Origin of the sequence: Bacillus infantis, from assembly GCF_008180445.1 — a bacterium.
GTDB classification, from domain to species: domain Bacteria; phylum Bacillota; class Bacilli; order Bacillales; family Cytobacillaceae; genus Bacillus_AB; species Bacillus_AB infantis_B.
Genome location: NZ_VTER01000006.1, coordinates 283,097 through 339,125 on the forward strand (window position 1 = coordinate 283,097; position 56,029 = coordinate 339,125).

Annotated in this window: 59 protein-coding genes, 1 pseudogene, 1 riboswitch and 1 other annotated feature (2 of these 62 cut by a window edge); of the genes and pseudogenes, 32 read left to right on the forward strand and 28 right to left on the reverse strand. The window is 45.4% G+C overall.

The annotated features are described in order from the left end of the window. Nucleotides 1–378: the 3' portion of an acyl-CoA thioesterase gene (locus FZD51_RS12745; protein WP_148975123.1), read on the forward strand. Its footprint begins 96 nt before the window's first position; the window shows 378 of its 474 coding nt (coding positions 97–474); the start codon falls outside the window, past its left edge; it ends in the stop codon at nucleotides 376–378. Nucleotides 379–424: 46 nt separating this feature from the next. On the opposite strand, the gene metG is transcribed toward FZD51_RS12745, so the two are convergent. Then, nucleotides 425–2,074: a methionine--tRNA ligase gene (gene metG, locus FZD51_RS12750; RefSeq protein ID WP_148975124.1), complete on the reverse strand. Its 1,650-nt coding sequence runs from the start codon at nucleotides 2,072–2,074 to the stop codon at nucleotides 425–427. Between the two features lie 76 nt (nucleotides 2,075–2,150). Continuing rightward, nucleotides 2,151–2,402: a binding site (T-box leader), on the reverse strand. A gap of 215 nt (nucleotides 2,403–2,617) precedes the next feature. Between metG and FZD51_RS12755 the strand changes: the two genes are divergently transcribed. The 4 genes from FZD51_RS12755 to FZD51_RS12770 all read left to right on the forward strand — a co-directional run bounded on the left by FZD51_RS12755 (nucleotide 2,618) and on the right by FZD51_RS12770 (nucleotide 5,870). After that, nucleotides 2,618–3,466, forward strand: coding sequence for an STAS domain-containing protein (locus FZD51_RS12755; protein WP_148975125.1), 849 nt, complete (start codon nucleotides 2,618–2,620; stop codon nucleotides 3,464–3,466). Between the two features lie 105 nt (nucleotides 3,467–3,571). Then, nucleotides 3,572–3,916 carry a hypothetical protein gene (locus FZD51_RS26185; RefSeq protein ID WP_187445739.1) on the forward strand — a complete coding sequence of 115 codons (345 nt, stop codon included), beginning with the start codon at nucleotides 3,572–3,574 and terminating at the stop codon, nucleotides 3,914–3,916. A gap of 98 nt (nucleotides 3,917–4,014) precedes the next feature. Then, entirely contained in the window at nucleotides 4,015–4,743 is a 729-nt protein-coding gene (locus tag FZD51_RS12765; protein WP_148975126.1) for a polymer-forming cytoskeletal protein, read from the forward strand. Nucleotides 4,744–4,952: 209 nt separating this feature from the next. Beyond that, on the forward strand, nucleotides 4,953–5,870 hold the full coding sequence (locus FZD51_RS12770) for a cation diffusion facilitator family transporter (RefSeq protein WP_148975127.1): 918 nt from the start codon (nucleotides 4,953–4,955) through the stop codon (nucleotides 5,868–5,870). Here FZD51_RS12770 and FZD51_RS12775 read toward each other — a convergent pair. Further along, nucleotides 5,867–6,160, reverse strand: coding sequence for an ArsR/SmtB family transcription factor (locus FZD51_RS12775; protein ID WP_187445763.1), 294 nt, complete (start codon nucleotides 6,158–6,160; stop codon nucleotides 5,867–5,869). The genes FZD51_RS12770 and FZD51_RS12775 overlap by 4 nt on opposite strands. Nucleotides 6,161–6,338: 178 nt before the next feature. After that, the gene (locus FZD51_RS12780) at nucleotides 6,339–6,674 is read right to left on the reverse strand and encodes a YqzG/YhdC family protein (RefSeq protein WP_262380904.1); all 336 of its coding nucleotides are present in this window, start codon (nucleotides 6,672–6,674) and stop codon (nucleotides 6,339–6,341) included. A 138-nt stretch (nucleotides 6,675–6,812) separates the two neighbouring features. On the opposite strand from FZD51_RS12780, the gene FZD51_RS12785 reads away from it, so the two are divergent. The 6 genes from FZD51_RS12785 (at nucleotide 6,813) to FZD51_RS12810 (ending at nucleotide 13,568) form a co-directional block, all read left to right on the forward strand. After that, entirely contained in the window at nucleotides 6,813–7,091 is a 279-nt protein-coding gene (locus FZD51_RS12785) for a late competence development ComFB family protein (protein WP_318246879.1), read from the forward strand. A 447-nt stretch (nucleotides 7,092–7,538) separates the two neighbouring features. Further along, nucleotides 7,539–8,714 carry an acyl-CoA dehydrogenase family protein gene (locus FZD51_RS12790; RefSeq protein ID WP_148975129.1) on the forward strand — a complete coding sequence of 392 codons (1,176 nt, stop codon included), beginning with the start codon at nucleotides 7,539–7,541 and terminating at the stop codon, nucleotides 8,712–8,714. 123 nt (nucleotides 8,715–8,837) lie between these two features. Continuing rightward, nucleotides 8,838–10,352: a spore germination protein gene (locus FZD51_RS12795; protein ID WP_148975130.1), complete on the forward strand. Its 1,515-nt coding sequence runs from the start codon at nucleotides 8,838–8,840 to the stop codon at nucleotides 10,350–10,352. After that, nucleotides 10,330–11,424: a GerAB/ArcD/ProY family transporter gene (locus tag FZD51_RS12800; protein ID WP_148975131.1), complete on the forward strand. Its 1,095-nt coding sequence runs from the start codon at nucleotides 10,330–10,332 to the stop codon at nucleotides 11,422–11,424. The genes FZD51_RS12795 and FZD51_RS12800 overlap by 23 nt, the downstream gene beginning before the upstream one ends. Further along, the gene (locus FZD51_RS12805) at nucleotides 11,421–12,524 is read left to right on the forward strand and encodes a Ger(x)C family spore germination protein (protein WP_187445740.1); all 1,104 of its coding nucleotides are present in this window, start codon (nucleotides 11,421–11,423) and stop codon (nucleotides 12,522–12,524) included. The genes FZD51_RS12800 and FZD51_RS12805 overlap by 4 nt, the downstream gene beginning before the upstream one ends. Before the next feature lie 87 nt (nucleotides 12,525–12,611). Further along, on the forward strand, nucleotides 12,612–13,568 hold the full coding sequence (locus FZD51_RS12810) for a cation diffusion facilitator family transporter (protein WP_148975133.1): 957 nt from the start codon (nucleotides 12,612–12,614) through the stop codon (nucleotides 13,566–13,568). Nucleotides 13,569–13,651: 83 nt separating this feature from the next. Here FZD51_RS12810 and FZD51_RS12815 read toward each other — a convergent pair whose 3' ends face one another. Continuing rightward, nucleotides 13,652–14,227, reverse strand: coding sequence for a YkoP family protein (locus FZD51_RS12815; protein WP_148975134.1), 576 nt, complete (start codon nucleotides 14,225–14,227; stop codon nucleotides 13,652–13,654). Nucleotides 14,228–14,393: 166 nt separating this feature from the next. Here FZD51_RS12815 and FZD51_RS12820 point away from each other — a divergent pair, with 166 nt between their 5' ends. After that, on the forward strand, nucleotides 14,394–15,734 hold the full coding sequence (locus FZD51_RS12820; RefSeq protein ID WP_148975135.1) for a S8 family peptidase: 1,341 nt from the start codon (nucleotides 14,394–14,396) through the stop codon (nucleotides 15,732–15,734). A gap of 365 nt (nucleotides 15,735–16,099) precedes the next feature. Here FZD51_RS12820 and FZD51_RS12825 read toward each other — a convergent pair whose 3' ends face one another. Beyond that, complete coding sequence (locus FZD51_RS12825; RefSeq protein ID WP_148975136.1) at nucleotides 16,100–16,372, reverse strand: YqhV family protein; 273 nt, start codon at nucleotides 16,370–16,372, stop codon at nucleotides 16,100–16,102. 121 nt (nucleotides 16,373–16,493) lie between these two features. Next, nucleotides 16,494–17,090 carry a biotin transporter BioY gene (locus tag FZD51_RS12830; protein ID WP_148975137.1) on the reverse strand — a complete coding sequence of 199 codons (597 nt, stop codon included), beginning with the start codon at nucleotides 17,088–17,090 and terminating at the stop codon, nucleotides 16,494–16,496. Nucleotides 17,091–17,189: 99 nt separating this feature from the next. Here FZD51_RS12830 and FZD51_RS12835 point away from each other — a divergent pair, with 99 nt between their 5' ends. From FZD51_RS12835 to FZD51_RS12855, 5 genes and pseudogenes are all read left to right on the forward strand, one after another. Further along, on the forward strand, nucleotides 17,190–17,633 hold the full coding sequence (locus FZD51_RS12835) for an NUDIX hydrolase (protein ID WP_148975138.1): 444 nt from the start codon (nucleotides 17,190–17,192) through the stop codon (nucleotides 17,631–17,633). 329 nt (nucleotides 17,634–17,962) lie between these two features. After that, nucleotides 17,963–19,698: pseudogene (locus tag FZD51_RS12840) on the forward strand (LytS/YhcK type 5TM receptor domain-containing protein). A gap of 1 nt (nucleotide 19,699) precedes the next feature. Then, the gene (locus FZD51_RS12845) at nucleotides 19,700–20,434 is read left to right on the forward strand and encodes a LytR/AlgR family response regulator transcription factor (RefSeq protein WP_148975139.1); all 735 of its coding nucleotides are present in this window, start codon (nucleotides 19,700–19,702) and stop codon (nucleotides 20,432–20,434) included. Between the two features lie 148 nt (nucleotides 20,435–20,582). Next, nucleotides 20,583–22,028, forward strand: coding sequence for a carbon starvation CstA family protein (locus FZD51_RS12850; RefSeq protein WP_148975140.1), 1,446 nt, complete (start codon nucleotides 20,583–20,585; stop codon nucleotides 22,026–22,028). Between the two features lie 144 nt (nucleotides 22,029–22,172). Further along, nucleotides 22,173–23,111 (forward strand): ketopantoate reductase family protein, encoded by a 939-nt coding sequence (locus FZD51_RS12855; RefSeq protein WP_148975141.1) that lies wholly within the window; start codon nucleotides 22,173–22,175, stop codon nucleotides 23,109–23,111. Between the two features lie 907 nt (nucleotides 23,112–24,018). Here the strand turns inward: FZD51_RS12855 and FZD51_RS26190 are convergent. The 4 genes from FZD51_RS26190 to FZD51_RS12870 form a co-directional block, all read right to left on the reverse strand. Next, nucleotides 24,019–24,156: a hypothetical protein gene (locus FZD51_RS26190; RefSeq protein WP_009793745.1), complete on the reverse strand. Its 138-nt coding sequence runs from the start codon at nucleotides 24,154–24,156 to the stop codon at nucleotides 24,019–24,021. A gap of 96 nt (nucleotides 24,157–24,252) precedes the next feature. Then, complete coding sequence (locus tag FZD51_RS12860) at nucleotides 24,253–25,368, reverse strand: metallophosphoesterase (protein ID WP_148975142.1); 1,116 nt, start codon at nucleotides 25,366–25,368, stop codon at nucleotides 24,253–24,255. A gap of 197 nt (nucleotides 25,369–25,565) precedes the next feature. Next, nucleotides 25,566–26,045, reverse strand: a complete 480-nt coding sequence (locus tag FZD51_RS12865; protein WP_148975143.1) for a YusW family protein — start codon at nucleotides 26,043–26,045, stop codon at nucleotides 25,566–25,568. 86 nt (nucleotides 26,046–26,131) lie between these two features. Beyond that, entirely contained in the window at nucleotides 26,132–26,476 is a 345-nt protein-coding gene (locus tag FZD51_RS12870) for a hypothetical protein (protein ID WP_148975144.1), read from the reverse strand. Between the two features lie 118 nt (nucleotides 26,477–26,594). Between FZD51_RS12870 and FZD51_RS12875 the strand changes: the two genes are divergently transcribed. Then, nucleotides 26,595–27,152: a GNAT family N-acetyltransferase gene (locus FZD51_RS12875; RefSeq protein WP_148975145.1), complete on the forward strand. Its 558-nt coding sequence runs from the start codon at nucleotides 26,595–26,597 to the stop codon at nucleotides 27,150–27,152. A gap of 62 nt (nucleotides 27,153–27,214) precedes the next feature. Here the strand turns inward: FZD51_RS12875 and FZD51_RS12880 are convergent, their stop codons facing one another. The 4 genes from FZD51_RS12880 to FZD51_RS12890 form a co-directional block, all read right to left on the reverse strand. Then, nucleotides 27,215–28,324, reverse strand: coding sequence for an AI-2E family transporter (locus tag FZD51_RS12880; protein WP_148975146.1), 1,110 nt, complete (start codon nucleotides 28,322–28,324; stop codon nucleotides 27,215–27,217). 82 nt (nucleotides 28,325–28,406) lie between these two features. Continuing rightward, nucleotides 28,407–28,610 (reverse strand): hypothetical protein, encoded by a 204-nt coding sequence (locus tag FZD51_RS12885; protein ID WP_148975147.1) that lies wholly within the window; start codon nucleotides 28,608–28,610, stop codon nucleotides 28,407–28,409. A gap of 83 nt (nucleotides 28,611–28,693) precedes the next feature. Then, the gene (locus FZD51_RS26195; RefSeq protein ID WP_187445741.1) at nucleotides 28,694–28,861 is read right to left on the reverse strand and encodes a hypothetical protein; all 168 of its coding nucleotides are present in this window, start codon (nucleotides 28,859–28,861) and stop codon (nucleotides 28,694–28,696) included. 66 nt (nucleotides 28,862–28,927) lie between these two features. Continuing rightward, entirely contained in the window at nucleotides 28,928–29,797 is an 870-nt protein-coding gene (locus FZD51_RS12890) for a dimethylarginine dimethylaminohydrolase family protein (protein ID WP_148975148.1), read from the reverse strand. A gap of 131 nt (nucleotides 29,798–29,928) precedes the next feature. Between FZD51_RS12890 and FZD51_RS12895 the strand changes: the two genes are divergently transcribed. After that, nucleotides 29,929–30,507 (forward strand): YitT family protein, encoded by a 579-nt coding sequence (locus tag FZD51_RS12895; protein WP_187445742.1) that lies wholly within the window; start codon nucleotides 29,929–29,931, stop codon nucleotides 30,505–30,507. 32 nt (nucleotides 30,508–30,539) lie between these two features. Here the strand turns inward: FZD51_RS12895 and FZD51_RS12900 are convergent, their stop codons facing one another. Continuing rightward, nucleotides 30,540–31,856: a hemolysin family protein gene (locus FZD51_RS12900; RefSeq protein ID WP_148975149.1), complete on the reverse strand. Its 1,317-nt coding sequence runs from the start codon at nucleotides 31,854–31,856 to the stop codon at nucleotides 30,540–30,542. 74 nt (nucleotides 31,857–31,930) lie between these two features. Next, nucleotides 31,931–32,353, reverse strand: a complete 423-nt coding sequence (locus FZD51_RS12905) for a MerR family transcriptional regulator (protein WP_148975150.1) — start codon at nucleotides 32,351–32,353, stop codon at nucleotides 31,931–31,933. A gap of 370 nt (nucleotides 32,354–32,723) precedes the next feature. Here FZD51_RS12905 and FZD51_RS12910 point away from each other — a divergent pair, with 370 nt between their 5' ends. The 3 genes from FZD51_RS12910 to FZD51_RS12920 all read left to right on the forward strand — a co-directional run bounded on the left by FZD51_RS12910 (nucleotide 32,724) and on the right by FZD51_RS12920 (nucleotide 34,341). Next, nucleotides 32,724–33,011, forward strand: a complete 288-nt coding sequence (locus FZD51_RS12910) for a hypothetical protein (protein WP_148975151.1) — start codon at nucleotides 32,724–32,726, stop codon at nucleotides 33,009–33,011. Between the two features lie 117 nt (nucleotides 33,012–33,128). After that, the gene (locus FZD51_RS12915) at nucleotides 33,129–33,977 is read left to right on the forward strand and encodes an MBL fold metallo-hydrolase (RefSeq protein WP_148975152.1); all 849 of its coding nucleotides are present in this window, start codon (nucleotides 33,129–33,131) and stop codon (nucleotides 33,975–33,977) included. 67 nt (nucleotides 33,978–34,044) lie between these two features. Next, nucleotides 34,045–34,341: a hypothetical protein gene (locus FZD51_RS12920; protein ID WP_009793762.1), complete on the forward strand. Its 297-nt coding sequence runs from the start codon at nucleotides 34,045–34,047 to the stop codon at nucleotides 34,339–34,341. Between the two features lie 51 nt (nucleotides 34,342–34,392). On the opposite strand, the gene FZD51_RS12925 is transcribed toward FZD51_RS12920, so the two are convergent. Next, nucleotides 34,393–34,602, reverse strand: a complete 210-nt coding sequence (locus FZD51_RS12925; RefSeq protein WP_148975153.1) for a hypothetical protein — start codon at nucleotides 34,600–34,602, stop codon at nucleotides 34,393–34,395. Between the two features lie 132 nt (nucleotides 34,603–34,734). Further along, on the reverse strand, nucleotides 34,735–35,055 hold the full coding sequence (locus FZD51_RS12930; protein ID WP_148975154.1) for an AbrB/MazE/SpoVT family DNA-binding domain-containing protein: 321 nt from the start codon (nucleotides 35,053–35,055) through the stop codon (nucleotides 34,735–34,737). Nucleotides 35,056–35,318: 263 nt separating this feature from the next. Here FZD51_RS12930 and FZD51_RS26605 point away from each other — a divergent pair, with 263 nt between their 5' ends. Continuing rightward, nucleotides 35,319–35,453: a hypothetical protein gene (locus FZD51_RS26605; RefSeq protein ID WP_262380905.1), complete on the forward strand. Its 135-nt coding sequence runs from the start codon at nucleotides 35,319–35,321 to the stop codon at nucleotides 35,451–35,453. Between the two features lie 20 nt (nucleotides 35,454–35,473). Here FZD51_RS26605 and FZD51_RS12935 read toward each other — a convergent pair whose 3' ends face one another. From FZD51_RS12935 to FZD51_RS12975, 9 genes are all read right to left on the reverse strand, one after another. Further along, nucleotides 35,474–36,232, reverse strand: a complete 759-nt coding sequence (locus tag FZD51_RS12935) for a LamB/YcsF family protein (protein WP_148975155.1) — start codon at nucleotides 36,230–36,232, stop codon at nucleotides 35,474–35,476. After that, entirely contained in the window at nucleotides 36,219–37,196 is a 978-nt protein-coding gene (locus tag FZD51_RS12940) for a 5-oxoprolinase subunit C family protein (RefSeq protein ID WP_148975156.1), read from the reverse strand. The genes FZD51_RS12935 and FZD51_RS12940 overlap by 14 nt, the downstream gene beginning before the upstream one ends. Beyond that, on the reverse strand, nucleotides 37,187–37,888 hold the full coding sequence (gene pxpB, locus FZD51_RS12945; protein WP_148975157.1) for a 5-oxoprolinase subunit PxpB: 702 nt from the start codon (nucleotides 37,886–37,888) through the stop codon (nucleotides 37,187–37,189). The genes FZD51_RS12940 and pxpB overlap by 10 nt, the downstream gene beginning before the upstream one ends. Before the next feature lie 73 nt (nucleotides 37,889–37,961). Next, nucleotides 37,962–38,465 carry a CBO0543 family protein gene (locus FZD51_RS12950; protein WP_148975158.1) on the reverse strand — a complete coding sequence of 168 codons (504 nt, stop codon included), beginning with the start codon at nucleotides 38,463–38,465 and terminating at the stop codon, nucleotides 37,962–37,964. A gap of 200 nt (nucleotides 38,466–38,665) precedes the next feature. Continuing rightward, nucleotides 38,666–42,115: a methionine synthase gene (gene metH, locus FZD51_RS12955; protein WP_148975159.1), complete on the reverse strand. Its 3,450-nt coding sequence runs from the start codon at nucleotides 42,113–42,115 to the stop codon at nucleotides 38,666–38,668. Beyond that, a complete protein-coding gene (locus tag FZD51_RS12960; RefSeq protein ID WP_148975160.1) occupies nucleotides 42,093–43,958 on the reverse strand; it encodes a bifunctional homocysteine S-methyltransferase/methylenetetrahydrofolate reductase in 1,866 nt (621 codons plus the stop codon). The genes metH and FZD51_RS12960 overlap by 23 nt, the downstream gene beginning before the upstream one ends. Beyond that, nucleotides 43,955–45,142 carry a cystathionine beta-lyase gene (metC, locus tag FZD51_RS12965; protein WP_148975161.1) on the reverse strand — a complete coding sequence of 396 codons (1,188 nt, stop codon included), beginning with the start codon at nucleotides 45,140–45,142 and terminating at the stop codon, nucleotides 43,955–43,957. The genes FZD51_RS12960 and metC overlap by 4 nt, the downstream gene beginning before the upstream one ends. Continuing rightward, on the reverse strand, nucleotides 45,139–46,287 hold the full coding sequence (locus FZD51_RS12970; protein ID WP_420886244.1) for a methionine biosynthesis PLP-dependent protein: 1,149 nt from the start codon (nucleotides 46,285–46,287) through the stop codon (nucleotides 45,139–45,141). Before FZD51_RS12970 ends, metC begins: the two co-directional genes overlap by 4 nt. A 67-nt stretch (nucleotides 46,288–46,354) precedes the next feature. Then, a riboswitch (SAM riboswitch) is annotated at nucleotides 46,355–46,468 on the reverse strand. 83 nt (nucleotides 46,469–46,551) lie between these two features. Beyond that, the gene (locus FZD51_RS12975; RefSeq protein ID WP_035402568.1) at nucleotides 46,552–46,731 is read right to left on the reverse strand and encodes an H-type small acid-soluble spore protein; all 180 of its coding nucleotides are present in this window, start codon (nucleotides 46,729–46,731) and stop codon (nucleotides 46,552–46,554) included. Between the two features lie 151 nt (nucleotides 46,732–46,882). Between FZD51_RS12975 and FZD51_RS12980 the strand changes: the two genes are divergently transcribed. From FZD51_RS12980 to FZD51_RS26610, 4 genes are all read left to right on the forward strand, one after another. Continuing rightward, on the forward strand, nucleotides 46,883–47,092 hold the full coding sequence (locus FZD51_RS12980; RefSeq protein WP_148975163.1) for a hypothetical protein: 210 nt from the start codon (nucleotides 46,883–46,885) through the stop codon (nucleotides 47,090–47,092). Nucleotides 47,093–47,564: 472 nt separating this feature from the next. After that, nucleotides 47,565–50,405, forward strand: a complete 2,841-nt coding sequence (sucA, locus tag FZD51_RS12985) for a 2-oxoglutarate dehydrogenase E1 component (RefSeq protein ID WP_148975164.1) — start codon at nucleotides 47,565–47,567, stop codon at nucleotides 50,403–50,405. A gap of 1 nt (nucleotide 50,406) precedes the next feature. After that, nucleotides 50,407–51,672: a 2-oxoglutarate dehydrogenase complex dihydrolipoyllysine-residue succinyltransferase gene (gene odhB, locus FZD51_RS12990; protein ID WP_148975165.1), complete on the forward strand. Its 1,266-nt coding sequence runs from the start codon at nucleotides 50,407–50,409 to the stop codon at nucleotides 51,670–51,672. A gap of 115 nt (nucleotides 51,673–51,787) precedes the next feature. Continuing rightward, a complete protein-coding gene (locus FZD51_RS26610) occupies nucleotides 51,788–51,919 on the forward strand; it encodes a hypothetical protein (RefSeq protein ID WP_262380906.1) in 132 nt (43 codons plus the stop codon). An 80-nt stretch (nucleotides 51,920–51,999) separates the two neighbouring features. On the opposite strand, the gene sda is transcribed toward FZD51_RS26610, so the two are convergent. Next, complete coding sequence (sda, locus tag FZD51_RS12995; RefSeq protein ID WP_022543868.1) at nucleotides 52,000–52,131, reverse strand: sporulation histidine kinase inhibitor Sda; 132 nt, start codon at nucleotides 52,129–52,131, stop codon at nucleotides 52,000–52,002. 270 nt (nucleotides 52,132–52,401) lie between these two features. Here sda and FZD51_RS13000 point away from each other — a divergent pair, with 270 nt between their 5' ends. The 5 genes from FZD51_RS13000 to FZD51_RS13020 all read left to right on the forward strand — a co-directional run. Next, nucleotides 52,402–53,232 carry an AAC(3) family N-acetyltransferase gene (locus FZD51_RS13000; protein WP_148975166.1) on the forward strand — a complete coding sequence of 277 codons (831 nt, stop codon included), beginning with the start codon at nucleotides 52,402–52,404 and terminating at the stop codon, nucleotides 53,230–53,232. Beyond that, the gene (locus FZD51_RS13005; protein ID WP_148975167.1) at nucleotides 53,216–53,995 is read left to right on the forward strand and encodes a VOC family protein; all 780 of its coding nucleotides are present in this window, start codon (nucleotides 53,216–53,218) and stop codon (nucleotides 53,993–53,995) included. Before FZD51_RS13000 ends, FZD51_RS13005 begins: the two co-directional genes overlap by 17 nt. An 18-nt stretch (nucleotides 53,996–54,013) precedes the next feature. Beyond that, a complete protein-coding gene (locus FZD51_RS13010; RefSeq protein WP_187445743.1) occupies nucleotides 54,014–54,427 on the forward strand; it encodes a secondary thiamine-phosphate synthase enzyme YjbQ in 414 nt (137 codons plus the stop codon). 83 nt (nucleotides 54,428–54,510) lie between these two features. Then, complete coding sequence (locus FZD51_RS13015; protein WP_187445764.1) at nucleotides 54,511–55,245, forward strand: class I SAM-dependent methyltransferase; 735 nt, start codon at nucleotides 54,511–54,513, stop codon at nucleotides 55,243–55,245. 125 nt (nucleotides 55,246–55,370) lie between these two features. After that, nucleotides 55,371–56,029, forward strand: the start of a protein-coding gene (locus tag FZD51_RS13020; protein ID WP_148975361.1) for an AMP-binding protein. Its footprint extends 997 nt past the window's final position; the window shows 659 of its 1,656 coding nt (coding positions 1–659); it begins with the start codon at nucleotides 55,371–55,373; its stop codon lies off the right edge, out of view.

The window sequence follows — 56,029 nt, forward strand, 5'->3', positions numbered from 1 at the left end:
AAAGTGCTATCCTATATTGACGAAATTGCTGCCATTACTGCAATGAAGCATTCCGGCAGCATGGTAGTAACAGCTTCGATCGACTCTGTGGATTTCCTGTCTTCAGCTTCAGTCGGTGACGCCCTTACTCTTGAAGCCTTTGTAGCCTCAACAGGGAGAACCTCCATGGAAGTCTATGTGAAAGTGCATGCAGCCAATCTTTTAACAGGAAAAAGAACGTTGACGACCGAATCGTTTTTAACCATGGTTGCCGTGGATGAAAACGGCAGGCCCATCCCTGTATCCCGGGTGCTGCCTCATTCTGATGAAGAAATCAGGCTGTTTGCTTCAGCAAGAGCACGAAAGGAGCATAGGAGAAACAGAATGCTTATACGATAAGAGGTGGCTTTCAGATACATCTGTATTCATGAAATATGGCACATCTTCAGCAGCTAGTTCTTAGGGCTGCTTCCAGCCTATCCAGCTCCTCTGAGATCCTTCCTTCTTCTATGCGGCTGAAAAGGGGGGCGATAGTGCCGAGTCTTTTCTCTGCAACCCCAGCCTCTTTCCATTCCAGCGTATGCGTATTATCCTGCAGCATGTTATTTATCTTCCTGCTGGAGAAAGGGAGGAAGGGGTTCAGAAGCCTCGCCAGATTTTTGATGATGTACACACATGACTGCAATGCATCTGCACATTTTTGCGGATCGCTTTTAATCGTTTTCCAGGGCTGTTCACTGTCAAAATATTTATTGGCCGAGCGTACGAAGGCGAATATCTCCTCAAGCGCTTCTTTAAGCTTTGCGCCTTCGATCTTTTCTCCGCTACTGTTATATAAATGCTTAATATCCTCCTGTACAGCTTCACTTAATTTTCCTTCCGGTATCATGCTGTCATAATATTTTTCGATAAACTTAAAAGTTCTGTTGACCAGATTGCCATATGCTCCAAGCAGCTCGCTGTTATGGCTGTAGATGAATTCCCGCCAGGAAAAGTCAGCATCCCTGTTCTCAGGAGCATTGACAGCAAGGAAATACCGGATAGAATCCGGTTCATATCTTTCAAGTATGTCAGGGACCCAGACTGCATAGTTCCTGCTTGTTGAAAGCTTTTTTTTCTCAAGGGTAAGATATTCGCTGGAAATCATCCGCGCTGATCCCCCAGGCAGCCCTATCCCCATTTGAATAGCCGGCCAGATAATGGTATGGAAAGGGATATTGTCTTTTCCATGCACATAATAAGATACAACATCACTTTCCCCGAACCTGCTGCCGTCCTTGCCCTGCTGGCGGGCCCATTCCCTGCTGGCAGAAAGATAGCCAATCACCGCTTCAATCCACACATATATTTTTTTCTTCTCCATTCCTTCAACAGGAACTGGCACCCCAACATCCAAATCCCTAGTTGCCGCCCGGTCCTGCAGCCCCTCAGTTAAATATCTTCTTGTCAGGCTGCAGCTGTTGTCCCTCCACAAATGGCGGGAGCGTGCCTTCTCGGACAGCTCTTCAAGCTGCCTCTGAAAATGGCTCAGCCTGAAATAATAATGTTCAGTTTCTTTCATTTCCGGCGGTGTCCCGCATATTTTACAGGATTTTTCCAGAAGGTCGGCCGGCTCAAGTATGGCTGAGCAGGCATCGCATTGATCACCCCGTGCATGGCTGCCGCAGGAAGGGCAGATTCCCTCTACGTACCTGTCAGGCAGAAACTGGACACATGTCCGGCAATAAGATTGTTCAATCGTTCTTGGAAAAAGATGACCATTTTCCAAGAGTGACAGAAATACCTCCTGGACAGTCTGATGATGATGCAGGGCATCTGTCCTTGTATAAAGATCGTAAGTAAAACCCAGCTGTTCAAAGCTCGCTGCGAATTCGCTGTGATAGCGGTCAGCTATTTCTTTTGCAGATTTGCCTTCATTTTTTGCCCTGATAGCTATGGGTGTTCCATTGCAGTCGCTCCCGGACACATACAGGACTTCTTCGCCCTTCATTCTGTAATATCTTGCAAGAATATCTCCGGGCAGCAGACTTGAAATGTGCCCGAGATGAAGGGAACCGTTTGCGTAGGGCCATGCCCCGCCAATAAATATAGCCATTATACTTCTCCTCCTTTTTTCATCGGCAGATTTTTATATAAAACAAAAAAGCCCCGTCCTTCTCTATAGATATATAGAAAAGGACGGGGCTTGCCCGCGGTACCACCTTTATTCGCCTTTCGGCCTCTGCAAGTACGGGGCATAAAGATGCCCTTATACTGTGGGTTGGATAACAAGTACCACTACTTGCCGCAGCCTACTGACGAATTACGTGTTCGGGACGGGGCTCGGAGACCATTGTTCAAACAGCCGCTTTTGCTTCTTTTCACCTGCCGAAGCTCTCTGGGAAAAACGGATCTGCTCTACTTTTTCTCTTCAATGCCTTAATATAAAAGTTAATATCTGCCAATGATTTAAAAATTATTATATGCACTAACTGCAAGAATGTCCAGCAGAATTTTAAAATGCAAGAGCAGAAGTCAGAATATAACAGCAAGGTGTTACCTTCAAATATTTGACTGTTTAAAAGCAAACCTTTATCATACAAAAGGCAGATAATGATAATATTCGTATAGAATAGTCCAGACAAAGGGAAGGCTGATTATGCAGAAAAACCAAATGTTATTTGAATATCTCAGCAATAATTCTCAAAGAATTACTGACAAATGGCTGAGCACCAGGGCAAAAGGAAAAGGATCGATCTATTCAGCTGAAGCGGATATAAAGATTGAAAGAATGCTCCGTGAGCAAAATGCCTTCACTAATAAGACCGTTTCGACCATTCTTTTGGATGACCGGTCTTTATTCGAAAAATTGGTCCAGGAATGGGCGAGCACAGTTGCTGAAAGCAGGGCAGATACCGATACTCCGATCTATGAGGTAATATCAGCTTTAAGCAAAGTGAGAGATACATACTGGGAATTTGTAGAAGAATTTGCGAAAAAGAACGATGAGATTGACAAGGAGGATATCCTCCAGTGGAGTCTGGTCATTCATTCAGCTTTTGACATACTCGCACAAAAATTTGCAGAACAATATTACAATATCACAAGAAACAGGCTGAGAGCACAGCAGGATCTCATCCATCAGCTTGGCGCACCTATCATTCCGATCATCGGATCCCTCGGTGTTCTGCCTTTGATCGGCGATATTGATACAGAAAGAGCTAAAGCAATCCTAGAGAGTGTACCCCTGCAGTGTACAGAAGCAAAGCTTTCCTATTTGTTTATCGATCTGTCAGGTGTACCGATTGTTGATACTATGGTAGCACAGCAAATCTATCATATCGTGCAGACACTGGACCTGCTTGGAATCAAAACGACTATTTCCGGCATCCGTCCGGAAGTTGCCATGACATCTATCCAGCTTGGAATCGACTTCAGCAAAATCAATACACATAGCACATTGAAAAATGCCCTGGCGAAAATGGGGCTGAGCATGAAAGCTGAATGAATAGAAAATGCACCCCTGCTTTTAAGCCTGAGGTGCATTTTTTTTGGAGCAAGAGGCAAGCCGGCAGGCGCGCCGGAGGCTCTGAATCTTTTCAAGGCTGGCGGAATGATGCCTGCAATAAGAAGGACGAAGAAGATCAAGCCGATGACAGCAAGGACGAGTGATGCAAAAAAGACCGGGCCTTTTCTAAAGAAGAAGGGTTCATCTTTCTGGATGATACCCGTTTGGGCGCTCACCATGCTGTTGATGTGCCTCTGGGGCGAACCGCCGCTTGTTGAAAAAATAAAAGTAACTGCAGCAAATGCCGCGCCAATGAAGAAAAGAACTTCAATTAACCTTACAGAAAAATATGCTGCCACTCCCCATGCGGCCAGCGCTTCAGCTGTTAAAGCAGCTATAAAGACAATTGTATTCCTGCTCATTACTATCACCTCGTCATCTATACGATGAAAGAGCTGAAAATGTTTCACTAAATATTAAAATATTATAAGGAATATTCAGATCATTATGATAAGATATACAAAAATCTACTCTAAAAGGAGATCATAATGATTTTACAAGGAGCAGGAAAGCTGTCCATAAATGGGATTGGGTCTTCGGACGGCGGGAGCTATGATAAGGTATGCATCAACGGAAAAGGCACCGTCAATGGCAATATTGAATGCCGCATATTTGATTGCAATGGTTCAGGACAATTCGACGGAGACGTACTGTCTTCTGAAAAAGCTAAAATCAATGGAAATGCAGCGATTGCCGGAAGCTTCTCAGGGGCAACGCTGTCTATCGACGGCAGCGCAGGGTTTTCCGGTAATGTGGCTGCTGCGGACGAAATTAAGGTAAATGGAAAAGGAAGAATCGGCGGAAAGCTCGCATCCAGAAAAATTATCGTTAATGGCAGGCTTACTGCAGGCGGCAGTGTGGAAACAGAGGAATTCATATCAGAAGGTCAATTTATAATCGGCAGCCATTTGGCCGCGGAGAGCATAAAGTCTTTTATCATGGGCGAGTGCAAAGTTCAAGAGATGAGAGGAAGAAGCATTCTAATCAGGCAAAAGAAAGACAACCCGCTCAGAGGGCTGCTTCAATCTTTTTTTCCTTCCCGGCTTGAAGCAGCTTTGATAGAAGGTGAAGAGATACATCTCGAAAATACGAATGTGAAGATGGTAAGGGGGAATCATATTGTGATAGGTGAAAATGCCATTGCTGATACTGTGGAGTATACAGGATCCCTCAAATTTGAGGGGAACGGTACGGCTTTGGAGAGCAGGAAAATATAATCTATTATCTGGAATTTACAGCTGACTGGGCGCCTGGAATAGGGCGTCTTTTTATTAGCTCATTAGTGCTGGTTTTTGAAACAGAAGATAAAACGGTTTAAACGCGGAAAAAAACAGGGAAAATAAATGAAAGCTCCAGAAAATATTTGAACATCCTTCATACTTATAGCATAATATATGTACATATACTCATATAAGGAGGGGATGAAATGGGACATCATCATAATCATGGACACGGACATTCTCACGGCCATTCTAGCAACAAACGGGCGCTCTTTCTTTCATTTATCATCATTGCTTCTTTTATGGTCGTTGAAGTGATAGGGGGCATCTTGACAAACAGCCTTGCTCTTTTATCAGATGCCGGCCATATGCTCAGCGACGCTGCCGCCCTGGGACTGAGCTTTTTTGCTATAAAGCTTGGAGAAAAGCAGGCGACTTCCGCAAAATCTTATGGCTTTAAAAGATTTGAAATCATTGCAGCTGCATTGAATGGGCTGACGCTGATCGCGATTTCCATTTACATCTTTTATGAGGCCGTCCAAAGGATTATGGATCCGCCTGCAGTCCAAAGCATGGGCATGCTTGCTATCTCGGTTCTCGGCCTTATTGTCAACATCATTGCAGCCTGGATACTGATGAAGGGCGACAAAGATGAAAACTTGAATGTAAGAAGCGCCTTTCTCCATGTACTTGGCGATATGCTGGGCTCTGTAGGCGCCATCACTGCAGCTTTGCTTATTTATTTCTTTAATTGGGGCATTGCAGATCCGATTGCAAGCGTCATCGTTGCCATCCTGATCATTATCAGCGGATGGAGAGTTACAAAGGATTCTTTCCATATATTGATGGAAGGAGCCCCTGAACAGATTGACGCCTCCAGTATCCGCAGCTCTCTGGAAAGCATCATATCTGTAAAAGAAATTCATGATCTCCATATCTGGTCGATCACATCAGGAGTGCCGATGCTCAGCTGCCATATCGCTATCACAGAGGAAGGCCGTCACGATGAAGTCCTTAGAGAAGCACAGGCTGCCCTTCATAACCAGTTCGGAATCGACCATAGCACCATCCAGGTGGAAAGATATGAAAAAGGCTGCCCAAGTGCGCATGGCACATGCAATTAATGGTGGCTGGCATGCTCGATGGTTTGCAGGAGGATCCCCATCACATGTTCGTCATCATGGGAATAATATAAGGTAGTGCCCTCACGCCTGAATTTAACCAGCCTGAGATTTTTTAAAAACCGCAGCTGATGGGAAACCGTCGATTGAAGCAGAGTAAGTTTTTCAGCAATTTCGTTCACTGAATGCTCCCCTTGAAAAAGCAGGTTCAGGATTCTGAGCCTGGTCGGATCGGATAAAGCTTTAAATGTCTGCGATACAATGAATAAGGTTTCTTCATCCAGTTCCTGCATAATGTGCGGCTGTGTCTTTTCTTCTTCTGCCATTGATTCAGCCTCCTTTTATATCATTATAAAGAAAAAATGCACGAAGAAAAATCCCGGAGAACTTTTCCCGGATTTTTTCTTCGTGCTTCTTGCTTTTCGGCCCATATAGGTATAAATTAATGCTTATCAGCATTTTTTCCCCTATCTATCTTGGCGTCTCCTGATAGGTAATTGCGCGGATTTTTTCCGTTTTTTCTTCAAACGTTATACGCACAAAAACACCGAATTCCCGATTATCCCTGGAAAGCCAAAGCTTGAAAGTCTCTGTACAGTTTGATCCCTGGGTAGTTCTTCCTACATGAAGATAATCAAGGATCCTTGCTCCAGGATACTTTATTTTCGTATTGGTCATCGCAAGCTTTCCCCATTTGGCATATGCAGGCGTCTGCTGTGCAGCTGAAATATGCTGGATATTTGCAGCAGAAGGGGAAAGCAGAGCAGGGAAACTTAACAATAATATAATCAGTATCGACTTTTTCAAACCGCTCACTTCCTTTATAATTAGTTAGCCTGCCATCATTGTGTATTAGTATTGAAAAAAAGAGCGCAGTCTATGCCCTTATTAGTTATTTACTTAATTACCGTTACACCAGACATCTTGTAAAAGGCGGGAGATTGATTGAAACAACCGGAATACGTTAATGTTATGGAAGAAATTGTCGCAGCACTCGTAAAAGTCCTTATGCTGAGCCCGGATTATCAAACCTTCTGCCAATGCATGAAGTGCCGAGCCGATATTATCGCCATCAGCCTCAATAATCTGCCAAACCATTATGTAACTACAGAAGAAGGCAGGAAAATGGTATTTGAACAGCTGAACACAGAGGAAAATCGGAAATGGATCAATAAAAGAATTATCAATGCGATTCATGTGGTGAGTAAATATCCGAAGCATTAGCAGTAAGTGAAGCGGAGGTATCGAGTTTCTTTTTAAATAAATTGTGGTTGATTCCTGCACATCTTACTGGAGTCACTATTTCATTTTTCTTCAGGATAGTGGTTCCAGCGCTACCGGCTAAAGCCACTATTTTCATTTTTCTTCAATATAGTGGTCCCAGCTCCTCCGGCTGGAGCCACTATTGTCATTTTTCTTCAGGATAGTGGTCCCAGCTCCTCCGGCTGGAGCCATTATTGTCATTTTTCTTCAGGATAGTGGTCTCAGCGCAACCGGCTGGAGCCACTATTTTCATTTTTCTTCAATATAGTGGATTAACCGTCACCGCCTTGACCACTATTGTTTATTTCATATCATAATGAGGGCCCCAGCACATCTTGCCCCAAATTTTAATACACATTAATTGCACACTAACCCCATCTGATTAATAATAGTAGTAACGTGAATTGAATGGAAAAGTTAAGGAGGAGTAATGTGAGCGACTTTATCAAAGCTGCGGGTGAAGCAGACAGATATGAACTGATGAAAGAGCTTTCCGCCATCTTCAATGAGCGGAGCCGATCACAGGAAAATAGAGGGAGCTTCCCCCATAAAAATTTTTTAGATCTGAAAGCGTCCGGCTACACATCCCTTACCGTTCCGGCAGACCGGGGCGGGAAGGATATCTCATTGCTGGAAATGATCAAGCTGCAGGAAAAGCTCGCAGAAGGAGATGGTTCTACTGCACTTGCAATTGGATGGCATATGGGGATTACGAAGAATCTGGGAGAGAAAAGGAATTGGGATGATGAACTTTTTTCCTTTCTTTGCCGTGAGATCCTGGACGGGAAGCTGATAAATAGTGCTGCAACGGAAAGGCAGACAGGCAGCCCGACACGGGGCGGCCGGCCACAGACTGAAGCAGTGCTCAAGAATGAGAGCTGGGTAATCAGTGGAAGAAAGACCTTTACTACGATGGCTCCTGCACTGGATTATTTCATTGTCAGCGCCTTTATTCCAAGTGAAGACAAAACTGGGAATTTCCTTGTTCCCAGAAAGACAGAAGGTTTGTCAATCGAGGAGACATGGGACAGTGTCAGCATGAGAGGGACCGGCAGCCATGACCTTGTGCTTGATGAGGTTTCCATTGAAAAATCATTTCTTGCGGAAACATTGGGACAGGATAAAAAGGCGAGTGGCTGGCTTCTCCATATTCCGGCGGTATATCTCGGCATTGCTCAGGCAGCCCAGGATTATGCAGCAGGCTTTGCTAAAAGTTATTCTCCAAACAGCATTGAAGGGACCATCAGCGATATCCCTTCTGTCCAGCAGAAAATAGGGGAGATGGAGCTTGAACTGATGCGGGCAAGAGAGTTTCTTTATGCAGCGGCAGACAGATGGGACAGGGCCGCAGAAAATGAAAGAGCGTCCATGCAGCCTCTTCTCGGTGCTGTTAAGCTGGCTGTTACAAATGCAGCATTAACAGTTGCTGACCTTGCAATTCGGGTCGTTGGCGCAAGAAGCCTTTCTGAACAAAATCCTCTGCAGCAATATTATCTGGATATCAGGGCAGGCCTTCATAATCCTCCAATGGATGATATGACCATATCGCTGCTTGCCCGCAAAGCCTTATCAAGGCTTGACTGAAAAAAGAATGGGAGTTCCCATTCTTTTTTTTATTAAGGAAAAAGTACACGAGTAAATTACCGGCAAAACTGCATAATAAAAACATCCAGCACTGAAAGAAAGAGCATAACCGGGGTGTAAACAATGGCTTTCAAAAAGAAAAACACTACTGAAAAAAAGTATCAATGGCAGCCTGAAGAGATGCCTGAAGAGCTGGTATCCGCTGATCATGTCAGGAAGAAGATGGAAGGCTCTGATGATTTCAAGGAAAGGGTCATTGAAGCAGAGGGAAGGACTCTTCACCTGTTTTTTCTTTCCAGCATGGTGGATGATGCCAGGCTTGAGGAAAGGATCATTAAGCCGCTTTTACTATCAGCAGGAAATCTTATAGAGAAACAGGCGCAAACACAGGAGGTTCGTCGCACTTCTATCCTGAATGATGCACTAAAAGGTATCCTGACAGGATATTGCTTTGCCATGGAGCATGATTCTTCCGAGGGTGTGCTTCTTTCTGCAGCTTCCAGCCTTTCCAGAGAAATTTCCGACCCGGCCAATGAACATATTATCCAGGGCTCTCACGAAGGATTCATTGAGAACATAGGCAAGAACCTCCTTTTGATCAGGAAGCGCATTGAGAATCCCAATTTAAAAGTAAAATATATAACGATCGGCAAAGCCACCAATACCGCTTCTGCACTTATTTACATAGAAAACCTCACCTCCGGAAAACTGATAACCGAGATTACAAAAAGGCTTGCCAGCATTACTATGGACAGCATTCAAAGTCCAGGATTTATCCAGGATTGCATCGAGGACCATCCTTTTTCTCCGTTTCCACAGATTTTGAATACAGAAAGGCCGGACAGAGCTGCTGCACATTTGATGGAAGGAAGGGCTGTGCTCATTACGGATGGCAGCCCTTCTGTGATGATCATGCCAGTTACATTTTTTGCTTTCTTTCAATCTCCGGAAGATTATAATAACCGCTGGTACCTGGGCTCCTTTTTCCGGTTTCTGCGGCTCATCTCATTTATCTTATCGCTGATATTGCCTGCTTTCTATGTGGCGGTTGTTTCCTACCATCATGAAATCGTCCCAATTGAACTTGTATATACACTTCAGGCGTCATTGAATTTTGTCCCGGTGCCTCCAGTCATAGAAGCGATGTTCATGCAGCTGGCCCTTGAACTGCTGAGGGAAGCGGCAGTACGGCTGCCGCAGCCGATTGCACAAACCATTGGCATAGTCGGAGGGCTTGTTATTGGGACAGCAGTGGTGGAAGCCGGCCTCGTTTCCAATGTCATGATCATAGTAGTGGCCTTGACCGCAATTGCATCCTTTGTCATTCCATCTATTGAAATGAGCAATACCCTCCGGTTTATCGGGTTTCCGCATATGCTTCTGGCAAGCATTTTCGGCTTCATCGGCATTGTGTTCGGTATGCTTTTGCTGGTGATCCATCTAGCTCAGCTTAAATCATTCGGCGTACCGTATTTCGGTCCTTTTGCACCACTCAGGCTGAAGGAGCTGAAGGATACATTCATGAGGGTCCCTGTATGGCTTATGAAGAAAAGGCCGAAGGATTCAATGGCAGCTTCTTTAACTAAACAGGGGAGCTCGAGGGGGTGGAAGAGAAATGAAAGTGAAGACACGTATTGACCAGCAGGATTTATTTTTCCTCCTGCTGCAGACCCAAATAGGGGCAGGCATTCTGTCCATGCCATATTCACTTTATACCGCTGCAAAAAACGACGGCTGGATATCTTTAATGCTGGCAGCCGCTGCTATTTTCTCATTGATTTATTTCTATTGGCTGCTTTGCAGGCGTTTCCCCCATCAGACACTGTATGATTTCTCAGGGAAGGTGTTTGGAAAATGGGGCGGGGCTCTGATCAATCTCGGCTATATAAGCTATTTTGTATCTACAGCTCTGCTGGTTTACCTGAACTTTGCCGATATCATCGGCCGGTGGGTTTTGCTTGATACACCACGCTGGCTTCTTATTCTTCTGCTGATGTTCATAGCCGTTTCCGCCTGCAGCGGCTCCTTTAGCAGCATCGTCTCTCTGTTTTCATTCACTTCGATATTCATTATCTTTCTTTTCATCCTTTCTCTATTCATTTTTAAGGAGCCTGAAATTGATTACCGGTATATGTTCCCAGTTGCCTCACAAGGAGTTCTCCCGATTTTAAGGGGGGCAAAAGAAGCAGTATATGGTTTTCTCGGCGCAGAAACGGCACTATTTTTCCTGGCATTTGTCAGGGAGCCGGAAAAGAAGGGGGCAATAAAGGGAGCATTTTGGGCCCAGATCGTGATCAGTGTATTTTATTTATATCTGTTTATGGCAAGCATTATCATGTTCAGCCCGAAGGAGATCATACTCATCCCGGAGCCTGTCCTTTACATGCTTAAAGCCATCACCTTTAAGATCATAGAAAGGCTTGATCTCGTCTTTATAACCGTTTGGATGACGGCAGCTGCAACAACGATTATCAGCTATACATACCTGGCAGGAATGGGCCTCTCCAAGCTGCTCAAAATCAAGCACAGAAGAGCCGTCCTTGCTGCCACAGGCATCATTTTCATCTTAACCTTTATTCCGCAAGGGGAAATGGACATAACCGGCTTTGGCAGGGCGGTGTCCTTAGCCGGGCTTATTTTCAGTTCTGCCCTTCCTTTAGCCATGTATATCGCAGCAGCATTTTTAAAGAAAGGGGGTGCGGGGCTTTGAGAACCGTTAAGCTGGCATGGCTGCTTATCATAGTCCTGATTCTAGGCGGCTGCTGGGACGAAAGGCTATTGAAAAATTCCCGCCTTGTTTATATTTCCGCCTTTGATCTGTCTGAGGACGGTAAATACAAAACTACTTCAATTATCCGCAATACAACAAAGGTTCCTAATCCCCAGCAGGAGGCTACCAATGAAATTGCAAAGGGAGAAGGCTTGAATATTCGGGATACAAGGCTGACACTCAACCGATCACTTGCGGGGGAATTTGACCCTTCCAAGAGCAAAGTGCTTATCCTTGGGGAAGAGCTGGCTAAAAGGGATATCTATACTGTACTTGACATCGTCTACCGTATTCCGCGGACGCCCATCATTGCTAAAGTGGCATTAGCTGACGGAAGTGCAGGCGCTATGCTGGCGGAGAATCATAAAAATGAACCCTTGCTGGGGGAGTTTTTGTATGAATTGCTTCTTAACAGCGAAAAAAGCACCGAAATACAGGAGCTGACAGTGCAGAATATCTGTACTATCCTATTCGACGAGGGCAAAGACTTTATGGTTCCTTTTATTAAAAATAATGATGAGAATAAAAAGATTGAAGTCAGCGGGAGTGCCCTGTTTCATGACAGGATATTTACCGGAAAGGTCTTAACCCCTGAGCAAAGCAGTCTTTTGCTCCTGTTCATGGACAGGATGAACAAAGAATGCAGGTTCGCTTATAAACTGTCAAAAGGTGAAACGGTCACTTTTGCTGTCAACAAAGTCAAAAGAGATCTTCATTTTACCTATAACTACGGCAGGGCAGTATTCAAGGCAGATCTGTCGATTGACATTAATATTGAGGAATATCCCCTTGATCATCTGCACGAAAAAAAGATTGCCGAAGAGCTTGCCGGGGAAATTTCGCAAAAAATGTCTGTTGATGCAAAGGAGATATTCGGTATTCTTAAAGAGGAAAAAGCTGACTTACTTGGAGTTGGAAGGGAATTAATTGCTTTTCACCCGGATATATGGAGAAACATAAAGGGAAGTGATTATTATGAAAAGGTGGATGTGAAATCTGAAGTCCGCATCCATATTTCGGGTAATGGCATCATCAATTAATGATTGCCCGCCTTTTATTGAAAGGTTTGGTTTTCGCTCTATCATGGTAAATAAATATTAAAACAAAGACTACAAAGATAGAGGGTGATGTCACTGCTTGCATTTTTAAAAAGAGGGAATAAGTCTTCAGGGATTGCCGCTGTAGGGAATACGGCTTTAGCAATCGCCAAAGGAGTCGCAGCAGCAATAAGCGGCAGCGGTGCCATGTTTGCTACGACCCTTCATTCGGTTGCGGATGCATTGAACCAGGGATTCGTCTTCTTCGGAAGCGCCATATCCGAGAAAGAAGCAACAAAAAGATTTCCAAGCGGATTTGGCCGTGTGGTCAATTTATTCGTTTTGATCGCAGTTATCGTGATTTCAATTATGGCATACGAAACCATTCATAAAGGATGGGATCTCATTGTCCATCCCCATGAATCTTCTGATTTGTGGCTGAACATCATTATTATGATTCTTGCCATCCTGACTGATGGGGGAGTCCTTGTGAAGGCAATGAAAGAGATTGCCCATGAAACAAAAAGCGGGGCAAAGGGATTCAGCATATTTACGACTTCATTTAAGAATGTCCGTCTTGCTGCACCGCCTACAAGGCTTGTCTTTTATGAAGATATCATCGCGACATTCGGGGCTCTGCTGGCACTTATTTCAATCATACTTGCCCATTTGACAGGCTTCTATTTCCTGGATGGGGTAGGGACAATCCTGATTGGATTCCTGCTGGTGGGAATTGCCGTCAAAATTGGCTATGAAAATACCCTTGGACTAATCGGTGTCGCGGCACCAAAGGAAATTGAAGACCGGGTGGCAAATACCATCCTCTCAGATCCGGACGTGGTTGATATTAAAGATATGCGCATCCTCCAGGAAGGAAGGAAGTATCATATTGAAAGCTATATTGAGCTGAAAGCCGGCCTTTCCCTGGCAATAGCAGATGATATTATCTACAGGGTCCGGGATAAGCTCTTCAAAGATCCGGATGTCGGTGATGTCAGGATGGGAATCCTTGAAACTGATAACATCACCACCTGGAAAAGAGAATAGATAATAATGAGGCACACTTCCAAAAGAAGTGTGCCTTTTCGATGCAGCTGAACTGTAAATGCAAGTTCTAAAATAGCCCGCTATTATTGCTGTACAAGGGACTGAAGATATCTTGCTGCGAGCTGCTGCTTTGTGATGACGAGATACGCAGGAGCTGCATCCTTTAAGTCCTTCCATTTAGCTTTTGGCTGGGACAAAAAATAAATCGGTGCCTGCATCAGCTGCTTAAGGAGAATATATCCCCTGTGTGTCAAAGGGTGACGTTCAAAGCCAAGAATCTGGTAGCCCTTGTTAATCATGGTGATGCCTATGACACCCTTGATTAAGTCGCTGTCAGGATGCCTTTCAAGATGCAGGGCCAGGCAGGGCATGGATTCGCCGACAATCCTGATTAAAGCTCTGCCTCTGGTTACAGGGCTTTTAATGTGGACAAGCTGCTTGAGAAGCCTCGAATTATGAAGATGGATTTTGATGACAATATCATTCTTTTTGAGGGAGGAGCCGTCTGAGAGGGTGATATCGGGACCTCTATATTTCGTCTTTCTGACCCGGAATACGCTGTACTTTTCCTCCAGTTTCAAATGAAACAATCTTGTACAGCAATAATAGACAGGATCAAGGAAATCCCATAAGTAAATCAGCCAGATACGAATGATCATTCCAGTCTCCTTTGATGTTGATTTATCGTTAGCTTTTTATAAAAGAAGCTTTTGTATACTCCCTGTATTCAAACTTCAGGCTGTGTCCGATGTGAATGTTTACCATCATGTTTAGCAGCATTAATGAGCACGCTAAAAGAAAACTGACAACCCGAGGTGCACTTTAATGAAAAGAACAATCACAGCCCTCATCAGTGCTGCAGCGTTATTTGCGGCTGTTATGTTATTATTCCAGCTGCCGGGCAACAACCAGGAAAGGATAGATGAAGGGGAGCTCTCCGGCGGTACACAACCTTCAGAACAAAGCTCAAGCCGCCTGCTGAGAATTAATGCAATAGAACAGGGCGAAAGAATTAAAACACTCCTGAACGGGGATGACGATGTGAAGATCATCCATCATAACCCGAAGGATAAAAGCCACTATAAAGAGCATGAAGCTACTGTTAAATTTTCCTCTCCTCCTGACGATGATGAGCTTGACAGTCTGGCGGCCGGACTTGATGCAGAATTTTTCCGGCACATGGATTCCATATTTGTTTTTCAGTCTGACAGTATGACAACCGCAGATCTTCTGCAGTTTTTCAGGGAACGGCCTGATATAGCCTATGCAGAGCCTAACTTCATTCTGATGCAAAATGAAACTCAGCTTCCGAATGACCAGCTTTATAGAGAAAAGTACCAATGGAATCTGCCTGCCATCGATATTGAGAAAGCCTGGGATATCTCAAAGGGTGACGAAGATATCATTATTGCCGTTGTCGATACAGGGGTGGATATGGATCATCCTGATCTCAGGAAACGACTGATGAAGGGCTATAATGTCATGCAGAACAGCAGCGATTTTGACGACGACAATGGCCATGGCACCCACGTTGCAGGCATCATAGCTTCTGAAACGAACAATGGGGAAGGAATTGCAGGCATTACCTGGAATAATCGGATTATGCCGGTTAAGGCAATGGGCAGCAAGGGCTACGGTTATACATTCGATATCGCCAAGGGCATTATCTGGGCTGCGGACCATGGGGCAGATGTGATCAACCTGAGCCTTGGCAACTACCAGCCGTCTGCTTTCCTGGAGGAAGCGATCCGGTATGCTTATGACAAAGGAGCGGTCCTCATTTCAGCAGCAGGGAATGACAACTCTGAACAGCCTTCATTTCCGGCTGCCTTTCCGGAAGTGCTCAGTGTGTCTGCTGTAAGCTATACTGGTGAAAAAGCTGAATTCTCTAATTATGGTTATTATATTGATGTGACCGCACCGGGTGTGTATATTCCAAGCACCTATTTTAAAAATCAGTATGCAGCCCTTTCAGGCACATCCATGGCAAGCCCGCATGTCGCAGGACTTGCAGGGCTCATTCTTTCAGTCAATCCTGATCTGTCAAACAGAGAGGTCATGAATATTATAAAAGGTACAGCGAGGGACATTGGGGAAGAAGGCAGGGATGCCTACTTCGGGAATGGCCTGATTGATATCAATGCCGCACTAGCAGCTGCTGAATAATAAATAAAGGACCGGCCGCGGTAATGAGCGGGCAGGTCCTTTTTCACGGTTGATAACATTCATTGGGCACCTTTTTCTCCAGAGTGAAGCCGCTTCTTGAAATAAAAAAAGCTTTTAGTCTTTGCAACTCTTTAAGGGCATCATCAAAAACCAAAAACTTATTAAAACCGGGCTGATTGAGTGAAAGGCACGCAGCCTCCTGTGGTAAAGAAGCGCCTCCCTGCAGAAAGCGAAGTGCCTGGAACAAAAATCAACGGCACCATTCCAACTGAAAGTTATGGGATAGGGAATATGATTACCTGACTAAGCTTTAATTAAGCCCCCCAATCTATATATAAGCTTAGTTTAAGGAGCCTTGGCTGCACTCAGCTCTTCACTCCATACAAAATGCAGCCGACACCGGCAAATACCCAGAGCATCTTGGAAAATGAAACCTTGTCGGCAAGGCCAATGAGCCCTATGGTGGTTGTTGCAATCAGGATGAGCGGGCCCACGAGGGCGAGGGAGCTGTTCAATACTAGAGCTTTTTCAATATCATTGTATTTGATGATCAGAAATGCAGCCAAAATTTCAAGGCTTCCCGAAAAAATCCTCAGTGAAGCCATCATGATTATGGTCTTTTCCAAAAGCTGAAACATAAGTACCTCCCAAAAGCAGTTTGCTATAGTATATGCAGCCGGACTGCCGGGAAGGACAAACATTTCCTGCATCTGCTGAAAGCAAAAAGATCCTGCCCATCATGACAGAATCTTTATGGCATCATGCCGACTGTTTCAGTTTATTCAAACGGCTGCCAGAAAGCGCATTCCGATTCAGCCTTAGTGCAAGAAGGCCGGCCAGTACGGAAAGTATGATATCCTTAGGCAGCGGAACCAGCATCCAGATCCATGCCATCGCATAAGTGAAGCCTTCCGGGGCTGCAAACCACAGTTTATAGGCTAGATACATATAGTTTGTACCTAAGATATAATTGATGGCCAGTCCCACAAGCGCAGCTGTGATATAAGATGCTTTGCTGGAATTCTTTTCAATTATCTTCCCTGTTGCATAAGCTGCAAGAATATATGTAAGGATGAAGCCGAAGGTCGGGCTGATGACAGTCGCAAAGCCGGAGCCGAATTTTGCAAACACAGGGACACCAGCGATGCCAACCAAGGCATATACAGTCATGGCGATGGCTGACAGCCTGCTGCCAAGGATCGCGCCAGACAGGATCGCGATGAATGTCTGCAGGGTAATAGGGACCCCTCCGATTACCATAAATGGGACGAATGATGTGATATTTGCTCCAATTGCCATCAGGGCAGTAAACATACCGGCCAATGAAAGATGGAGCGGCGTCAATTTCTGTTTCATGAAATAGCCTCCCAGAATTGTTTTATACTAAAATAAGAATAAGATGGAAAACAACTATATGTCAACTAAAATTATATTCAGTTTACAAAGGGGGTTCTGATGATTATGAAAAGGCCAAGAGCAAATACATTGGGCATTATATATAAGGACGGCCGCATCCTGGCTGAAAAGCTCAGCGGGAAGCATTCTAAGGGTGAGGGAGTCTTTTACCGCCCGCTCGGAGGAACGATAGAACTTGGGGAGACCTCGATAGATGCTTTGAAAAGAGAGTTCATGGAAGAGATAGGGGCAGAGATCAATATAGTGAATTATATTGCCTGCGTGGAAAACATTTATTCTATCAATGGAAACACGGGACATGAATTGACACAGCTTTATGAGGCCGAACTTGTGAATGAGTCACTATACGAAGAAGATTCCATTCCAGTCAACGAAAACGGGAGAAATTCGGAAGCAAAATGGATACCGGTTATATCTTTTATAGAAAAGAGGGAAATACTTTTCCCAGCCGGACTTGAAAATTATCTTAACCGTTACTTATAGTTTAAATGTGTATTCTTCTGCCTGCACGGGTATAGAACAGATAAAAGAAAGGGTGAAAATCATGCAGACATATGGCGAATGGTATACCCGCAGGCGTCCAGAATACAAAGGGTGGGAGAACCAGGATACTAATGAGATCTTATTCAAAAATGCTCTCTACTACGGCCTCCCATCTGTTGTCATGGTTGCGCTTTTAATATTAGCCTGAATAGTGATGCACCTGCCTTGCCGGCAGGTGCTTTTTTGCAGTCTCTTTTCCTGGATAATAGTAAAGCTTCAGAAATTATAGTAAAATAGGGGCAATCTACTGGAAGGAAGAAGGTGTCCATATGTTCGAGCTGCTGCTGACAATGCTCGAGAGGCTTGGCCTGATTGTTACCATTGCCTTCATTTTGACCAGATTCCGTTTTTTCCGCGAAATGATATACCAGGAATCATTAACGGCAAAACAGCGGTGGGTCGCTGTTCTTTTTTTTGGATTCTTCGGTATATTCGGCACCTATACCGGTGTCAGTTTTGACACCGATACCCTGCAGTTCAGCCGCTGGGCTTCAGAGCTTTCTTCAGATGAAGCCATTGCAAACTCCAGGGTGATCGGCGTGGTTCTTGCCGGACTATTCGGCGGATACAGGGTAGGGATTGGCGCCGGACTGGTGGCAGGAATCCACCGTTTTACATTGGGCGGCTTTACGGCTTTTTCCTGCGGCTTGGCTTCAATCTTTGCTGGAATCATTGCAAGCATCCTGCATAAGAAAAACAGGCATGTGAAGCTATCGACAGCGTTTTTTATCGGAGCCATGGCCGAAAGTGTGCAGATGCTTATCATCCTTCTTCTCTCAAGGCCTTACAGCAAAGCTTCTGCTTTGGTCGAAACCATCGGTCTGCCCATGATTCTCGCCAATGGAGTCGGCTGTGCCATTTTCCTGCTGATCATTAAAAGCGTAGTGAATGAAGAGGAAAAAGCTGCAGCCATCCAGGCGCAGAAATCCCTGCGGCTGGCACGCCAGAGTTTGAAGCATCTGCGAAAAGGGATGACCATCGATGCGGCAGAAGAGGTATGCCGGATCCTTTACCACGAAGTCAATGCAAGCGCCGTGTCGATTACAGATGATGAACGCATCCTGTCTCATATTGGCGTAGCTGATGACCATCACAAATCAGGACATCTGATCCAAACAGATATAACCAGGAAGGTGCTTGCCCAAGGAGCATTGATCATTGCCGGCAGGAATGATATCAGCTGCAGCAGTCCGTCATGCCCGCTTGGTGCTGCCGCCATTGCTCCGCTGAAGGAAAGGGGACAGACCATCGGCACCTTGAAATTCTATTTTAAGTCAGAAAAAGAAATCACAAATGTCATGATTGAATTGATATCCGGCCTGAGCATGCTCCTTAGCAATCAGCTCGATGCTGCAAGGGGCGAAAAAGCATTCCAGCTTGCGAAGGAGGCAGAAATCAAGGCTCTGCAGGCACAAATCAGCCCGCACTTTTTGTTTAATACTTTGAATGTAATCGTTTCCCTGATTCGGATTGATCCAAAGAAAGCCCGCAAGCTGCTCTTGTCGCTTTCCCATTTCCTGAGGCAGAATCTTACGGGGACAACTTTGGAACGAACACTTTGAAGGAAGAATTAAAGCATGTACAAGCCTACCTGGAAATAGAAGAAGCAAGATTTTCTGACAGGCTTAAAACAGAATTCCGGATAGAAGAGGAAGCACTTTCTGCTCAAATCCCGCCGCTGACACTCCAGCCGCTTGTAGAAAATGCAGTCAAGCATGGCATCAAGGATAAGGAAGCTGACTGCAGGATCATCATTTATGCTGCCGTAAAAGAAGAAGGGACAGAAGTATCTGTTTCTGACAATGGAGCGGGAATCGGCACAGAACGCCTGCATGAGCTGGCAAGGGGCCACGTACCTTCCCTGACAGGGACCGGACTTGGAATATATAATGTAAACAGAAGGCTGGCAATGCTTTTTGGGGAAAAAGCCGGACTGATTTTTGACAGCAGGCTGAATGAAGGGACCACAGTCTCCTTTACGCTGCCGGACAAAGGAGAAGAATAGCATGGAAAGAAAAATCAGCATATTGATTGCAGACGATGAGCCGTACAGCAGGCAGGAGCTGGTTCACCTGCTGAAAGAATATGAAGACCTGCAGGTAGTGGGAGAAGCAGAATCAGGTGAACAGGCCGTCATCCAGTGCCTGCAGCTGCAGCCGGATGCTGTATTTTTGGATATTGAAATGCCAAAAATGAATGGCATGGAAGCCGCCAGGTCGCTGAATGATTTAAAAAAAGTGCCAAAAATCATCTTTGCGACAGCTTACCCGCAGTTTGCGGCAGAAGCTTTCCGCTACGAAGCGGTTGATTATCTGCTGAAGCCCTTTGACGAAGACCTGCTTAAAGAAACAGTATCAAGGCTGAGGAAGCTTTTTGCAGAAGAAGGCGACAGCACAGCCGCAGCCGTGAACCCTGGGAAACTGGCAGTGGAGGAGGATGGCAATATTTCTTATATAGACCCATCATCCATCCTTTATATATCCCGTGATGATAAAGTCTCCAGGATTGTTGCGAAAAACGGAAGCTATTCTGTCAAAACTCCTTTAAAGGAGCTGGAAAGCAGGCTGCAGCATTTTCCTTTTTTCCGCATACATAAAAGCACAATCGTCCATCTGCCATATGTATCCCGGCTGACTCCATGGTTTAACGGCGCCTATCAGCTGGAAGTCGAGGGGGCTCAAGAAATATTATCTGTAAGCCGGAATTATGCCAAAGCATTAAGGAGCAGGCTGGAAATTTAATGATGCAGGCATGAGTCTTTTGCCTGCATTTCACCTCTCCATTTCAGCATCTTGAGACAGATTATTGACATGTTGGCCACAATTCCGCCACATTCTCCTCCCGGTGCCTTATACTTTCTGTAAGCGATTACAAAAGGAGGCATTTCAATTGTATTCTTTTATAGCAGGCATCATTTTACTTATAGCAGGGTATTTCACTTATGGGAAATTTGTAGAAAAAGTATTCGGCATTAAAAAAGAGAGGCAGACTCCAGCTTATACGCACAAAGACGGCGTTGATTATCTGCCGATGAACACGAAGAAAAACTCACTTATCCAGCTGCTTAATATTGCAGGTGTTGGTCCTATCTTTGGACCGATCATGGGTGCACTATATGGACCGGTTGCTTTTCTTTGGATTGTGCTCGGCTGTATTTTCGCCGGTGCTGTCCATGATTATCTGACAGGTATGATTTCCATCCGCAACAGGGGAGCACACTTGCCGGAGCTGGCCGGAAAATTTCTCGGCAGCTTCATGAAGCATGTTGTGAATGCATTTGCCATCCTGCTGCTGCTCCTTGTGGGAACGGTTTTTGTCACTTCCCCTGCAGGGCTGCTGCACAATCTGATGGACGGATGGATGAGCATGGGGCTTATTCTTGGAGCCATCTTCATCTATTATATTCTGGCGACACTATTGCCGATTGACAAAATCATTGGACGCTTTTATCCCATCTTTGGTGCATTGCTGCTGATCAGTGCGCTTGGAGTAGGGGCATCGCTCGTCATCAGCGGTGCACCTATCCCTGAAATCAATTTGTCAAACATGCATCCTGACAATGCACCGATCTTCCCGCTTCTGTTCCTGACCATTTCCTGCGGGGCTTTATCCGGATTCCATGCGACGCAGACGCCAATCATTTCGAGAACAACAGAAAATGAGGATCAAGGCAGAAAGATTTTCTATGGCATGATGATTGCAGAAGGCGTTATTGCCATGATTTGGGCTGCAGCTGCAATGAGCCTTTTCAATGGCTCTGCAGGCTTAAATGAACTGCTTGCAGCTGGCGGGCCTGCGGCAGTAGTAAGTGAAGCTTCAAAACTGACTCTTGGTGCTGTCGGCGGAACACTGGCTGTACTCGGAGTGATAATCCTGCCGATCACTTCAGGCGACACTGCTTTCCGGAGCGCAAGGATGATCATTGCCGACTATATCCGCTTCGGCCAGCAGAAGCTCGGCAACCGCCTGGTTATCGCCCTGCCCTTGTTTGTAATATCATTTGCACTGACAAAGATAGACTTTGAGATTCTATGGAGATACTTCTCCTGGGCAAACCAGTCTACTGCTGTCATCGCCCTTTGGGTAGCAAGCATGTACCTTTTCATTGCCGGAAAAAATTATTGGATTGCCATGATACCGGGCATCTTCATGACAATGGCAACCGTTACTTATATTCTGAACGCCAAAATTGGATTTGGGCTTTCAATGAATATATCGTATTTAGGGGCTGCGATTGCCACGGTTATTATCACTGTTCTTTTCTACAACGCAGCAGGAAAAGCAAGAAAGAACAATATCGCACTCGAAGAAGATATTACAGGAAGAGTAGCTTAAGATTAATAATGCATAAGGGCCTGGATGAGCAATTCCGGGCTCTTCTGTTTAGATGCTATGCTAAAATGAGAAATAATAATGGAAATAAACGGAATGATGCAGGGGTTATTTTGCAGCCGTTTTCTGAGAAAGGAAGGTAAGAATATGCGTATATTGATTGCAGGGGCAGGGGCAGTAGGAGGTTATTTCGGAGGCAGGCTCCTTGAAAAAGGAGAAGACGTTACCTTTCTAGTAAGGGAAAAAAAATACGATCAGCTTCAGGAGAACGGCCTGGTCATCAACAGCGTACATGGAGATGCAAAGCTGAAACCAAAGCTTCTGAGAACAGGAGTTCCTTCAGAAGAGAACTTTGATTTGATCTTGCTTTCTGTGAAAGCTTACCATCTTGAAGAAGCCATCAATAATATTATGCCTTATGCAGGACAAGGTACATGTATCCTTCCGCTGCTGAATGGCATTGCACATATGGACACGCTTGAAAGGGCTTTTGGAAAGGAGAGGCTCCTTGGAGGTCTTTGCTTCATAGAATCAACATTGGATGAAAAAGGCGAAATTGTTCAGAAAAGCGATATGCAGGAAGTTGTTTTTGGCGAAATTGACGGGAGGCAGACAGAGAGGATTTCACGGATACAGGAATCGCTTACCGGAACAAAGGCATCTTTCCGGTACAGCAGTGAAATCGTGAGTGAAATGTGGAGCAAGTATCTTTTTATCAGCATGATGTCCGGGCTTACAACGCTGACACGTTCGCCAGTCGGTCCTATAAGGGATACAGCAGAGGGGAGAAGCATCATAGAGGGGCTAGCTCTGGAAATCCTTCCTGTCATGAAAAGCCTGGGAGCGAATCTTCCGGATGATGCAAAAGAAAATATCATTAAGAAAATAAATGCAGTCGGATATCATATGAAATCTTCCATGCAGCGAGACATTGAAAAAGGCTTGCAGACCGAGTCAGCCCACTTCTTTAAATATCTCCTGGATGCAGCGGCTGAACACCGTTTACCAGTGCCAGTTCTGAATACCATCTATATGAATCTGCAGGTATATGAAAAGAGGAGGGAAGAACAAAAAGAGAGGGGGTAAACTCAAAACAGTCCGGAGACAAGTAATCAGAGGGTGTTAGTCAAAGAGACTAACACCCTTTGGCTGCAGAAAAGCGATTCAGAGGTCTTAGTCAGAGCGACTAATACCCTCTTGTCCACAGAAAGCGAATCAGAGGGTCTTAGTCAGTGCGACTAATACCCTCTGGCCACAGAAAAGCGAATCAGACGGTCTTAGTCAGAGCGATTAATACCCTCTTGTCCACAGAAAAGCGAATCAGAAGGTCTTAGTCAGTGCGACTAATACCCTCTGGCCACAGAAAAGCAAATCACAGGGTCTTAGTTAGAGCGACTAACACCCTCTGGCCGCAGAAAAGTAAATCAGACGGTCTTAGTCAGAGCGACTAAAACCGTCTGTCCACAGAAAAGCGAATCAGACGGTCTTAGTCAGAGCGACTAACACCATCTAGCCACAGAAAAGTGAATCAGAGGGTCTTAGTCAGAGCGACTAATACCCTCTAGCCGCAGAAAAGCGAATCAGAGGGTCTTAGTCAGAGCGACTAATACCCTCTTGTCCACAGAAAAGCGAATCAGAAGGTCTTAGTCAGAGTGACTAATACCCTCTGGCCACAGAAATGCAAATCAGAGGGTCTTAGTCAGTGCGACTAACACCATCTGTCCACAGAAAAGCGAATCAGAAGGTCTTAGTCAGAGCGACTAATACCCTCTGACCGCAAAAAAGCGAATCAGACGGTCTTTAGTCAGAGCGACTAACACCATCTGGCCACAGAAAAGCGAATCAGAGGGTTTTAGTCAGGGCCCCCAAAGCCCACTTGCTCATAGAAAACAGAAGCAGAGGGTTTCCACCCGATCACGACTTCTGTTAGCCTGAAAGGGATTTCTAATTTCATTTGTTGTCTTACAGTCTAATGCAGATCTTCAGCCTTATATTATTGGAGAGCAAACCCCAGCAGTTTTATATCCTGGAGGATTTTCTGCTGGATATCAGGCTCTTTGCATTTTTCAAAGTCAGTGATCAATCTGCCAATTTCCCTAATAAAAAGCAAATATTCGCTGTCTTTCAGCATAAATAGTCACCCCTACTATCGAAATAGGTCTAATTTCATACAATTTAGTATAAAATAGCAGAGATTGGAAGTAAAGCAATATTACCTGCATTGCCCTTATTTATGCTTTATTGTTTTTGTATGAACATCCTCTGCGAGCTGTTCTGCTCTCTGATCGTTTTCAATGCCGTCTGAAAGGCCCGGTGTATCAGGCAGAAACACGGGGCGGACTTCGGAGTCTGCTGATACAACTTTCCATTTTCCCTCAACAAGAGCCAGGCTGAAATCTATAATCCCTAAATGGCTTCCCCAGGAACCTGCCTGAACAGCCGGAATTCCATTGATTGTGCCTGCTTTCGAATCAATCAGACCGCTGCTGCCCCTTAGTTTAGGAGACGGAAAAACCTGGTGGGTATGGCCGAACATAATCGCATCAATTCCAGGCACCTTGCTCAGCCCGAGCACGGAATTCCTGCTTTTATCCTTAACCTGTTCATCAGCTTCGAGACCAGCATGTGCCAGTGCAATTATGACATCGGCGCCTTTTTCCCTCATAATCGGAATATAATGCTCAGCTGACTCGACCATCGATTTATTGCTGAGCTTCCCTTTTAAATGTTCTTCATCCCATTTCAGGACAACAGGTGTTATGAACCCGATCACACCAATTTTAACAGGATATTTTCTGCCATCATCTGCCGTAAAGTTCTGGTGAAGAATCACATAAGGGGAGAAATAGGGAAGCTCTTCCTGGAAAGATTCTGTACCCTGGATAAAGAGGTTGCTGTTGACATAAGGAAAGGCTGCCTCTTTCAGTTTTTTATTAAGATAGCCCAGCCCGTAATTGAATTCATGGTTGCCGGGTGCTGCGGCATCATACTGCAGCTCGTTCATAATGCTGAAAATAGGGTGAGGCTGGCCGGGATGCTCGTGAATATAATCTCCCAGAGCACTTCCCTGGATCAGATCGCCATTGTCAAAAAGAAGACTATTTTGTCTCTCCAGGCGCGCTTTTTTGATTAAGCTAACGGTTTTTACAAATCCAAAGCTCTTCACTTTTTTTCCGCTTTTATATTCGTAATTCAATATGTAAGAGTGAAGGTCCGTCGTCTCCATGATCCTGAGCTGCATGTTGGGATGGTGTTCGCTGAATACAGCTGAGCCTGAAGGAACACAGAGGAGCATGGTTAATAAAACAAACACGGTAATAAAAATTGATTTTTTTTTCAACATGGCTCACCGCCTTCCCGTGATTCTGTTATTGTGCCTTAAACACAAAGAATCATGCCAGAAAGTTAAGCGGAGGATAACTATTCATATTATAGAAGGAGGACCGTGAACACCACTTTCAGCAGCAGAGCTTTTTTCCCCATTCAGGAACACAGTAAAAAATCTGAAGGGCTAAGACCTGCTGTCCCTTCAGATTTCGTTTATTTTGAATAAGTTTTTTCTGTACCATCCGTAAAAGTTACTTCGACTTCAATATTTTCATAATCTTCGTTAAGATCAAGGCCCTGTATAACCTGTATCAGCACCTCATCCTCAGAAGACTCTTCATCAAAAGTAAATTGCTTGAATGCTTCCAGCAGCTTGTCCAGCGCTTCATCTCCGTTTAATTCTTCATCGTTTAAGCCATCTTTGATCTCAGCTTCCATCGTATTGTTTCTATCATATTCGTAATCAACCTCATACGATTTCATATCCGGATACTCAGCATCAAGCTCAAAATCTGTAAAATTGATGCGGGAGAAATCCTCAACAGGCTGTTTATTATCTGTATTCAAATCATCTTCCTGGCTAGGTGCGCTAGGGGGCGGATCCTGGACTTCATTCTCATCATTCCCGCAGGCAGCAAGCGGCAGCATCAGAAGGGCGGCTGCTATTGGATATAATAACTTCGATTTCTTCATGACAAACCTCCTATTTCGTTTTTATAGTATGTATATTTCCTATTTCGCTATATTAAAAACGCATATGAGAGGTTTTCTGTTCTGATTTACTCTGCTGAAGGCAGCTGCCGAGCCTCTGAAAAGCAAATTTCATGGAAAAAACTTTTCAGCAGCAGCCATCTGGCTGGATAGGCAGCAGCGAAGTCAGAAGCAGACTGTTCGTTAAAACATACGAGGCAGTCCATCATCGTTCTGCCTTCCTTTAAGTCATAATAAAGGGCATGCAGGTTTTCATAATGCTCATTAATCTGCCAGCGGTTCAGCTTGACAGGAGATATACCGTTTAATTTCATATAATCTTGCGCTGCCTTCTTTTGGATTTCCTGAATACTTTCAGGCGCACAATCTCCGGCTGCCAGTTTTTCATTGATAAAATAAATGCCTTTCTTCATCTATGAACCCCGTTCCTGTTTTATATCACTATTGACAGAAAAAGCTGAGTTCATACAGGAAAGAAGGCAAGTTTATAGAATTCTTATAATAGAGGAAATATTAGTGTGGAGGCTTATAATGAGTGTATTATTTGAAAATGGCAGCCTGAAAGTAAGAGAACTGGAAGAAAGGGATAAACTCCACCTTGTACGCTGGCTGCAGGATCCAGCAGTGCTGGAATATTACGAAGGCAGAGACAATCCCCATTCACTGCAAATGGTAGATGAGCATTTCTATAATCGGGACCGGCATGTGGCTGCCTGTATTATTGAATGGGAAGATACAGAACTGGGATATATCCAGTTTTATCCGCTGGATGAAGAAGAAAGGGAGAAATACGGATACCTTCCTGGTATTTCTGTCTATGGTACAGACCAGTTCATCGGGGAATCAACATGGTGGGGAAAAGGAATCGGGAAGCTGCTCGTTCAGTCAATGATCAGCTATTTGATAAAAGAAAAGGGAGCAGACCTGGTAGTCATGGACCCGCAGACATGGAATGAAAGGGCCATTGCCTGTTATGAGAGCAGCGGAATGCAAAAAAGAAAGCTTCTCCCGAAAAACGAATACCATGAAGGTGAATGGAGAGATGCCTGGCTGATGGAATATGATAAAAAAAGCGGAATAGACTTGTAAAAATGGAAAATATGTAAGATCACAAAAAAAGGAAGCAAACTCAACTGAGTTTGCTTCCTTTTTTATAGGGCAGTATCTGAGCCGGTGGCAACACTTTCTCTTCTTGCCCGAAGGAACCGGACAAAGTTCATGACGATTGTTTTTACAACCGCATACGTTGGAATTGCAAGGATCATGCCCAGGATCCCTGCAAGGTTTCCTGCCACTAGCAGGAGGATGATGATGGTGGCAGGATGGGTGTCAAGCCTTTTTCCAAGGATGAGAGGGGAAAGGATATTCCCTTCAACCTGCTGGGCAACGGCAATGACGATGATCGCCAGGATTGCCTTTGCCGGGGAATCGAACAGTGCGATCAATACAGCAGGCGCCCCGCCGAGAAATGGACCGACGTAAGGAATGATGTTCGTAACAGCGACAATCAGCGCCAGAACGAGGGCATATGGCAGGTCAATGATCATATAGCCGATGAAGGCCAGTGTCCCGACGAATAAAGCCACGGTTACCTGTCCCTGTATGTATGCTGCCAGGGTTTCACCTGTCTCCTTCAGCGTTTTTAAACCTTCGCTCCGATAAGATAGAGGGAGGAATTTGGATATGGCAGCCGGAAACCTTCCGCCATCCTTGAACATATAAAACAGCAGGAAGGGAACCGTTACAATTGTGACTGTAATATTGGCGACAAGGCTGAATACATTGGAAATTCCATTTGTCACCCTGTCAGGGATCGTGTTGGCAAACTCCATCAATGACCTTTCCAGGTTTTCAATCGGGACATAATCCTGATTCATGACCCATTTGAACTGCTGCGAGCGTGAAAGATTTTCTATGTAGATTCTTGTTCTTTGTGCATATGTCGGCAAATCATTGAATAATGCTGTAACCTGCTTTGATATGATAGGGACAAGGCTGCCGATCACCAGGACGATAAGGCCGATGATGATCAGGTAAATGATTATGATGGCAATGGTCCTCGGCAGTTTTCTTGCCTGGAGGAAATTGACGACCGGGTTAAGCAGGAAATAAAGGAAGCCTGAGATGATAATCGGGAAAAACAAGGTAGACACAAAGATTCCGATTGGTTCAAATAAAAAGGATATTTTGGATGATACGTAAATGATGGCCACAATCAGAAGGATCTGAAGAGACCAGAATTGGATATTTTTTTTTGTCACAGAATTCACCTTTCGCTTTCTTCCTGTAAAAAGTATAACAGAAGTTAGAATAATTTTCCTGGAAATTGCCAGGCTATGTATTTTAGGCGGACATCAACATTCGAAGTGCAAAATAAAAAGACCCAGATTGGCCCTTATGTTTGGATTTGTATACAAGATCTTTCTTTGTTTTTGTCCTTCTCTCAGACATATCAATTAATGCATAAGGACTTCTTTTGCTCTCCGGATTTCTTTTCCCTTCACGCACCATTTTAGCACGCAGCTTCTTCGCTTTGGATTTGGCCATTTTATCTGCACTCCTGTCATTATGGAATGTATTCATTTTATAATATCCAGGTCATTCAAACAATGGGTTTCAGACCTGGGAAGCTAAATTTTTTCTGCAAGCTTCTGCCTGGCCTGCTTCAATCTGGCGGTCATTGCCTTCTCAATTTTTCCTGGTCCATTCATATAGCGGCATATTCCGTATATGAAGACTTCTTCTATGAAGATGAGCAACAATAAAATAGTAATGGCTGCAGTTAAAAGATTCATCATGCATCATGCCTCCCGAACCGGTCATATATCAAAGCATATGAGGGAAAGGGAGGCATGATGATCATTTTATCCTTTTAGGCCAGGGCTTTCTCTCAATACAGGAAGGGTGCAGCAGCGGAATGCTCCCCCGGACTTAATGATTTCCGTTATATCCACTTCAATCACCTCGAAGCCTCTTTCTTCCAGCTGTCTGTTGACATTTTCATTTACCGTCAGACTGAAGATCTTCTTGTCCCCGATGCATAATACATTCGTGCCCAGGGAAAATTGTTCTTCTTTGGTTACTTCTATCAGGTGATACCTGGATTTGATGTATTCCAGTGCTTTCGGCTCAATTTCTCCTGGGAAAATCAAGGCTTCGTCTTCAGAAATGACATTGAAGACACAATCCAGATGAAGGAATTTATCTGTAAAAGGGACCGTAATTACCTCATGATCAGGCAGAAGTGATTTCAAATGGGCAGCGGCTTTCTCATTTGTCCTGTCACTCAAGCCAACATAAACAGTGTCGCGGTCTATGACGATATCTCCGCCTTCAATTTTTTCTCCTATCAGGTTGAAATAGGAAATTCTCTCCTTCTCCAGCCATTCCTTGAAAACATCCTCTTCACCCTGCCGGATCCTGCTTGCCATTTCGGCCACAAACACGGTTTGGCCGAGCGTAAAACCGATATCCCTTGTGAATACCTGTTCAGGATATTTGCCCCTGGCCGGGAGGAGGGACACTTCCACACCATATTGCTCCAATGTTTTGACAAAATTGCGGTGCTGCTCCAATGCCTTGTCAATATCAATGCCTTCTTTCAGAAAATGGCGCTGGGTCTCGTTGATCACATCTTTGATTGTCATATGCTCCGGTTCACATAGAACCACTTTTTTCAGCCGGTCATATTCGCTTCCAACATATGCCGGCATATCTGGCGTTTGCTTTACCATAATATCCTCCTAAGATTAGGTTACTTTCCTTACTATTCACCTAAACCAGGACAGTTATGAAAAAAGCTCATACTATCCCGGGGACTGGCTTCATATACTAGAGGACATGCAGCAGCCGGGAGTGTTCAATCATGATTTTTAAAAAAACGGCTATCGTCCTTACTGGATGCCTTCTTCTATCTTTGGGAATAAACGGTTTTCTAATCCCTAACAAGGTTCTCGACGGCGGTGTCATCGGGCTGGGTCTGATCTGCAACTACTTATGGGGATTTGAAGCAGGATTGTCCATCCTGCTGATGAGCATTCCGATATTTGCTCTTGCCTGGTTCAAGGACAGGGGTTATTTTTTCAACAGCCTGCACGGTTTGCTGTTGTCTTCCATTTTAATCGATATCATGAACCCGGTCAGCCGGTCACTTCCATATATCGACCCTGCCATCGGCTCTATAGCCGGCGGGGCGCTGGTCGGCCTCGGCATAGGCTTAATGCTCCGCTATGGCACCAGCACCGGGGGAACAGACCTGCTGGCGCAATTTATCGCAGACCTTTCAGGAATAAATGTGGGAATAGTGATTTTATTGATTGATTGCCTTGTCATATCAATCGGAGGCCTGCTGGTTTCAGGCGATACTTTCATGCTGTCCCTTATCACGGTCCTGACAGTAGGGCTGGTCACAAGCTTATGCACCTATCGGACAGCAAAAGAGTAAGGAGGGCAGTGTTGGAGTCAAAAAAAAAGCCCTTACTCAGGGCTTTCTTCTTCAGCCAGTCTCCTGACCTCTATAAAAACAATATGATGGCCTTCCAGTTCTTTGACTGTAAAGGAATAGTTTTCCTCGATGATTTCTTCCCCCTGAACGACATCATACCGCTGGGAAAGGAACCAGCCGCCAAATGTGTCAACATCCTCTTCAGGCAGGTTTGTGCCAAGGAGATCATTGACATCTTCAATAAGAACCTTGCCGCTGATGATATAATGATCTTCAGCCAATTTGCGGATGTCGGAGATTTCATCTGCATCAAATTCATCACGGATCTCACCGACAATTTCTTCGATGATATCTTCTACTGTCACAAGCCCCGCTGTCCCTCCATATTCATCCAGCAGCAGGGCCATATGGGTGCGCTCCTTTTGCATTTTAAGGAGAAGGTCATGAATTGGTATAGTCTCAATGACCCTGATGGCAGGCTTCATGAACGCTGTGATGGGGGAACCTGTCAGCGTTTCCCTTTTTACGGTGGCAGTAAGGATGTCCTTGATGTTGACGATTCCTTCAATATTGTCTTTATCTCCATTAATGACCGGATAGCGTGTGTACTTCTCCTCGCGGATGGTGCCGAGGATATCCTCCACGCTGTCATCAATGGAAAGGCTGACGATTTCAGTCCGCGGCACCATGATTTCCTTGGCGAGCCTGTTATCAAATTCAAAGATGTTATTTACATAAGTCAGCTCTGATTTATTGATTTCACCGCTCTCATAGCTTTCGGAAAGAATGATCCGAAGTTCTTCTTCTGAATGGGCCAGCTCATTTTCGGAAGCTGGCTTCAGCCCGAACAGGCCGGTAAGGATCCTGGCTGAACCATTGAGCGCCCAAATGAAAGGGAACATCAGCTTATAAAACAAAATCAGCGGCTTTGCAAACAGCAGGGTAATTCTTTCTGATAGCTGAATGGCCATGGTCTTTGGAGCCAATTCACCGACCACCACATGCAGAAAAGTAATAGAAGCAAAGGCAATTCCGAAAGATAAAAGATGGGTAAGCGATGGATTAAGCTCCAAACTTTCAAAAAGGGGATGAAGCAGCTTCTCGACAGTGGGCTCTCCAAGCCAGCCAAGACCCAGCGCTGTAATGGTGATGCCCAGCTGGCAGGCAGAAAGGTATTCATCCATATGGGTAATCACATGCCTGGCCGCCTGGGCTCCAGGTTTATTTTCTTCAATCAGCTGGTCAATCCTCGAACTTCTGACTTTGACAATTGCAAATTCTGCTGACACAAAAAAAGCGGTTAAAGCAATTAAAAGTGCAACTAATACCAAATTGATAAATATGTCCAACGAATCGCCTTACAGAGTAAGGCTTACACCTCCTGGATGAGTAAAAAAGTCTACTGTAATTTCCGGCAGGAGGGCTACATCAATAACAGGAGAATGGTCTGCATGAGGGATATGCTTTCAGCAGAAAGGTGCTTTTTAAGAGCTTCCTTCTTCAGTCCTTTATCCTCCAGATTTTGGAGCAGCTCGGAAAGCTCCTTATCCAAACCGGATATCTTTACTTTAAGTGTTTCATAATCGATAAGATCTGATTCTTTTTCCTTTAGCTTGTTCTTTATTTCTTCCAGTGAAAAGCTGTTCCTTTTGCACTGTTCGATATATTTAAGGGTGTCAAGAGCTTCTGCATCATAGTAGCGGTAGTTGGAAGCAGACCGTCTTGCTTTAATAAGGCCGATTTGTGTGTAATAATCTACCGTCCGCTTCGTTACATTCGCCCTTTTTGCAATCTCTCCGATTTTCAGTTTCTCTGCCCCAAACTCATCGCCTCCCCAGCAGAACATTTTAGTTATAGAGAAAATGATAATCCTATTTATTTGAAATCACAATCATAAAGTTTTGGCGGGAATGGAATTTTCTTATCAGGATAGGGTAAAACCTATAAAAAGGACAGGGAGGAATTTTCTTATGGACTCTACACATCCGTTTTGGCAGACTGTGCTTTCATTCTTGCCGCTTATTATTATTGCGGCCATTGTGGTAGCCTTTCTCGTTTATCGAAAAAGCAAGAGCAGGCGTTAGCCATGGCAAGGCCCGGCAATGAGCCGGGCCGCATTTTAGTTGAAATAGCGTGGCAGCTTCATTTACCATGATACATAACCGGGTTCCAGGCAATCCTGTCTCTATATATAATAAAGGGGGAAACTGACTGATTTGGCACACCGCTGTTCGCATCCTTATCGTATATTCAGCAGAAAAGTGGAGTGGAATGAACAAAAAGTGATTGAAACAGAATATCACCTCCACCTGTATGACGACCGGGTCGTTGCAGAAGACCGCGAGTTCCGGCTGGCTGATATCTATGATGTCTCCTACCGGGAACAGTCTTCTTTCGGGTTTTTGTACTTGCATACAAACCATGGCCTCTATCCCTATAAAGTTTATATCAGCCCTGAAGACTTCATCAGGCAATACCGCATTGCTGCGGGCAAGGCCTATTGATCAGGCTGGCTAAGCATCCCTGGCAGGGTGCTTTTTTTTGTCTGAAACAATGCGCATGAGCGACTAATGCGGCTTCAAAAGGGTAAAGATAGGCAGACTAGCAGAGGAGCTGATTCCATGAAAGAAAGTTCATCATCCAACCGTTTTCTCCCGGTTGCTTCTGCAACAAGCGGAGATATGAAAAATATCACCCCTGACGTCCATTGCCTGCCGATTCAAATTGTTAATGTCTTTTATGCTGAGCTCAGCGATGGCTCAGATGACTGGGTGCTGATTGATGCCGGCATGCCAAAATCAGCTGAAAAAATCATTGAAGCAGCAGAAGATCTCTATGGCGTGGGAGCTGCACCAAAAGCAATCGTCCTGACCCATGGGCATTTCGATCATATTGGAGGGATAATCGGACTGCTTAAAACCTGGAAAGTGCCAGTGTATGCTCATGAGCTTGAGCTTCCATATCTGACAGGGGAGAAAGATTATCCTAAGCCTGATAGCAGTGTCGAGGGAGGGATGATTGCCAAGATGTCACCGCTGTTTCCGCATGAAGGGATTGATATTAGTGAATATATCCATCCGCTCCCTTCTGATGGTTCTGTTCCTGCATTGCCGGGCTGGAAATGGATCCATACACCAGGGCATTCCCCTGGCCATGTGTCCCTGTTCAGGGAAGACGACAGCCTGCTCATTGCCGGTGATGCTTTTGTGACGGTGAGGCAGGATTCCCTTTATAAAGTCCTTGTCCAGGAAGAAGAGGTGAACGGGCCGCCCCGTTACCTGACTACCGACTGGAAGGCCGCAGAAGCATCTGTCATCAAACTGGCTGCTTTGAACCCTTCCGCGGCTGGAACAGGGCATGGCCGTCCGATGTCAGGCCCGGAATTGGCAGAGGGCCTGCAGAGGCTTGCCGATCATTTTGGCGATCTGGCTGTACCGGACCATGGCAAATATGTCGACGGGAACAGCTGACAAGACCTTTTTGTGCATAAAATATCCTGCCCGGCCCAAACTAGAGATTAAAAAGGGGCTGGACAGCATGATTTTCTATGCATGCGTGAAGTATGAAGAACATGATCCCAATTCTTATAAAGGAATTGAAGTCACCACACTGGGATCCAATGATAAAGTGGCCGAATTTGAATCTTATGATCCGCTTGAGGATTACCGTAATTTTTCCAGCTGGGCTGAGAGTGTAGGCGAAAATAATGTAGGATTCTGCGACACATTCAAGGCTTTTGCCCATGATTACAGGCAGGTATCAGAAGAAGATTCAGAAAAGATGATCTCCATGCTGTATGGGGACCATGGCAGCTGCGGCTATGAATATTACTGACAGGCTTTGAAGCTGTAAAAGCAGAAAAGCCCTGGTCATCCAGGGCTTTTCTTACTCCTGCTCTTCATCAAAATAACTCTCGAAGGCAATCCGGTCTGTCAGTTTTTCCTCTTTGTAATAAGGATTTTCTATTGTTGAGTTCTCAGGATCCAAATTGGTTTTGATGACGAGGAAAGGCTCTGAAGAATGCTCTGCAATGAGCCTGTCATCCAGCTCCCTGAAATCTGGCATTTTTTCACTGCCCGGCTTAATGGGGTCCATGGTTCCACCTCCTGCTCTTAGGTTGCTGCCGGCAGGAATGCGCTATCCAGGAAAGCGGTGGAAAATAGAAAAACAGATTGCTTCAGACCTGATGCAGGTGCTGCCTACATTGTTTTCCGGGATAAAAGTGGGCTAACCCGTCTTGTCCGGCATGATCTGCAAAATGAATTGCTTGGCCTGTTCATCAATGAAGAGGCAGTATTCCTCCTGATCCTTCAGGTCCAGCAGATTTCTCAGCTCCATTGGAATATGGATGGATCCATTATCAGAAACAAGCCGTTTATTTTCAGTACTCTTCGGATCTGCTTTTCTGATTAAGATCTTCTTGTCTTCATCTTCAAACTCCAGGTCGGCAAGCCGGCCGGGAAGAAGGTCGAACTTTTTTCTCCAGGGACTTGGAAGAAGGACTTTTCCGGTCTTAGTAAAATTTTTGCATTTATAGACGCTTTGCATCTTAACACTTCCCCGATTTTTTTTACTGGCTCTCTGCTGGATAACGTTTTCGAGCTTACTTACTACATAGCACATGAAGGAGCGAAGAAAACCTCATATTGCATAGGAGGGGGAAAAAGGGACATTTTTAATAACGGAGCTTCGTTATCTGGAAGAATAAGAAAAGGATGAGAGTTTCAGCTTAAGTTTAATGAGGGATATATAAGGAGAAAGTAGAAAAGGGCTGCAGCCTGTCATATGCCTATCGAAAAGGAGGAAGAAATATGAAGGATGAAAAGAAGCTGATGAGCGAGGAGGAGCTTGATGCCCTCCATCATGTAATGGAAGAGCAGATTGCTTATATTCTTGTTGATGAAGAAGAAGAAAGGAATAGGGAAGAGCAGAGGGCTGAAAGGTAAAGGGGGGGACACCCCCTTTTTTATCTGAATGAAGCAACCTCAATGTCTCTGCCCTTTAAGGCGGCATGAAGCGTCGCCGCAAACTCGAGCGCATGTGGACCATCGCCGTGGAGGCATATGGTGTCTGCTTTGATTATAATCTCATTACCGTTCCGGCTGAGGGTTTTGTTTTCGAGGACCATTCTCAGCACCTGGCCGACTGCTTCTTCCGCAGCAGTGATCAGGGCATCTCTGCTTGATCTCGAAACCAGCGTTCCGTCATCTTCATATCTTCTGTCCGCAAACACCTCTTGCGCAGCTCTGATCCCGACCCTTTCCGCTGCCCTGATGCTTTCGCTGTTATGGAGCCCAAAAAGCACGAGTTCCTCGTCCACACTCTGGACAGCCCTTGCTACCGCCTCTGCAAGCCGTTTATCTCCCGCACACATATTATAGAGAGCGCCATGCGGCTTTACATGGCTGAGCCTTCCGCCTTCTGATTTCACAAAAGCTGACAGTGCGCCAATTTGATACAGGACAAGATCGAAGGCTTCTTCCGGACTAATTTCTATTTTTCTGCGGCCAAAGCCCTGGAGGTCAGGCAAACCCGGGTGTGCACCAATGGCAGTCCCATGCTGAAGGGCAAGCTTCACTGTTCTGCGCATTGTCCCTGGATCTCCGGCATGGAACCCGCAGGCAATATTCGCGGATGTGATATATGCCATGATTTCCTCATCGGATCCAATCTTGAAGCTTCCAAAGCTTTCACCAAGATCACAGTTCAAGTCAATTTTCTTCATCTATATGCACCTCTTTCTGCCATTTTTCTTTCATGATTTTTGTAAGGGATCTTATTGATTTTACTTGTTCCAAATGTGCCAGTTGTGCCTCAGCCAAGGAGGCAGGCGCAAACCTGATCTTCTCTCCCGGTTTTTTCTGTGCCAGGATTGGAAGGTCTGCCGACAGGACTTGAGCGATTTTCGGGTACCCGCCTGTTGTCTGCCTTTCAGCCATGAGAATGATCGGATTGCCGTCAGCAGGCACTTGCACTGTTCCAAATGATACTGGTTCAGTAATCATTTCAATTTCCCTTGCCTTTGCTAGTGAAGGGCCCTTCAGCCTGTATCCCATCCTGTCAGAATTTGCCGAAATCGTAAATTCCTGTTCTGAAAATTGTTTTATAGCATCAGAAGAAAACCATTCGGACTGCCTGCCGGGCATCACCCTGATCTTATCCTGATGAAGATAAGAGGCAAGCGAGGGGGATAAGCTCCAGATTCTGCTGAATATGCAGAAGGTTTGTCTGAGGGGAAGGACATCGTTCTTTTCTAATGTCCTGCCATCCAGGCCGCCGAATCCTGCTTTCAGATATGTGCTCCTGCTTCCCATCTGGCGAGGCACCAATATGCCGCCATGGAAGGCCAGATATGTACGGCACCCAGCCTTCATCCTGCCAAAAGAAAGAACATCTCCTTTTTTCGCAGCGATCGGCTTTCCGCATTGAATATTGCTGCCGTTCAGCTTTGCTTCTGTTTCAGCTCCAAAGAAGCTGAAGATGATATCCTTTTCGAAGAGCAGCCGGGGTCCAATCAAGGTAATTTCAAGAGCTGCTTCATCATTGAAATTGCCTGCTGCCAGATTGGCAAGTGTGTAAGAGAAAAGATCCATCGCACCTGAAGGCGATACGCCCAGATTTTGGTATCCTTTCCTGCCTGCATCCTGGACAGTTGTCATCAGTCCCGGCTTCAGTACTTTTATTCCCATAGGCTGCCGCCCCCTGACTGAAATTCTGCTTCTGTTACTGGAATGAAACGTAAACGGTCTCCGGGCTTTAGATAGCTGGGTTCTTCCCTTTCAGGATCGAATAACGTTAACGGTGTTCTTCCGATAATCTGCCAGCCTCCAGGGGTTTCCGAAGGATATATCCCAGTCTGGCTGCCGGCAATGCCCACCGAGCCGGAGGGAATCTTCAATCTTGGGGAAGTTTTGCGCGGAGCCGCTATGCGCTGATCCATCCCGCCCAGGAAAGGGAAGCCGGGTGAGAAGCCAAGAAAGTAAATCTCATAGTCTCTGTTACTATGTATCTCTATAACTTCTTTCTCTGATAATCCATTTGAACGGGCTACAAAAGCCAGGTCCGGGGCGTGGGCTCCTTCATAGCAGACGGGGATATCCAAGAGCCGCGGAGATTGGACATCCAATTGTATTTTCTCTGCAAGCATTTCAGCAATCAAGGATGAGGCTGCTTCAAAGGGAGATAAGGTTCCGACGGCATACGGATCATAATGAACAGCCAGTGTATGAAAGGCAGGAACGCATTCAATCATGCCCCTGAAAGGTTTTTTGGATAAAAGGGAAGCCGCTTTCCTGACCTTTTGATTGCTTCCCGGGTCGATGCTGCTGCCAAATTCAAGGATGATGCAGCTGTCGCCTGCAGCATATGTATGATAATGCATATTTGCACCAGCTTTCTCTAAGTAGTCAGAAACAAACAAGTATACTGACTATTGTACAAGATAGCCACCTGATTTAAAAGGCAAGCTGGACCGGCACTTTAAAAAGCCAGACCATCAAAAGGATGATCACAGCTGACAGGCCGTAGGACACTAATGGCCGAATATGATGAAGCCTGATCATGATGTACATCACCGGGTAAAAAAGAAGCTCCATCCAATATTGATAGCCATTCTCAAAAACAATCATCCCTGTTGCAGCAAAGGGGAATTCAGCTGCAAAGGAAAGGACACTCCAAAGGATAATATACCGAAGCCGGCCATGCTTCTCCGGATAGAATGTCAAGTATAATACTGTTATGGTCGGAAGTATGGCGAATGCATGAAACAGCTCGCCAGCAAAATGTGATTCTAATGGTATGCTTTTGTGCTTCCATAAAAGGTGATCTTTGCAGATAAAATTGTACAATAGCACCAATACAGAGGTATAAAGCATGGTAGGGTGAAAGACTCGCCAGTTTTTCCATGCTTTCAAATAGCCGGCGCAAACAGCCAGGATAATGGATAAAGTAATATTCATTTTCTGCACCTCAATAGGAGATATCATTATAGAATTTACTTTTTTTGTAAAAAAATACATCCCGCCAATTGTATTTACAAAAAAATACAGAAGGCGCACCTGCTTAATGTCAATCAAGCATTGATAATTTACCACAAGACTTAAAATTAAAAAAATGCCTGCACAGCGAAAAAGCCTGCCGTCACTGGCAGGCCTCCATATCAATTTTTCAATACATTAAAATAGCGTGCTTCCGGATGGGCAAAAACCATGGCTGAAACCGAAGCTTCCGGCTCCATCATGAAACCTTCTGTCAGGTCTATGCCAATTTCCTCCGGCCTGATCAGATCAAAAAGCTTCCGCTGATCTTCAAGCTCCGGGCAGGCGGGATAGCCGAATGAAAATCGCTGCCCCTGATATTTTGCTGAAAACCTCTCTTTCATAGTAAAGTCTACAGGATCCGGGAAGCCCCAGCGGTCTCGTATTTGCCTGTGTACAAGTTCAGCAAAGCCTTCTGCCGTTTCAAGCGCCAGAGCCTGCAGGGCATGATTTTCAAGAAAGCGGCCTTCCTTTTTAAGTGTTTTGGCAGTCTCCCTTACGGCATTGCCTGCAGTGACAGAGAAAAAGGCCACATAATCCATTTCCCCGCCATCAGCAGGCTTCAAATAATCGGCAAGGCACAAAAACGGTTCAGAATGCTGGCGTGGAAAATCGAATGTCTCTAATACCCGGCTGTGGTCATTCTTATCAAAAATGATCACCTTATTACCGTCAGATTGAGCCGGAAAAAATTGATAGACGGCAGCCGGCAGGATCCAGCCCTCCATTTTGGCCTGCACGATAAGGGAATCTACAGTATCATTCAATTTCAATGCCTTCTCATCACCTGACTCCATAAGACGGCTGATATTGCCCTTAAGCCCCAAATGATGCCCCAAAAGCATCTGCCGGTTAATATAAGGCTCAATATGGCCGAGTGTATAGGTTCTTAGGACATGCCGCTCCAAATCCTGCGGAACATAAACCGGTACATCAGACCGTACTGCAGGCCTCATCTTAACTGCAGCAAGAGCGCCTGTTTTTCTTTCTGTAACAGCAGAAGGGAGGGGGAGGGACCGCTTTGCCTCTTGCTCGGCAAGGAGCCTGTTGTATTCCGGTTCATCCCTGAGCTGATCGGCTATTGATAATCCATTCATCGCATCTTTGGCATACATCACAAGGCCATTGTATTCCCTCGATATCTTCGTATCTGTGAATTTCCTTGATAGAGCAGCTCCGCCGACGAGAATAGGGATATTAATGCCCGCCTGTTTCATATCAGAAGCAGTGATGACCATCTGCTGTGCGGATTTAACAAGCAGGCCAGAAAGTCCGACCATATCGGGCTTTTCCTTTTTTACTGCTTCAACTAGCTCAGAAGGCGATACTTTGATGCCAAGGTCGATTACATTGTAGCCATTATTGCTGAGAATGATATCAACAAGGTTTTTGCCTATATCATGAACATCTCCTTTTACAGTGGCAAGAATGATTTTCCCTTTGCCTGATGAAGTGCCTTTTTCCATAAATGGCTCAAGATAGGAAACAGAGGCCTTCATCACTTCTGCACTCTGCAGCACTTCGGCGACAATCAGCTGGTTGTCGTTGAACAGGCGGCCGACCTCTTTCATTCCATCCATCAGGGGCCCATTGATGATTTCAAGAGGGGAACTGTACTCGAGTAAGGCGGCCTCAAGGTCCTCCAGCAGGCCTTCTTTTGTTCCTTCTATAATATAGTAGGCCAGGCGTTCAGCCAGGCTCATATCAGGGAGGAGGCTTTTTTCTTCCTTTTTTTTGCCCCGGTAAAATTCTGTGAATTGTGCCAGTGTTTCATCTGTAGTTTCAAATAACAGCTTTTCTGCCAAAGCAATTTCTTCACTGGCTATACTCGCAAACCGCTCAAGCTTTTCTGTATTCACGATTGCATAGTCCAGTCCTGCCTGGGTACAGTGGTAGAGGAAGACAGAATTAAGGATTTCCCTTCCAACCGGAGGCAGGCCAAAAGAAACATTGCTGATGCCAAGAATCGTCTGTGTCCTTGGAAAGCGTTCTTTTATCAGTGTGATGCCCTCAACAGTCGCTCTTGCCGAGCCGATGTATTGTTCATCACCTGTGCCGACCGGGAAGACAAGCGGGTCAAAAATGATGTCCTCAGGAGGAATTCCATATTTCTCAACCAGAAGGGTATACGAGCGGGAAGCAATTTCAAGCTTTCTATCTGCACTCACTCCCATGCCTTTCTCATCTATGGTTCCGACTACCACTGCTGCCCCATACAGGCGTATAAGAGGGGCGATAGCCTCAAATCTTTCTTCGCCATCCTCCAGATTGATAGAGTTGATCACGGATTTACCCTGCAGGTAAATTAGGGCTTTTTCTATAACTTTCTCATCTGTAGAATCTATTACAATCGGAGCTTTTACTTTTTTAGTCACTTCTTTTATAAAGTTTTCCATGTCTTCCAGTTCATCCCGATCAGGGTCGGCAAGGCATATATCAATAACATGGGCACCATTCTTGACCTGTGACCTCGCGACTTCTGAAGCTTCTTCAAACTTCCCCTCGGCAATCAGTCTTTTGAACTTCCTGGATCCTATGACATTTGTCCGCTCGCCGACCATGATGGGGCGGAGGGTCGGGTCGTCATAGATGAGCGGCTCAATGCCTGATACTTTATGGGCAGATGCTGCAGAGATTTTACGCGGTGCAAAATGTTCCATTTTATCTGCAATAGCCTTGATATGCTCCGGTGTAGTACCGCAGCACCCGCCGACGATGTTCAGCCAGCCCTGTGAGGCAAACCCTGCAAGCTTCTCTGCGAGCGATTCAGGTGTTTCGTGGTAGCGTCCTTCTTCATCAGGCAGCCCGGCGTTTGGATAGCAGCTGACAGCAGCATCAGCAAGGGAAGATAAAGACCTGATATGCTCCTGCATGAATTCTGGGCCTGTAGCGCAATTAAGGCCGACAGCCAGCGGTTTCATATGCTCGAGAGAAATATAGAAAGCTTCAATTGACTGGCCCGCAAGTGTCGTCCCCATAGGTTCGATTGTGCCTGAAACAATAAGGGGGAGAGTGATGCCGGTTTTTTTGAAGGCATTCTGAATCCCGATGTATCCTGCTTTTACGTTGAGCATATCCTGGCTGGTCTCAAGAAGGAGCAGGTCCGCTTTGCCATCAATTAATCCGCAGGCTTGCTCCTCATATGACAATGCCAGCTCTTCAAATGTTGTTCCCCCTGTCACACTAAGTGTTTTTGTGGTAGGTCCCATAGATCCGGCAACAAAACGCGGCCAGGAAGGAGTGCTGATCTGATCAGCCGCTTTCCTGGCAATCAGCGAAGCTGTTCTGTTGATTTCATAGGCTTTATCTCCAATGCTGTACTCATCAAGTACTATGCTCGTGGCACCGAAAGTATTGGTTTCAATTATGTCGGCACCAGCTTTAAGATAGGCAAGATGGATTTCCTGAATCAACCCCGGTGCTGTAAGATTCAGGTATTCATTGCAGCCGTCAAACTGTTCGCCGCCAAAATCTTCAGCAGAAAGATCAGCTCTCTGCAGCATCGTTCCCATGGCGCCATCCATGATCATGATTTTATTATTCATTCTTTCAGATAGAGAGATCTTTGGCATTCCTGCTCCTCCTGGCTGTTTTCAGCTTCTCGCTGCGCGCATATTCCGCAAGCTCCGCTGTCAGTTCATACTTCATGAACGGGGTGATTAAATAGATGCCATTGAACAGCTCTGCTGCTGCATCAATCAGCTCTTTGCTTATGCTGATCCCTTCTCGGACTGACAGGAGAGGATCATCTTTCAGGCTATTCATACGTTCCCTGATTTTATCGGATATTTTAATGCCCGGCACCTCATTATGAAGGAAATCAGCATTCCTGCTGCTTGTCAGAGGCATGAGGCCGATATAGATCGGCTGTTCCAGATGTTTGGTAGCTTCATATATTTCCATAAGCTTCTCTTCCGAAAAGACAGGCTGGGTAATAAAATAATCCGCTCCGTAAGACGCCTTTTTTTCGAGCCTCTGAACTGCCTTCTCAAGAGAGCGTACATTTGGGTTAAAGGCAGCAGCAACAGAAAATGCAGCTTTTTGTCCAAGATCCTTGCCTGAAATCGAGCGGCCTTCATTCAGCTGCTTGATCATCTGGATCAGCTCAAAGGAGGACATATCATATACCGAGGAGGCGCCGGGAAAATCACCAACCCTTGCCGGATCACCGGTAATGGCAAGAATGTCATGGAGTCCCAGTGTATGAAGTCCCATTAAATGTGATTGCAGCCCAATAACATTCCTGTCCCGGCATGTCAGATGAATGAGCGGCCGGAGCCCAAGCCGGTTCTTTGCCAGATAGCCGAGTGCTTCGTTTGAGATCCGGGGGGAAGCAAGGGAGTTATCGGCAAGTGTAATTGCGTCTATGCCTGCGTCTTGCAGAGCCTTGGCCCCGGCGAAAAATTTATCTGTATCCAATTTTCTTGGCGGATCCAATTCAACGATGACTGACTGCCTCTCTTTCACAAAATCCTGGAGCGGGGGAAAATCCCTTTGGGCCTCTTTAGGCAAAATCTTAATTTTAGCCTTTGGTTCCCTGACTTTCTTTTTCTCTAAAGGAGGAGATCCTACTAATTCCTGCGAAAATGCACGGATGTGTGCAGGGGTGGTGCCGCAGCATCCTCCAAGCAGCCGTACCCCCTGGTTCCTGAAAGCTTTGGCAGACTGCCTGAAATATTCTGCATCGCCTTCGTAATGAAATTTTCCATCCGTGTATGCAGGCAGGCTGGCATTCGGATATGCAGACAGGTAAGCCTTCTGGGGAAGGGGCACCTCCTCAAGCGTCAGCAGCATATGATGGGGGCCGAGCCGGCAATTGAGCCCGACGATATCCGCCCCGAGCGTATCCAGCCTGGACAGTGCTTCCCTTATGGGAGTGTGATCCTGCATAATACCAGTCTCCTGCAGTGACACCTGCGCAATGAGAGGGAGGGCTGTTTCTTTCCTCGCGATCGAAAGGACTGTTTCCAGTTCCTTGAGATCGTAATACGTCTCAAGGAGGATCGCATCTACCCCTTCCATCAGCAGGCAGTAGAGCTGCTCCCTGAAGCTTCTTTTTATCTCTTCTATAGATATGGAGTGAGGTTTGATCCCGCGGCTGCCGCCAATCGTTCCCGCAACAAATGCATTTTTCCCCGCAGCCTTCCTCGCTACCGCGACAGCAGCACTGTTTATCTCCTTTACATGGTCCTCCAGTCCGTAGCGCTGCAGCTTGAGATAATTGGCTGCATATGTGTTGGTCTGAATCAAAGTTGCACCGGCATCAATATAGGCTTGATGGATATTTTGAATGTGCTCTGGCTGTGATACATTGAGTTCTTCAAAGCAGAAATCTGTACCGTAGGAATAGAGGAGGGTGCCCATCGCTCCATCTGCTATGATGATCTCTTTTTCCATTTTATCCAGCAGGTTCATAGTTTTACCCTCGCTGCAGTGCATGTTCTCTCTGCAGCAGCAAGTGCCCTGCTTAAATCTTGTATTAAATCATCCGGATTTTCGAGGCCTGCGGAAAGGCGGAGAAGCGAGTCAGATATTCCCCGTCTGCTTCTTTCGGAAGAAGGCATGGAAGCATGTGACATCCTGGCAGGCCAGGAGAGTATGGACTCGACTGCCCCCAGGCTTACTGCAAAAACCGGGATCTCCAGAGCATCAGTGAATTTACGCAGCGCATCTTCGTCCTCAAGCTCAAAAGAAAGCACCGCTCCCGGCCCGCCAGCCTGTTCCCTCTGCAGCTTATACTGCGGATGGCTCTCAAGCCCCGGGTAATGCACTTTTTTCACAAGTGGGTGATCCTCAAGGAAAAGAGCAATTTTCTGTGCTGTATTCATTGACTGCTGCAGTCTGACATGAAGGGTTTTCAGACCCCTCAGCACAAGCCAGCAATCCTGCACGCCAAGGACAGCCCCAAAGGAATTCTGCAGAAAGGCCACTTTCTCAGCCAGCATAGGATCTTTTACTGCACAGAGGCCGGCAACAACATCACTGTGTCCGGAGATAAATTTCGTCGCACTGTGAAGGACAATATCTGCACCAAGGTCCAGCGGCTTTTGCAGCTGGGGGGTCATGAACGTATTATCAACGAAGGTATAAGCATCATTTTCCTTGGCAATCTCAGCAATGCTTTTAATATCGGCAACCTTCAAGAGGGGATTGGAAGGTGTTTCAACATAGAATAGTTTTGTATGTGGGAGGGCAGCCTCTTTTACTTCTTCTAAATTAGTCATATCTGCAAAGGTGTAATGAATTCCGTAGCGCGAAAGGACCTCGGTGATCATCCTGTAGGTGCCTCCGTATACATCCTCTGATATGACGACATGGTCTCCCTGGGAAAGAAGAAGAAAGCAAGTGGAGATGGCCGCCATACCGGAAGAAAAAGCAAATCCTCTGGTTCCGCCTTCAAGTCCGGCAATTACTTCTTCAAGGGCCTCTCTTGTCGGGTTTAGGCTTCTTGAGTAGTCGTATTTTCCAAAAGACTCAAGATTCTTTTGATGAAAGGTGGAGGCATGATGAATCGGGACGCTTACTGCCCCTGTAACCGGGTCTGTTTTATGTTTATTGTGCAATAGCTTTGTTTCGAATCGAAAACAGTCTTCCTTCATCTTGCATTCACCCCTTCCATACAGGCACTGAAGGCCTGTTCCAAATCATTCATTAAATCTTCCGGATCTTCGATGCCAACAGAAAATCTCAGGAGCTTGCCGCAGATTCCGCTGGCTAATCGGGTCTCTTCCGGAATGTCAGCATGGGTCTGTGTGGCAGGGTAGGTAATGAAGCTTTCAGTTCCGCCAAGACTTTCGGCAAAAGTAATAAGGTTCAGCTTCTGCAGGAATGGATCAGCCCATTTTTCTTCTCGGATCCTGAATGAGAGCATACCGCCTTTTCCGGGATACAGCACTTCCTCGACTTTTTCATGGCTGCTCAAGTATTCAGCCAGTTTACGAGCATTACTTTCATGTTTCTTCATCCTGAGGGCAAGGGTCTTCATCCCTCTCATCAAAAGCCAGGAATCAAATGGGCTTAATACTGCTCCTGCCGCATTATGATGAAGGGCGAGGGAGGCGCATAAATTTTCTCCTCTTGCAGCGATGAGGCCGGCGAGCACATCGTTATGGCCGCCCAGATATTTTGTAGCACTGTGTATGACGATATCGGCTCCCAGCCTGATTGGCTGCTGAAGGACCGGCGTAAAAAAGGTATTATCGACGATCAGCAGGATTCCATGCTGGCGGGCAAGTGCCGCCAAAGCCTCAATATCAGCCTGCTGCATGAGCGGGTTGGTCGGCGTTTCCAGAAATATTGCTTTCGTATGAGGGGAGATCTGCCTGCTTACCGCATGGATATCTGAGGTGTCTGCGTACTTTGTAACAAGCCCCCATTTGGAAAAATTCTGCTCAAGCAGCCTGTAGGTGCCTCCGTAAAGATCCTTTGACACTACCAGCTCATCACCTGTACGGAATAGAGATAAAACGGCGGAGATGGCGCTCATGCCCGAGCTGCAGGCATAACCTTGATCAGCTCCTTCAAGGCTGGCAATTGCCTGCTCAAGGATTTCCCTCGTGGGATTTCCCGTCCGGACATAATCATATCCGTTGGATTTGCCGATTCCTTCATGCCGGTAAGCAGTAGAAAAATAAACCGGAGGGTTGACGGTTCCTGTATGCTGATCGCTTCGATTGCCAAGCTGCGCCAATAATGTTTCTGTTTTCACCAATGCTTTCACTCCTTTTTTGCACAATGCTTTCATGCTCCATGGAAAATAAAAAAAAGTCTTCTATAAGAAGAAGACTTTTTGGATGCAGCATTTGTCATTCTTCTTATCTTTCAAGCCCATAAAGGACCTGCAGGAATTAGCACCTTTTCAATATTATCCATTGAAGGTTGCTGAGGCTTCACAGGGCCATACCCTCTGCCTCTCTTGATAAGAAATACAGTTATTGAATTTTCTATACTTTACAATATTAAACCAGTAAAAGTCAATGAACTTTCGAAATATTTTAAAAATATATCTTTATCCCTCGATCAGATTCAGGACTGATACATCCAATTCCTTTTCAGGTTCAGCCCTGGAATAAATCCTCGCTGTCCTTGTCCTTTCATCCACATGCTGTATGATTACAGATTCACCTTCATAGCTGACTTTAATAGGATCAGCAGACATAAGAATTTCTTTTGCCCTGCCAATATTCATGTTCATTCCTCCTTGGAAAGTATCGTTATATTTTTTGTACAGCCGGGAGGGATTTATGCGGAAGAAAAGAAAAAATGGAAACTTATTTTTGTGAAAATTCAGCTCTTTTGCTTTAGAATAGAAGCAAGAAAAGGAAAGTGAAGGTGAGTCCATGCAAAAACATATGAAAAGCCGCTGCTTATTGTATGAATGCATTCAAAACGGAGAGCTGATTGAAGAGGCAGGCCATATTCCATTCCAGCATGCGGACATCCTGGTCAAGGGGCCTTATGACTTTCCTTTGGACAGAAGACAAGAATGCCTGCACAGCATAAAGAGCAGGAAAACAAAACAGCTGGGCATTAATATAGAAAGAATATGATTGGTGACTGCACAGAAAAACGCCGGACCAGGCATCGTATTAGATTATTAAGTTCATTCATAGGAAAAAAATAAAACCGGGGATCTTTCCCGGTTTTATTTTTTACTATTAGAATAATAATCGCTGCTAATCCGCAAGAATCCCTTAATCCTTTACAGCCCTAAAGTTAGATATCTACCTATTATAACACTACTATATTCATAATGGAGCGAAAAAAAATAGAAAAATCATTTTTTTAATATAGATTTTAAGGTGATGAAAAAAAATTACATTTTTCTTCTAATTTTCAGTTTAAATCCTTTGTACGATAGGGATTTGCATGGTAAAATGTCATTGAAAACGTTTTATCCTCTGAATAAAATTATTATTCATACAATTTTGCGTTACTATTTCATATATTAGGGTAAAAATTTACGGGATAAAATGCCGGAAACTAAATGTTTTCTTAAAAAAACACTCGGAGGTAATTTTCATGAAAACGCCATCCAACGGCGAGGGACCTTTACAGGGGTTTCATGGACCAAACCTTGGCTATGTTATTGAATTATATGAAAGATTCCTGGAGGACCCTCAATCAGTAGACGCTGATATGAGAGAGTACTTTGAAAAGTGGGGATCTCCTGAACAAACTCAGATTGACACCTTTGAAAATGATAAGCCTGTCCAGGCTGCTGCTCCCGGACAGCTGGAAAAAACGCTGGCAGCTATCCGCCTTGCGGATAATATCAGGGCGTACGGCCATATATCGGCTGATATCTACCCATTAAAAAACAATAAGCCGGAGAAGGACATCCTTGCGCTGGAGCAATATGGATTAACCCGGAATGATCTGGAGCAGGTGCCGGCATCGATCATTTGTTCAGATGCCCCTTCACATGTCCGCAATGGATTTGAAGCAATAGAGCATCTTAAGAATGTATATACCCAAACAATAGCTTATGAGTTTCATCATGTATACGATGTGAACGAAAAGAATTGGCTTCGGAATAAGGTGGAAACAGGTACACTGCTTGCCGGACCTTCAAATGAAAAGAAACTGGGAGTCCTGAAAAGGCTGATGGAGGTTGAGGAGTTTGAAAAATTCCTTCATCGCACATTTGTCGGGCAAAAACGCTTTTCAATCGAAGGACTTGATACGCTTGTGCCGCTGTTGGACGAGCTGGTTGCAGAATCTGTTGTCGACGGCGCGAAGACGATCAATATCGGAATGGCTCACCGCGGCCGCCTGAACGTGCTTGCCCATGTGCTTGGAAAGCCGTATGAAATGATCTTCGCTGAATTCCAGCATGCGCCGAATAAAGAGCTTGTACCTTCTGAAGGTTCTATCGGCATTAACTACGGATGGACAGGCGATGTAAAATATCACCTGGGATTAGACAGGCAGATCAAGAAGGAAAACACGACTAAAGCAAGACTGACGCTTGCCAATAACCCGAGCCACCTTGAATTCGTCGGCGCGGTAGTCGAAGGCTTCACAAGGGCGGCACAGGATGACAGAAGCGCATCCGGCTATCCGAAAGAAGACCCAAGCTCGGCTATGGCAATCCTGATTCATGGCGATGCTGCATTCCCTGGACAGGGAACTGTGGCAGAAACATTGAATCTCAGCCAGCTTACTGGTTACCGTACCGGCGGAACCATTCATATCATTGCCAATAATACGATCGGATTTACGACAGAATCTCAGGATTCCAGATCTACCCGGTATGCAAGCGATCTTGCCAAGGGCTATGAAATACCGATCCTGCATGTAAATGCTGATGACCCTGAGGCTGTGGTAGCTGCCGCCCAGCTCGCCTGTGAATACAGGGCGAAATTCAATAAAGATTTTCTGATTGATCTGATCGGCTACCGCCGTTTCGGGCACAACGAAATGGATGAGCCGATGACGACAAATCCGCTTATGTACAATGTTATACATAAGCGCCCGACCATTAAATCACTATACAGTGAACAGCTGGTTGCAAACGGCACTCTTTCCAGGGAAAGCCTGGAAGGATTGGACGCGGAGGTCCTTGATAAGCTGAAAGAGGCCTATAATAAAGTTCCAGATAAGAAAAAGGAAGTTGAGGAAACCAATCCGCCTGAAACGGTTGAAAAAGGTATTCCGGAATTAGCAACAGCTGTTGAACTGAAGGCTTTAAAGCAAATCAATGAAGAGCTCCTGACATGGCCTGAAGATTTCAAGGTCTTCAATAAACTGGACAAAATCCTGAAGCGCAGGACTGAAGCGCTTGAAGGCAACGGAAAAATTGACTGGGGCCTTGCAGAAACATTGGCATTCGCCTCCATCCTGAAGGATGGTACGCCAATCCGCCTGTCGGGGCAGGATTCAGAACGCGGAACGTTTGCCCAGAGAAATGTTGTCCTTCATGACAGCAGTTCAGGAAAAGCTTATTCGCCATTGCATATGCTTTCATCTTCTAAAGCTTCATTTGCAGTCCATAACAGCCCGCTGTCAGAAATGGCTGTTGTCGGCTTTGAATACGGCTACAATGTATTCGCACCTGAAACTCTAGTGCTGTGGGAAGCGCAATACGGTGACTTTTCCAATGCTGCACAGGTCATGTTCGACCAATTCATATCAGCTGGAAGAGCGAAATGGGGACAGAAATCCGGTCTTGTCATGCTTCTGCCTCATGGTTATGAAGGCCAGGGGCCTGAGCACTCCAGCGGCAGGGTTGAAAGATTCCTGACTTTAGCAGCTGAAAACAACTGGACAGTTGCCAACCTGACTTCATCTGCACAGTACTTCCATATTCTGAGGAGGCAGGCTGCCATCCTGAACAGGGAAGAAGTAAGGCCTCTTGTCCTCATGTCGCCTAAGAGCCTGCTCCGCAACCCGAATGTTGCTTCCAACGGGCTGGAGCTCAGCGAAGGGGCCTTCCAGCCGATCATTGAACAGCCTGGATTGGGACAGGCAAAAGATCAGGTGAAAAGGATTGTGTTTGGTACAGGCAAGATCATGATCGACCTTCATGAGAATATCGAGGATGAAGCTAACCTTGACTGGCTTCATATTTTAAGGGTCGAAGAAATTTACCCGTTCCCGATGAAGAAAATCAGAAGCATTCTTGAACAGTATCCAAACGTTGAGGAAATCGTATGGGTTCAGGAAGAGCCGAAGAATATGGGAGCATGGAATTTTGTAGAACCGCGCCTTGCCGAATTGGCACCAGTCGGTGCAAAAGTTTCCTATACCGGAAGACGCCGCCGTTCAAGCCCGGCAGAGGGTGACCCGAACGTCCACAAAAAAGAACAAGCGCGCATCATTAATGAAGTTTTAACACGTACGGAAGAGGGAGGATTTTAAAGTGGCAGAAATTAAAGTTCCAGAATTGGCAGAATCAATTACAGAAGGTACGGTGGCTCAATGGCTGAAACAGCCGGGCGACTTTGTCAATAAAGGGGATTATGTCGTAGAGCTGGAAACCGACAAAGTCAATGTTGAAATCATCTCTGAATACAGCGGCGTCATCAAGGATCTCGGCGCACAAGAAGGCGACACTGTCCAGGTTGGCGAAACGATTGCGACAGTTGATACGGAAGCGACAGAAGGCAGTGCTCCTGCTGAAGGAGCACCAGCTGAGAAAGCGCCTCAGGCATCTGAGCCGCCGGCTGCACCGAAAGAGCCTGTAACAAACGAAGCTAAGCCGCAGACAGAAGAAGAACAGGAAAAGAAGCAGCGTCCGATCGCTTCTCCGGCAGCACGCAAGATGGCCCGGGAAAAAGGCATTGACCTCAGCCAGGTGCCGACAGCCGATCCTCTTGGCCGCGTCAGGGCACAGGATGTTTCCGGATACAATCCACAGGCTGCAAAGCAGGATTCAAAGCCAGCAGCTTCACCAGGACCTGCTGCACAGCCGGCGCAGGACAGCAAGCCTGTTGAACGCGTCCGTATGTCCCGCCGCAGACAGACGATTGCCAATCGCCTTGTTGAGGTTCAGCAGAATGCTGCCATGCTGACAACGTTCAATGAAGTTGATATGACCAATGTCATGAACCTGCGAAAGCGCCGCAAAGACAAGTTCTTTGAAGAAAATGACGTTAAGCTGGGCTTTATGTCATTCTTCACAAAAGCAGTTGTTGCTGCCCTTAAGAAGAATCCTTTGCTGAATGCGGAAATCCAGGGTGACGAGCTGGTACTCAAGAAATTCTATGATATCGGCATCGCTGTTTCTGCAAAAGAAGGCCTGGTCGTTCCTGTCGTACGGGACGCGGACCGGAAGAACTTTGCTGAAATTGAAGGCGACATCATGGATCTTGCTGACAAAGCAAGAAACAATAAACTTTCACTGAATGACCTGCAGGGAGGAACATTCACAATCACAAATGGCGGAGTATTCGGTTCACTGCTGTCAACACCGATCCTCAATGGCCCTCAGGTGGGCATCCTGGGAATGCACAGCATCCAGCTGCGCCCGGTTGCCATCGATGCCGAGAAGATGGAAAACCGCCCAATGATGTATATTGCATTATCATACGACCACCGCATCGTTGACGGTAAAGAAGCAGTTACCTTCCTGAAGCGCGTAAAAGAGCTGATCGAAGATCCGGAATCCTTGCTTTTTGAAGCTTAATAGATAGGAAGCAGAGCCTTAAAAGGCTCTGCTTTTTTGTACGTCTAAAAATGTTTCCCGAAGGAAACATTTTATCGTTTTTGAATAAGCTATATAAAAAGCAGGAGTGAGGAAAGTGGGACGAATTCAGAAGAAAATATACTGCTATTCAGCTTTAATGAAAAAAGCGGGAATCATCAGTGAAGAAGAATATCAAAAGATTATTGAGGGGTGCTGCGGCGGAAAAAGAAGCAGCAGCCGAACATGAATCATGGCACAGTAGAAAGTTTCACAATGGTTAGGAATAAAAAACCCGTTTAGAATATTCTAAACGGGTAAAATGCCTCATTAATTTTTAAATGGCCTAAGCCCTCTTCGTTGAATTTCACCTTTGAGTATGTTGATCCATTCTTTTTCCATACCAGTTTTCAATGCATCACGATACGAGACGACAAGTTGTTCATTACTCATAATTTTCATTTTGCATTCCTCCCAGAAAAAGAATTGAATATTCTTACTATTAACTAATTGTAAATGATTGTGTTCATTTTGAAAAGCAATAAGGTAAAAATATTTTCAATCGGTCCTAAAGTACCTATTTTCGGCATCATTCATCAAATCGCGATTATTTCTGCCGATTTAGGTTATGCATAAAAATTTACAGCTGGGGGGATGATAGACGCTGGTTGTTAAAATTAAGTAAAATAGACTATGAGATACATACAATAACAGGGAAGTAGTGAAAGCATAATGAGTGAAGAAAAAGCAGTAAGCAGAAGTACAAGCCTGATAACAGCAGAGACGCTCAGGAAAGATCTTGAAAGTCTCGGTGTGCGTGAAGGAATGACTTTAATTGTACATTCAAGCCTCAGCTCAATCGGCTGGGTATGCGGTGCAGAACAGGCAGTCATTCAGTCATTACTTAGCGCCGTCGGCGAACAAGGCACAATTGTGATGCCATCTCAATCGCTGGGAAACAGTGATCCAAAATATTGGCAGAATCCTGCTGTTCCTGAAGAATGGTGGGATGGTATCAGGGAAGGCATGCCGGCTTATGATCCCGAAACTACTCCGACAAGAGGAATGGGCAGGGTCGCTGAGCTGTTCAGGACTTTTCCGGAAGCTAGAAGGAGCGGACATCCTACCGTTTCATTTTCAGCCATTGGCCGTTTGGCAGAGGAAATGACAGAGACTCATTCCACCGATTTACCATTCGGGGAAGAATCTCCGCTGGCTAAGCTTTATGATGCCGGCAGCATGGTCCTCCTGATCGGGGTGGGTTACGGCAACAGCACAAGCATGCATTTGGGAGAGTACAGAGCAGGCGGCCTGAAAACCTATAAGCAAAGTTCTGCCATGATGGAGGACGGGAAAAGGATCTGGAAGACTTATACAGAGGCAGAGGTTGATTCAGACCGCTTCCCTGAAATCGGACGGGCTTTTGAAAAAGAGCATTCAGTCATAAAAGGGAAGCTGGGGCAGGCAGACTGTCTGATGATGAGTCAAAAGGATATTGTTGACTTTACCGTAAAATGGCTGCAAAAAGAAAAAGGAGGCCAAATAAATGAATTTGAAGCTTGATCATATTGTGCACTTTATTGACAGGCATCCCGCTGAAGCGGTGGACAAATTGAACCAAGAGGGACTGAAGGCGTATATGGGCGGCCGGCATCCGCTCTGGGGAACCTATAACAGTGTCATTTACTTCGATTCTTCATACATAGAATTCCTGGCAGTGGAGGAGGCTGAGATTGCTGCTTCTTCTGATAATCCATTGATTCAGCAGCTCATAAAAGGGGTAAAAAGAGGAGAAAGAATCGGCCAGCTTTGCTTCAGGACCGAACATATCGGCAAGCTGCAGGAGCAAATGGCCGGTAATGGCATCAAAACAGTCATCCATGAAGGAAGAAGAACAAGGAAAGATGGTAAATTGATTAAATGGAAAATGCTTTTTGCTGAAGGGGGAGACCGTCTTCCATATCCTTTTTTCATCCAGTGGGAACAGAAGGATGAAGAAAGGTTTAATGATTTAAGAAATACGGGCATCTTATTGCCCAGCCAGGATTCCTATGCGGTAAGGACCATTAAGATATTGACTGAGAATAAGAGCGAAACAGCAGAATCCTGGGCGAAGCTTTTGGGAGGCAGCTCCCCCATTAAGCAAAAGACTGAGGGTGAACCGTTAATTCTTCAGGCAGGAGGGTGCCGGATCGATTTTAGTGAACCATACAGCGAAGAGACCGAAAAAATCTTCTCAGAGTTTGGGGAAACGATTTGGCAAGTCACTTACAGCCCGTCCCTGAAAGAGAACGGGATTCATATCTATGGCGGTATCTATCAATAAAAACAAAGGAGGATGCTTGTGCTGAAAAAATACTCGATAACCACCTCGATGCGGGATGAATTTGCAGAGATTACTGAGATTGTCAGGGAGTTTGCTTCAGAGCAGGAGCTCTCTGATGGAGCAATCCTTATATATTGCCCCCATACTACGGCAGGACTGACAATCAATGAAAATGCAGATCCAGATGTAAAAACTGATATGATCAACCGTCTTGATGAAACCTTTCCATGGAATCATTTAAAGGACCGCCATGAGGAAGGGAATACGGCCGCCCATCTTAAAGCTTCCTGCATGGGAGCAACACAGCATGTCATCGTTACCGGCGGCAGTCTGCTGCTTGGTGTATGGCAGGGCATCTATTTCTGTGAATTTGATGGCCCCCGGGAAAGAACATTTTATCTTAAGGCCATTCATAATCGTGCAGAAGAGTAGGCAGGCGCTAAGGCGCCTTTTTTGTTTTGGTTTTATGTGGTAAAATTCAAAAGATTTGAATTTATGAAGAAAGCGGTGATATGATGCCATTCAAGGGACCGGATGCTTATGATGAGGAAGGTTTTTTCAGCAGCTATCTTTCCAGGAGGTATCGGGGGGAGAGTCCAAATCTCACAATGGAGGAGCCTGCTTTTTATTCTTTGGCCGGCAGCCCTTCAGGCAAGGAAATACTCGAAATTGGGTGCGGTGATGGCTCATATGCTGCCAGCCTGCTGGAAGCGGGATGTGCTTCTTATACTGGAATCGAAGGGTCGCAAAAGATGGCCAGACTTGCACAAAAGCGGCTGGTGGACTCCAATGGAACAGTGATTCATAGCCGGATAGAAGATTATGAGTGGGAGCAGGAAAAATATGATATGGTCTTATCCAGGCTGGTCCTTCATTACATAGAAGACCTTGCCCCGGTTTTATCCCATATCCGCTCAGCACTGAAGCCTGGGGGCAGGCTTGTCATCAGCGTGCAGCACCCCCTATTGACTTCTTCTTTCAAAAGCATGGGCAGTGATGGAAAAAGAAAGGAATGGATCATTGACGACTATTTTCTGACCGGAAAAAGGGAGGAGCCCTGGATGGGCAGCTTAGTAGTAAAATACCACAGAACAGTTGAGAACTATTTTGGACTCCTCCAGCAGGCAGGACTGACTGTTGAAAGCTTGAAAGAAGCAGTTCCGCAGGAAGGATTATTTATGGATAAATCGGAGTATGAACGAAGAAGAAGGATACCTTTATTCCTGCTGTTTTCCTGCAGCAGGCCATAATTATTGATAAGCCCTGCCGGGAAGCAGGGTTATTTCCCCCTCTTAATAATTGAATATTCTGTAAAATGTGATAACATATTTGTAAGCCTTTTCAACACATTAGAAGGAGTGGGAATATGCAGGGATTGCTTAATACAACAGTCGGAAAATTATTGGAAGAGAAAGCACGGCTGCATCCGGGGCATGAAGCTGTCGTTTATCATACAGAAGGGCTGCGTATGACATACCATGATTTTGACCAATATTGCCGGAAGGCTGCAAAAGGCTTAATGAAACTGGGCATTGAAAAAGGAGAAAACCTTGCTGTTTGGGCTGCAAATACACCAGAATGGCTGGCCTGCCAATTTGCCACTGGCAAGATGGGTGCTGTCCTTGTTACAGTGAACACGAATTACCAGGCTTCAGAGCTGGAGTATCTGCTTAAGCAGTCAGAGTCTTCCTCTTTGATCCTTCAGGAGAATTACCGGGGTTCTTCTTACATAGACATGCTTTATGAAATTGTACCTGAGCTGAGGGATTCTGAGCCCGGCAAGCTGAAGAGCAAGAAGCTTCCCTTTTTGAAAAATGTTATAGTCCTGGGTAAAAACAGATATCCTGGAGCCTACTGCTGGGAAGATATCCTTCAGTTATCAGAAGAAGTAAAAGACAGAGATCTCGACCGCAGGATGGAATCATTGGATCCAGATGATGTTATTAACATGCAATACACTTCAGGGACAACCGGCTTCCCTAAAGGCGTAATGCTGACACATGCTAACATCATCAATAACGCCTACCATATCGC

What these genes read in the sequence shown, in the direction of transcription:
- metG (WP_148975124.1), bottom strand. Translation starts at nt 2,074, where the DNA reads ATGGCTATATTTATTGGCGGGGCATGGCCCTACGCAAACGGTTCCCTT.
- FZD51_RS12755 (WP_148975125.1), top strand. Translation starts at nt 2,618, where the DNA reads ATGCAGAAAAACCAAATGTTATTTGAATATCTCAGCAATAATTCTCAA.
- FZD51_RS26185 (WP_187445739.1), top strand. Translation starts at nt 3,572, where the DNA reads ATGATGCCTGCAATAAGAAGGACGAAGAAGATCAAGCCGATGACAGCA.
- FZD51_RS12765 (WP_148975126.1), top strand. Translation starts at nt 4,015, where the DNA reads ATGATTTTACAAGGAGCAGGAAAGCTGTCCATAAATGGGATTGGGTCT.
- FZD51_RS12770 (WP_148975127.1), top strand. Translation starts at nt 4,953, where the DNA reads ATGGGACATCATCATAATCATGGACACGGACATTCTCACGGCCATTCT.
- FZD51_RS12775 (WP_187445763.1), bottom strand. Translation starts at nt 6,160, where the DNA reads ATGCAGGAACTGGATGAAGAAACCTTATTCATTGTATCGCAGACATTT.
- FZD51_RS12790 (WP_148975129.1), top strand. Translation starts at nt 7,539, where the DNA reads ATGGAAAAGTTAAGGAGGAGTAATGTGAGCGACTTTATCAAAGCTGCG.
- FZD51_RS12795 (WP_148975130.1), top strand. Translation starts at nt 8,838, where the DNA reads ATGGCTTTCAAAAAGAAAAACACTACTGAAAAAAAGTATCAATGGCAG.
- FZD51_RS12800 (WP_148975131.1), top strand. Translation starts at nt 10,330, where the DNA reads ATGAAAGTGAAGACACGTATTGACCAGCAGGATTTATTTTTCCTCCTG.
- FZD51_RS12810 (WP_148975133.1), top strand. Translation starts at nt 12,612, where the DNA reads ATGTCACTGCTTGCATTTTTAAAAAGAGGGAATAAGTCTTCAGGGATT.
- FZD51_RS12815 (WP_148975134.1), bottom strand. Translation starts at nt 14,227, where the DNA reads ATGATCATTCGTATCTGGCTGATTTACTTATGGGATTTCCTTGATCCT.
- FZD51_RS12820 (WP_148975135.1), top strand. Translation starts at nt 14,394, where the DNA reads ATGAAAAGAACAATCACAGCCCTCATCAGTGCTGCAGCGTTATTTGCG.
- FZD51_RS12825 (WP_148975136.1), bottom strand. Translation starts at nt 16,372, where the DNA reads ATGTTTCAGCTTTTGGAAAAGACCATAATCATGATGGCTTCACTGAGG.
- FZD51_RS12830 (WP_148975137.1), bottom strand. Translation starts at nt 17,090, where the DNA reads ATGAAACAGAAATTGACGCCGCTCCATCTTTCATTGGCCGGTATGTTT.
- FZD51_RS12835 (WP_148975138.1), top strand. Translation starts at nt 17,190, where the DNA reads ATGATTATGAAAAGGCCAAGAGCAAATACATTGGGCATTATATATAAG.
- FZD51_RS12845 (WP_148975139.1), top strand. Translation starts at nt 19,700, where the DNA reads ATGGAAAGAAAAATCAGCATATTGATTGCAGACGATGAGCCGTACAGC.
- FZD51_RS12855 (WP_148975141.1), top strand. Translation starts at nt 22,173, where the DNA reads ATGCGTATATTGATTGCAGGGGCAGGGGCAGTAGGAGGTTATTTCGGA.
- FZD51_RS26190 (WP_009793745.1), bottom strand. Translation starts at nt 24,156, where the DNA reads ATGCTGAAAGACAGCGAATATTTGCTTTTTATTAGGGAAATTGGCAGA.
- FZD51_RS12860 (WP_148975142.1), bottom strand. Translation starts at nt 25,368, where the DNA reads ATGTTGAAAAAAAAATCAATTTTTATTACCGTGTTTGTTTTATTAACC.
- FZD51_RS12865 (WP_148975143.1), bottom strand. Translation starts at nt 26,045, where the DNA reads ATGAAGAAATCGAAGTTATTATATCCAATAGCAGCCGCCCTTCTGATG.
- FZD51_RS12870 (WP_148975144.1), bottom strand. Translation starts at nt 26,476, where the DNA reads ATGAAGAAAGGCATTTATTTTATCAATGAAAAACTGGCAGCCGGAGAT.
- FZD51_RS12875 (WP_148975145.1), top strand. Translation starts at nt 26,595, where the DNA reads ATGAGTGTATTATTTGAAAATGGCAGCCTGAAAGTAAGAGAACTGGAA.
- FZD51_RS12885 (WP_148975147.1), bottom strand. Translation starts at nt 28,610, where the DNA reads ATGGCCAAATCCAAAGCGAAGAAGCTGCGTGCTAAAATGGTGCGTGAA.
- FZD51_RS26195 (WP_187445741.1), bottom strand. Translation starts at nt 28,861, where the DNA reads ATGATGAATCTTTTAACTGCAGCCATTACTATTTTATTGTTGCTCATC.
- FZD51_RS12890 (WP_148975148.1), bottom strand. Translation starts at nt 29,797, where the DNA reads ATGGTAAAGCAAACGCCAGATATGCCGGCATATGTTGGAAGCGAATAT.
- FZD51_RS12895 (WP_187445742.1), top strand. Translation starts at nt 29,929, where the DNA reads ATGATTTTTAAAAAAACGGCTATCGTCCTTACTGGATGCCTTCTTCTA.
- FZD51_RS12905 (WP_148975150.1), bottom strand. Translation starts at nt 32,353, where the DNA reads ATGTTCTGCTGGGGAGGCGATGAGTTTGGGGCAGAGAAACTGAAAATC.
- FZD51_RS12915 (WP_148975152.1), top strand. Translation starts at nt 33,129, where the DNA reads ATGAAAGAAAGTTCATCATCCAACCGTTTTCTCCCGGTTGCTTCTGCA.
- FZD51_RS12920 (WP_009793762.1), top strand. Translation starts at nt 34,045, where the DNA reads ATGATTTTCTATGCATGCGTGAAGTATGAAGAACATGATCCCAATTCT.
- FZD51_RS12925 (WP_148975153.1), bottom strand. Translation starts at nt 34,602, where the DNA reads ATGGACCCCATTAAGCCGGGCAGTGAAAAAATGCCAGATTTCAGGGAG.
- FZD51_RS12930 (WP_148975154.1), bottom strand. Translation starts at nt 35,055, where the DNA reads ATGCAAAGCGTCTATAAATGCAAAAATTTTACTAAGACCGGAAAAGTC.
- FZD51_RS26605 (WP_262380905.1), top strand. Translation starts at nt 35,319, where the DNA reads ATGAAGGATGAAAAGAAGCTGATGAGCGAGGAGGAGCTTGATGCCCTC.
- FZD51_RS12935 (WP_148975155.1), bottom strand. Translation starts at nt 36,232, where the DNA reads ATGAAGAAAATTGACTTGAACTGTGATCTTGGTGAAAGCTTTGGAAGC.
- FZD51_RS12940 (WP_148975156.1), bottom strand. Translation starts at nt 37,196, where the DNA reads ATGGGAATAAAAGTACTGAAGCCGGGACTGATGACAACTGTCCAGGAT.
- pxpB (WP_148975157.1), bottom strand. Translation starts at nt 37,888, where the DNA reads ATGCATTATCATACATATGCTGCAGGCGACAGCTGCATCATCCTTGAA.
- FZD51_RS12950 (WP_148975158.1), bottom strand. Translation starts at nt 38,465, where the DNA reads ATGAATATTACTTTATCCATTATCCTGGCTGTTTGCGCCGGCTATTTG.
- metH (WP_148975159.1), bottom strand. Translation starts at nt 42,115, where the DNA reads ATGCCAAAGATCTCTCTATCTGAAAGAATGAATAATAAAATCATGATC.
- FZD51_RS12960 (WP_148975160.1), bottom strand. Translation starts at nt 43,958, where the DNA reads ATGAACCTGCTGGATAAAATGGAAAAAGAGATCATCATAGCAGATGGA.
- metC (WP_148975161.1), bottom strand. Translation starts at nt 45,142, where the DNA reads ATGAAGGAAGACTGTTTTCGATTCGAAACAAAGCTATTGCACAATAAA.
- FZD51_RS12970 (WP_420886244.1), bottom strand. Translation starts at nt 46,287, where the DNA reads ATGAAAGCATTGTGCAAAAAAGGAGTGAAAGCATTGGTGAAAACAGAA.
- FZD51_RS12975 (WP_035402568.1), bottom strand. Translation starts at nt 46,731, where the DNA reads ATGAATATTGGCAGGGCAAAAGAAATTCTTATGTCTGCTGATCCTATT.
- FZD51_RS12980 (WP_148975163.1), top strand. Translation starts at nt 46,883, where the DNA reads ATGCAAAAACATATGAAAAGCCGCTGCTTATTGTATGAATGCATTCAA.
- sucA (WP_148975164.1), top strand. Translation starts at nt 47,565, where the DNA reads ATGAAAACGCCATCCAACGGCGAGGGACCTTTACAGGGGTTTCATGGA.
- sda (WP_022543868.1), bottom strand. Translation starts at nt 52,131, where the DNA reads ATGAAAATTATGAGTAATGAACAACTTGTCGTCTCGTATCGTGATGCA.
- FZD51_RS13000 (WP_148975166.1), top strand. Translation starts at nt 52,402, where the DNA reads ATGAGTGAAGAAAAAGCAGTAAGCAGAAGTACAAGCCTGATAACAGCA.
- FZD51_RS13005 (WP_148975167.1), top strand. Translation starts at nt 53,216, where the DNA reads ATGAATTTGAAGCTTGATCATATTGTGCACTTTATTGACAGGCATCCC.
- FZD51_RS13015 (WP_187445764.1), top strand. Translation starts at nt 54,511, where the DNA reads ATGCCATTCAAGGGACCGGATGCTTATGATGAGGAAGGTTTTTTCAGC.